The organism is Mycolicibacterium boenickei (assembly GCF_010731295.1).
Classification (GTDB): domain Bacteria; phylum Actinomycetota; class Actinomycetes; order Mycobacteriales; family Mycobacteriaceae; genus Mycobacterium; species Mycobacterium boenickei.
This window is the reverse complement of sequence record NZ_AP022579.1, coordinates 5,002,527-5,057,858: the sequence shown is the minus strand read 5'-3', so window position 1 is coordinate 5,057,858 and position 55,332 is coordinate 5,002,527. Positions and strand designations below refer to the sequence as shown.

The following is a 55,332-nucleotide window of genomic DNA, read 5'->3' as shown; positions in this document are numbered from 1 at the left end:
GTCGATGACGACGCCCTCAACGTTCTGGCGCAGAAGGTCGAGGACGCGGTCCGCGGGCTCGGCACGCCCGAGATCCCCAGCCACGAGGTCGGGTTGGCGATTCTGGGACCGCTGCGCGAACTGGACGAGGTGGCCTATCTGAGGTTCGCCTCGGTGTACCGGTCATTTTCATCAGCCGAAGACTTCGAACGCGAGATCGAGGCGCTGCGGGCCCACCGCGCCGAGGCGTAGTCCAGGTTCAGTCCAGCCGTGTGGTGCCGTCGGCGACGACGCGGCCGGCCAGGCGAACCCAACCTTCCGGACTCCAACGGGTCTCGATCACCGAGCCCTTGCCCTGGACGATCGTCAGATCGCGGCTGAGATAGTCGGTCATCCGCACTGCCGCCGCCCCCGTGGCCTCGTCTTCGGGAATCCCCAGGTGCGAGGCGAAGGACCGGGATCGCAGCGTGCCGTTCGGCTCATCGATCCAGGCCCATAGGTAGGCATCGTCGAAATCGTCGGGATCGGCGGCGAGTACCTCGTCGACCGAGGCCAGGTCGTAGATGGCGAACTCCGGTGCCCATTCCGAACGGGCGTTGACCACGGCGCGATCTTCGTCGTACTCGACCTGGAGAATCCCCGCGGGCACCCGCAGGGTGTGGACCGGCAGTCCGAGTTCGCGCAGCCACCACGACGCACCGACCGTCGGGTGTCCGGCAAAAGGTAGCTCGGCGACCGGGGTGAAGATGTGCGCGCCGGCCGAATTGCCGCCGGGCTGCGGTAGATCGATGAATACGGTTTCGCTGTAACCCAATTCGGTGGCGATCCGCTGTCGGTCGCCCGGGGCGACGGTGCTGTTGTCGACCACTCCCAGCGGATTGCCGTGCTTGCCCTCGGAGTCGGTGAACACCCGCAACACAGTGACGTCGATGGCCATAGACCGATGCTACGTCGCGGCCCACGCCGTCCGGGCGGTCCGCTCGGGAACCCCGTGGGGGATCGGTCAGGTGGCGCTGCGCTCGTCGGCGTCCATCGCGTCGAGCACCGCGATCTGGGTATCGAACGGCCCGGTGATCGTCGCTTCGGTTCGCCCGCTGCGCAGCAGGCTCCGGAGCCGATCCTGGTCGTAGACCGACGGTTCGGTCGTGTCGATGAAGCGTTCGACCACCTCGACGAAGCGGTCGGGATCGTCGTGGAACGGGAAATGCCCGGATCCCTTGAAGATCTCCAACTGGGAACCGGGCATCGCGGCGTGGGCCATCCGGGCGTGGCTGACGGGGATCACCGAGTCGGAGTCGCCCCAGATCAGTTGCACGGGAACGGATTCGGTCAAGTAACAGCGGTCCAGCATGGTGACGACCTGGCCACGCCAGTCCACCACGGCGCGCAGGGTCCGCGCGAAGGCCGACGATGCCGTCGGCTCCGGCAGGTCGGCCAGGATGCGCAACATATCCGGGATGTCATGCCCGAGACCGGTTGAGCCCAACACCGTGCCCGCGGCGCGGCCGGCGAGTTGCAGTGCCGGCAGCACCAGGGGTAGGCGCAGCAGTGCCAGTGCTTCGCTGCCCAGCGGCAGGGAGGCGACCCGCAACGCCATGTTGACGTCCTTGGTGACGCCACCGGCACCGACGAGGATCAGACGGTCCACCAACTGCGGGAACTGGTAGGCGAACTGCATCGCCACACCGCCGCCCAGCGAATGCCCGACCACGGTGACCCGGTCGATGTCGAGCACGCTGAGCAGGTCGCGCATGCCGTTGGCGTAGGCGGCCACCGAATAGTCCGCCCGCGGCTTGTCGGAGCTGCCGTGGCCGAGCAGGTCCGGGGCGATCACCGTGAACCGCTGCGCCAGTGCCGACTGCACGGTGTGCCAGGTGGTGGAGTTGTCACCGATGCCGTGGATCAGGAGGACCGCAGGCCCGGATCCGGCCACCCGGAAGGCCCGTCGGTATCCGTGGATCGTGCGGTATTCGAGTGTCGGGGTGAGCTCGCGGACGGTCCGCAGATGGGGTTTGCGCTCGGTCATGCTGGTCAACCTCGCTCTCGGCCCGTCATCGGGCTGCTAGGAGTCGGTGTCGCCGTTCGGGAATCCGTCGCCGAAGCCATCCCGTCCGTCCCGGTACCTGTCGTCCTTGTTCTTGTCACCGGTCTGCTGCGCGAGGAACCGTTCGAACTCGGCGCCCAACTCGTCACCGCTGGGCAGTTCCTCGTCGTTCGCCAGCAGGGACCGATTCTCCTGTGCGGCAACGAACGCATCGTACTGGCGCTCCAACCCGGTCACCACTTGGGCGACCTCGGCACTAGCCTCTACCTGCTCGTTGATCTTGCTGTACACCTCGGCGCCGGCCTCGGACAGTTTCTCCAACGGCAGTTGTAGCGAACCGGTCCGGGCCACCTCGGCCAGCAATGCCTCGGCGGCGGGCGGATACGCGGTCTGGGCCAGGTAGTGCGGGACGTGCACGGTGTAGCCCACCACCTCGTGGCCGTGCTGAGCCATGCGGAACTCGAGCAGATTGGAGACGCTCGCCGGGACCTGAACCTCACCGACCCAGGGCGTGTGGTCGGCGATCAGTTCCTTGTCGTTGGCGTGCGCGGTCAGCATCACCGGCCGGGTGTGCGGCACCGCCATGGGGATGGTGCCCAGCCCGATCACCCGGCGCACCCCGAGCTGCTCGGAGAGCAGCCGCACCGCGGTGATGAAGCGCTCCCACCGCAGGTCCGGCTCCAGCCCGGCCAGCAGCAGGAAGGGGGTGCCCACCCCGTCGTGCAGCGCGTACAGGTTCAGCTCGGGTTCTTCGTAGCTGGTGAAATGGTCGGTCTTGAACGTCATCAGAGGCCGGCGGGACCGGTAGTCGAGCAGCTCATCGATGGCGAAGGAGGCCACCAGCTCGGTGTCGAGGGTGTCCTTGAGGTGCTCGGCGGCGAGCCTGATCGCGTGACCGGCGTCGGAGAAACCCTCCAAGGCGTGGATCAGCACCGGACCGCGGCCATCCGAGGACGACAGCTGCGGAGCCGGGAACTCAAGCTCGTACATGCCGCTCTGATCGGGCTGGTAGTGCTGGTCGGGGGTGTCGCTGCTGTCGGTCATCTCGCTTCGTCTCCTCGCTGCGGTAGGACGCGGTGACGGCCTACCACCGTGCCATCTAGTGTCCCGCATACCCGGGCCAGGGGTTCGTTCCGCCCCGCTTCTGCGTGCGAACGCACCGGGGTGGGGTCGGCATTCCGGCGGTAGTCCCTGCGATCAGGCAAAATCGTGATGATGCAGGTGACCCGGATGGTGAAGCTCACAGGAGCGGCGGCGACGATGACCGCCTTGGCTGCGGCATGCACCGGGCCGGTCACGCGGACCGCCGGCGCCGGGTCTGCCGGCCCCATGACGGCCCCGGCGACCAGCCCACCGGTCGTGGTCAGCCCGTTGTCGCAGGCCGGGGCCGAGACCGTGATGCCGGACCGGCGAGTGGGCGCGTTGTTCCTCGGCGACACCACGACACACACCTGTAGTGGATCGGTCCTGGCCAGCACATCCGGCGATCTGATCCTGACGGCTGCGCACTGCCTCCTCGACGGTGTCGACACCAGCTTCGTTCCCGGCTTCGGCGAGGGCGGCGGTGATACCTGGCACGTCGATGCGGCGTACCTGGACCCGCGCTGGATCGCCGAACAGGATCCGCAGGCCGACTACGCGATCGTGCGGGTCACCGGCGGGTCCGGGGCGAGCCTGCTGGCAACCGCAGGCGGCGGGTTGACCTTGGGGTCGGCGCCCCCGCAGGGAAGCCCGGTGACGGTGACCGGCTACCCCATGGGTGAGGGCGGCAGCCCGCTGGCCTGCCGGGGCGCGACGACCTGGTCGTCCCAGGGGTTCCCGTCGCTGGCCTGCGGGGGCCTGACCGACGGCTTCAGCGGCGCCCCGTGGGTCTCGGGATCGACGGTGACCGGTTTGGTCGGTGGGCTCGATGGCGGCGGGTGCGACGACGACCTGTCCTACTCGCCGCGGTTCGACGACCGCATCGGCCGGTTGCTGGCCCGAGCCGAGGCAGGCGGCCCCGGCGACGCGGCCCCCGCGGCCCTCGAATCCGACTGCTAGTAGCGGAACTGGTTGAGCGCGCGCAGCTTGTTCATCACGTCCAACGCCGCGACCTTGTAGGCCTCGGAGAACGTCGGATAGTTGAACACCGCGTCGACGAGGTATTCGACGGTGCCGCCACACCCCATCACGGCCTGCCCGATGTGGACCATCTCGGTCGCGTTCGTGCCGAAGATGTGCACCCCCAGCACCCGTAGGTCCTCGGTCGACACCAGCAGTTTGAGCATCCCGTAGGAGTCCCCGGCGATCTGGCCGCGGGCCAGTTCGCGGTACCGGGACACGCCGACCTCATAGGGAATCGAGTCCTTGGTCAGTTCGACCTCGGTGGCGCCGACGAAGGACACCTCGGGGATCGAGTAGATGCCGATGGGTTGCAGGCTCATCATGGCCTTGGTGGGTTCGCCGAAGGCGTGGTAGGCGGCCAGCCGGCCCTGCTCCATGGATGTGGCCGCCAGCGCCGGGAATCCGATGACGTCGCCCACCGCGTAGATGTGGTCCACCTTGGTGGTGAAGTTGTCGTCGACGTAGATGCGGCCGCGGGCGTCGGCTTCCAGGCCGGCGTTGGCCAGGTCGAGGTGATCGGTCTGGCCTTGGCGCCCAGCCGAATACATCACGGTCTCGGCCGGGATCTGCTTGCCGCTGGCCAGCGTGGTCACGGTGCCCGAGGTGCCGATGTCCACCGCGGTCACCTCTTCGCCGAACCGGAACGTCACCGCGAGGTCCCGTAGGTGGAAGCGCAGGGACTCGATGATCTCGGGATCGCAGAACTCCAGCATGTCGTCGCGTTTCTCGACGACGGTGACCTTGGTGCCCAGCGCCGCGAACATCGAGGCGTATTCGATGCCGATGACGCCGGCGCCGACCACGACCATCGAGGTGGGCAGGGTCGCGAGGTTGAGGATGCCGTCGGAATCGAGCACGCGCGCCTCGTCGAACGTCACGCCCGCTGGCCGGGCAGGTTTGGTCCCGGTGGCGATGACGATGAAACGGCCACGGACGGTGACCAATTCGGCACGGCTGGGGTCCTCGACGACGATCGTGTGGTCGTCCGCGAACCGGCCGTGCCCGGTGTAGAGCTCGATGCGGTTGCGCATCAGCTGCGACCGCACCACGTCGATCTCCTTGCCGATGACGTGTTGGGTCCGCGCCAGCAGGTCGGCGGGCGTGATCTTGTCCTTGACGCGGTAGCTCGCGCCGTAGAGTTCGCGCTGGCTCATGCCGGTCAGGTAGACCACCGCCTCGCGCAGCGTCTTGGACGGGATGGTGCCGGTGTTGACGCACACGCCGCCGAGCATCATGCCCCGCTCGATCACCGCGACGGACTTGCCGAGCTTCGCCGCGGCGATCGCGGCGCGTTGACCGCCGGGGCCGGAACCGATGACGACGAGGTCGTACTCCTGCATCGAACCCATGGGAAAACTGTTTACGCCGGTTGCCGGCGTCTCGCATGTCGGCGAGGCCGAATACCGGATGAACATATGCCTCGGGTTATCCCCAGCGCAGAATCCATCCCCAGCCGGCGGCAACCGGCGGGTTCGGCGCCGGTTCGTGACGGCGCGGGTTGGCACGGTCGGGCCATGACAACACCATCGCCGTCCCCGTCAGAGTTCGACTTCCACCTCAACCGTCCCGGTGCGCTGATCGCCGCGCTGCCCGCGGTGCTCGGGTTCGTCCCGCACCGCAGCCTCGTGCTGGTCACCGTGGACCGGGGCGCGCTGGGTTGCGTCATGCGCGCCGATCTGGCCGAGGACATGACCGAGCGCGTCGAGCACCTGGCCGGACTGGCGGCCACAGCAGGCGCGGAGGCGGTGATCGCCGTCGTCGTGGACGACCACAGTAGGGACTGCCGGGTGTGCGACGACCGCTACCGCGAGTTGGCGGAGGTGCTGGACCAGACGCTGGCTGCCGACGGCATCGAGCTCTACGCCGCGCACGTGGTGGACAAGGTGGCCGCGGGCGGGTTCTGGCATTGCGCGGACGGCTGTGGCGAACAGGGCTGGGTGGACGATCCGGGTGCGTCGCCGCTGGCGGCCGCTGCGGTGCTAGACGGGCGGCGGCTCTATTCCAGCCGTGACGAACTACTGCGGGTGATCCGGCCCGATCCGGTAGCCGCCGACGCGATGAAGCGTCGGTTGGCGCTCGAAGCGCAGCGGCCCGGGCGCCCGGATACCCGGGCCGATGCCGAGGTGCGCGGTGACGTGGAGGCCGCGATGACGACGGCCCTGCGGCTGGCCGAGGGCACTGCGCCCGGCCCTGCCGAGTTGGCCCGGCTGGCCGTGGCATTGTCCGATCCCCGGGTCCGCGACACCCTCTACGCGCTGGCGGTGGGGGAGTGCTCCGAACAGGCCGAAGCCTTGTGGGCGCTGTCCGCCCGCAACCTACCGGACCCGTGGCGTGTGGAAGCTCTTGTCCTGCTGGCCTTTTCGGCGTACACGCGCGGTGATGGCCCGCTGGCCGGGGTCTCGCTGGATGCCGCGCTGCAGGCGAGGCCGACCCACCGGATGGCCGGCATGCTCGACACCGCACTGCAATCCGGCATGCACCCTGAGCGGATCCGGGAGCTGGCGGTCACCGGTTATCGGTTGGCTGAACAGCTGGGTGTGCAGCTGCCCCGGCGCAGGGCGTGGGGGCGTAGGGCCGGTTGAGGTGGCTAGACCTTCTCGACGCGGACCGCGTGCGCCATGTGATGGGGCAACTCAACCTGCTCGTGCCCGGGGATCACGATCATCACGCCGCCGTGGTCGTTGGCCTCGACGGTGACCCGCGCGTTCGGCACCACACCGGCGTCCTTGAGCCGGCCGATGAGTTCGGTGTCGCCCTGAACGTGCTCGGTGAGCTGACGCACCACCACGGCGACCGGCAACCCGACCGGGAGCTCGGTGAGCCGGACCAGGCTGACATCGTCGAAGCCCGCCGCACCGACGCCGAGGTCGGACAGCCCCGGGATGGGGTTGCCGAACGGCGAGGTGGTGGGGTTGTCGAGCACCTGCACCAGGCGCCGCTCCACGTCTTCGCTCATCACGTGTTCCCAGCGGCATGCCTCGGCGTGGACGTCCTCCCACGGCAACCCGATCACATCGACGAGCAGCCGTTCGGCCAACCGGTGCTTGCGCATCACGGCGACCGCGAGAGCGCGTCCCTTGTCGGTCAGCTCCAGGTGGCGGTCACCGGCGACGTGCAACAGACCGTCGCGTTCCATGCGCGACACCGTCTGGCTGACCGTCGGACCGCTCTGGTCGAGCCGTTCGGCAATACGGGCACGCAGCGGCACCACGCCCTCTTCCTCGAGGTCGTAGATCGTCCGCAGGTACATCTCGGTGGTGTCGACCAGATCGTTCATGCGCGCCTTCCCAGCCCCAACGTCACCGGACAGTCTACCGTTTCCCGCGTTTGAACTGCGGCGCAACGTCGGGGCGTCGGGCAGGTCACATCCATGCCGAAAACCCCAGGCCATGAGCCCGGAACCGGCCGGATATGCGAGTGCCCCGCCGGAAACCGGCGGGGCACATCGGCAGGAGGGCTAGCTGGCGTACGAGCGGAGCCGATCGGCACGCTCGCCGTTGCGAAGCTTGGCCATCACCTCGCGCTCGATCTGGCGGACCCGCTCGCGGGACAGACCGAACAACTTGCCGATCTGGTCCAGGGTGCGGGGCTGGCCGTCGTCGAGGCCGAACCGCAACCGGATCACCTGCTGCTCGCGCTCATCGAGCGTGGCCAGCACGTGGCGGATGTCGGTGTGCAGCAGCTCGGAGATGACGGCGTTCTCGGCCGACATCGCCTCGGAATCCTCGATGAAGTCGCCGAGGGGAGCTTCCTCGTCGGTGCCGACCGGCATGTCCAGGCTCACCGGATCGCGGCTGTGCTCCAGCAGGTCGTTGATCTTCTCGACCGGGATGCCGGACTCCTCGGCCAGTTCCTCGTCGGTGGCCTCGCGGCCCAGGTTCTGGTGCATCTCGCGCTTGATCCGTGCCAGCTTGTTGACCTGCTCGACCAGGTGGACGGGGAGGCGGATGGTGCGGCTCTGGTCGGCCATCCCGCGGGTGATGGCCTGACGGATCCACCACGTGGCGTACGTGGAGAACTTGAAGCCCTTGGTGTAGTCGAACTTCTCCATCGCGCGGATCAGACCCAGGTTGCCTTCCTGGATCAGGTCCAGCAGCGGCATGCCGCGGCCGGTGTAGCGCTTGGCCAGCGACACCACCAGACGCAGGTTGGCTTCCAGCAGATGCCGGCGGGCTGCTTCACCATCGCGGACGACGGTAGCCAGGTCGCGTTTGCGGTTCTCGCCCAGGCGCTTCTTGGTGTCCAGCACGTGCTGGGCGTACAAGCCTGCCTCGATGCGCTTTGCGAGCTCTACTTCATCGGCGGCGTTGAGCAACGCCGTTTTGCCGATGCCGTTCAGATACACGCGCACGAGGTCGGCGGCAGGGCTCTGGGCGTCCAGATCACTGTCGACGCGGCTTGTGGTGGCATTTGCCATGACGGCCTCCTGATCGGCTCGAACTGTCATGATCTACAACGTCGTAGGCGTCATGAGAGTTCCCGCGGATCTCCGGATTCATGCCCGTTGAGCTGCAGTTTTTCCGAACCGACCTGAGAATGTCCTAAGAATAGCTAAAGAAGCCGCTCAGCTGGGAGCATCGCCGTCGGGCGGCGCGGTGTCCCGTTGCGGTGCCACGTACGGTTCCTTCTGTAACGCAGGCCGCTCCGCGGTGGGGAACAGTGGAATCCGCTCGCCGCGGCCGGCGTAACGCCGTGGCTCCTCGGCGCTGCGCGGGGGACGATCGTTGGCGATCAGTACCGCCATCCAGGGCAGCGGGATCGACGCCACGATGATCGCGAGCGAGATGAGCCCGTTCTGCCAGATGTTGTAGGCGACCGCCGCGAGGATGAGCGCCGGTATGCGGAAGGCCATCAACGTCAGGTACTTCCGTACGCGCTGGCGATGCTGCACTTCGTAGGAGGGTGCGGCTTTGGTGATGAGAACCGGGCGGGCTTCCTTGCCGAAATCGTCGCCGAAATCGTCGTCGAAACTCAGCTCGTGGCTTTGTTTCATGCCTCTACTGTTCCACACCCGGCGCGCGCGGTGGCAGGTGGATTTCCCTACGGCCCACACCCAGGCACAATGAAGCCCGCGGACGTGAGGAGCACAATAAGACCATGCAGACCCAGACCATCGAGCGCCCGGACACCGACGAACGCGTCGACGACGGGACCGACGACGACAGCCCCAAGTTCTTCCATTACGTCAAGAAGGACAAGATCGCCGAAAGTGCCGTCATGGGCACGCATGTGGTCGCGCTGTGCGGCGAGGTGTTCCCCGTGACGAAGTCGCCCAAGCCGGGCTCTCCGGTGTGCCCGGATTGCAAGAAGATCTACGAGCAGCTCAAGAAGTAGGCGGCACTACCGGCGGTTCGGCGGGCTCGGGCACACGGGTTTCGGCCGGTGCCTGGGCGCTGCCGTTGAGGCCGCCGTTGAGGGCTTTGTCCTCCAGCCATTCCCGCAGTCTCCTGGCGTGGGTGTCCGCCGCGGGCCACTCCTCTTGGATGGCCGCGTTGAGTTCGGCGCCCAGCATGATGGCGAAACCCAGGAAGAACGCGAACAACAAGAACGCGATCGGTGTGGCCAGCGCGCCGTAGGTGTAGCCGGTGCTGGTGATCCAGGTCAGGTAGATCCGCAGCCCGAACGTGGCGACCAGGAACACCACGGTGGCCAGTACCGCGCCCAGCATGAGGCGGTGCGTCGGGATCGGTGCCGGCAACGACACCCGGTACAGGATGGTCACGCCGACGAACACCGCCAGGAAGAGCGCCGGGTAATAGCCGTAGCGCAGCACGTTGTCCCAGCTGTCCGGGATGTGTTCGGAGACGGCCCGCGGCCCGAGGGCCAGCAGCGGCGCCATGCCGATCGCGGAGATCAGCATGATCACGTACAGGCCCAGCGCGTAGAAGCGCTGCCGCACCGGATGCCGAAGCGGCGTCTGATCGTGGGCCTCGACGATGGAGTCCACGAAGGCCGACACCGCGGAGGACCCGGCCCACAGCGAGATCACGAAACCCACCGACACCACCTCGCCCCGGGCGCCCCTGACGATGTCGCGGATCGTCGGTTCGATGATCTCGTTGACGACGTTGGGGGAGAAGAAGCTGTTCGCCGCGTTGATCAGCTGATCCTGGATCGTCGGCAGGGTGTCCGGCCCGAACAACGGTGCGATGTAGGCCAGGCTGCCGAGCATCCCCAGAAGCAGGGGAGGCAATGACAACGCGCACCAGAACGCCGCCTGTGCCGACTCCGAGAAGATGGAGTCGTCCCAGCTCTTCGACAATGTACGTCGAGTGATGTGCCAGATGTGGTGGCGTGATGGTGGTACTGGAAGCGGCTGGCCAGTCATGACCAGTCAAGCATTACTGACGAAACGTGCTCCTGCCCAGGCGGGTGGTGTCGGAGGTTGGCGATCAGGCGTCTGCCGTGCTGGTCTCCAGCACAGCGGCCAGCTCGACCAACTTGGCTTCGTGCTCATTGGCGTGGTGCTGGCAGAAGAGCAACTCGGCTCCTGAAGGCAGCTTCGCGCGTACGCGCGCGGCCGCACCGCAACGATCGCAGCGATCGGCTCTGGTTAGCTCCGGGCTTGTCAGAGTTGCGTTCATGGCTCCTCCGTCTTCTGCTCTGCGCATCTCGGCAAAGGCGCCTCGATTGCGTATGTCTACTCTGTCAGACGTTTTGGATTCCGGCCTTGTTCCCCAAGGGTTCACCGGTGTGTCGTGTCTCACTTGGCCGCCGTGTTGCTGGCCCGGCAAGCTGACGGTATGCATCCATCGCCGCGTGTCCTGGTTCACCTGTGCAGCGTCGAGGAGTGGCAGCTGGCCCAGCGCAGCGGTGAACATCGTCCCGACTCGCTGGGTGCGCAGGGCTTCGTCCATCTCTCGGCTCCCGAGCAGGTGCACCTGCCGGCCAACCGGCTCTACGCCGGGCGCGGCGACCTGGTGCTGCTGCACATCGATCCGGACAAGCTGACCGATCCGGTGCGCTGGGAGCCCGGGGTTCCAACGGACCCCGAGGCGATGCTGTTCCCGCATCTGTACGGTCCGCTGCCGGTCGGCGCTGTGACGACCACCACGGCGTACCCGCCCGATGATCAGGGCCGGTTCGCGCCGCTGGTCGGCGACACGCCGTCGGGGTAGAGCGCAGCTCAGCAGCCGGCGCGGCGCGTGCCATGCTCGTCAGGTGTCCGGCGCAGCCCAGAATCGGCAGGGCGCGGCCACCCGGCTGCGCCTGGTGAAGGCTGCCGAACGATTGTTCGCCGCCCAAGGGGTGGACGCGGTGTCGGTGCGGGCGGTCAATGCGGCCGCGGGGCTCGGCGCGGCCTCGGTGCACTACCACTTCGGTTCCAAAGATGAGCTGCTGCGCGCGGTGCTCACCGACGTCGGTGCGCCGGTGCGCGACGAGATCGCGGCCAACGTGGCGGTGCTCGCGGCCGATCCGGCGGCGCCGAGCCCCGACGCCCTCGTCCGCGCCGTCACCGAGCCGTATCTGAAACTGCTACTGCGCCACCGGGTCCGGGGCATGCGCTGGATCAAGATCATCGCGCAGATCTCGCAGGAGAACAATCCGGTGCTGCTGGACACCGAGCAGCATCTGCCAGACGAACTGTTCACCCAGGTGCAGCGGGCCTTCCCCGATTCCGACCCCGCGCGCCTGGAATTGCGCTGGGCCATCTCGATCATGAACTTCATCCAGGCGCTGAGCCGGGCCGACGAATGGCGCCGCAACGGCAGCCGGCTCGACGAGACCGAGCTGCACGACTTCTACGACGACCTGGTGTGTTTCGTCGTCGGTGGGGTCGAGCGCCTGCTCGGTTCCTGACCCATCCGTCCTTTTCAGCGGGAGCTTTCACGGCGAAAATTATTGGATCACTTGATCCAATCATGCGATCCAGATAACGTCCCGGGCATGTGGAATTCGAGTTCGATCAAGTTCGGGGCGTTCCTGGCGCCCTACCACCCCCTCAACGCCGACCCGGCACTGCAGCTGCGGCGTGACATCGACCTGATGGAGCATCTCGACCACCTCGGATTCGACGAGGCGTGGATGGGTGAGCATCACTCGACCGGGTCCGAGATCGTCCCTGCGCCGGACATGTTCATCGCGGCAGCGGCCGAGCGCACCGAGCGCATCAGGTTCGGCACCGGTGTGATGTCCTTGCCCTACCACCACCCGCTGGTCACCGCGGACCGCATCACCCAACTCGATCTGCAGACGCGCGGCCGGTTGATCGTGGGCACCGGGCCGGGCAAGATCCCGCTGGACGCGCACATGATGGGGATCAACCCCGTCGACCAGCGCCGCATGCAGGGCGAGGCGCTGGAGGCGGTACTTCGCCTGCTGCGTGGCGAGGTCGTCGACATGGAGACCGACTGGTTCACCCTTCGCGACGCCCGGGCCCAGCTGCCGACCTACGATCCGGCGGGCATCGAGGTGGCGACCGCGTCGACCATCTCGCCGAACGGGTCGGTGCTCGCCGGCACGCATGGGCTGTCGCTGCTGTCGCTGGCGGCCAGCTCGCCGACCGGATTCGACGTGCTCGACCGCAACTGGGGTGTCTACGAGAAGGTTTCGGCCGAACACGGGCACCTGGCCGACCGCTCCACCTGGCGCCTGGTCAATCCGATGTTCATCGCCGAGACCCGGGCCGAGGCCGAGCGCGCCGTCAGCCGCCGGATCCATGCCATCGCCGAGTACGTCAACCGGCAGCAGGGCATCAACCCCGACTGGGCGCAGACCCCCGCGGGCATCATCAACCAGTGGCGCACCGAAAACCTGGGCGAGTTCGGCCAGGTCATCATCGGCACCCCCGAGGATGCGATCGCTCAGATCGAGCGGCTCATCGAGAAGACCGGAGGATTCGGCACGCTGCTGATCATGCATGTGGACATGGCCAGCTGGGAGGACACGAAGCGCAGCTATGAGCTGTTCGCCTCGGAGGTCGTCCCGCACTTCAAGAAACGCAACGTGGGCCGGCAGGCCAGCCTGCAGTTCGCCGAGGACAACAGCCAGTACCTGCTCGGCGGCCTGATCGGCGCAATCACCAAGGCGCACACCGACTACTACGGCCAGCCTGCCGAGCAGCTCGCCGGACAGGGGGCGTGATGCGCGCCGCCGAGTACTTCGACGGTCAGTTCACCGTCGCCGATGTCACCGAACCGCCCGCCACCGGGCCCGGGCAGCTGCGCATCAAGGTCGCGGCCTGCGGCATCTGCGGCAGCGATCTGAGCATGTCGAAGGATCCGTGCCGGTTCGTCGAGGTGGCCGCCGGGGCGGGCTACCCGTTCGCGGTGTTCGATGCCACCCGGCCGGTGGTGCTGGGCCACGAGTGGGCCGGCACCGTCGTCGAAACCGGGCCGGGCGTCGAGGATTTCGCTGATGGTGACCGCGTCACCGGGCTCGGCATCACCACCGAGCAGGGCACCGGGCTGCCGACGATCATCGGCTACTCCAACCAGTACCACGGGGCCTTCGGCGAATTCATCGTCGTCGACGCCTTCTGGGTCCGGCACGTGCCCGACGGCCTGTCGCTGGAGCACGCCGCCCTGGCCGAACCGCTCCACGTCGGCGAGATGCACATGCAGCAGTCGGGCCTGACGCCCGCGGACACGGCATTGGTGATCGGGTGTGGATCGATCGGCCTCGGCACGATCCTGGCGGCGAAGGCGGCCGGCGCGCACACCGTGATCGCCTCGGAGCCGTCACCGAAACGGCGTGAGCTCGCCGCCAAGATGGGCGCCGACATCGTCGTCGACCCCAATGAGCAGGATCCGATCGCCCTCTACAACGAGCTGCTGGGCAGCGGCAGGACGGGTGGCGGCCTCCTGATCGCCTACGAGTGCAGCGGGCGCGTCGGCACACTGAACACGCTGACCCACACCCTGCCGTGGGGTTCGCGCATCCAGGTGGTGGCTTCGCCGTTCGCCGAGGAGACCATCATCCCGGTGGTCGCGCAGATGCGGCAGATCGCGATCAACTTCGGGCATGGGCCGTACGAGCAGGCCTACGAGAAGGTGCTGGCGCGGCTGGCGGCCGGCGAGATCGATGCCGAGGCGATCATCACGGGCCGGGTCGGCCTGGACGGCTTGGGCGACGCGTTCGAGTCGCTCCGTGACCCCGAGGCGCACGTCAAGATCCTGGTGTTGCCGGGACAGTGAGTGGGGTGGGCCGGTGTCAGAGCTCCGCGACCAATGCGGTGTGCAACCGCCGGCCCACCAGCCCCCGCGCCTGTCTGGACCACGTGAACCCCACGTGGCCGCTGTTGGTCCACTGAACTTCGCCGTCCTGCCAGGCCCGGTGCAGAGCGCGGGATTGGTCGACGGGGATGAGCCGGTCTCCGCGGGCGGCGAACAACGCCAGGCGATCGGCAGGCACCACCGCAGGCACCGACAGCGGGGATGCCACCCGGAATGTGTTGCGGGCGTCCGCCGAACGCAACAGCGAGTGGTACTCGGCGGGCGGCCCGTGGTGTTCCATCAACCCGAGCACATCGACGAACGGCAGCGCCGCGACGACCGCGTCCAGCGGTTCAAGGCCGGCCAGCATGGTGGCCAGGAAGCCGCCGAGCGACAACCCGTACACCCCGACCGGGGCGTCAGTGGTGGACCGGATCCAACTGACGAGACGCCGGACGTCCCAGAGCGCCTGGGTGATTCCGTGCAGCATCGACGTCAGGTCCAGGGACAGCAGCTGGTCGTCGTCCTCGGTGCGCCGCGGGCCGTGCAGCGGTGCCACCGGTACTGCGACGTTGAATCCCAACGTGGAATGCAGGTACGTCGCCCACAGCACGGCGAGGTCGAACCGGGATGAACCCATGCCGAACCCGTGCAGGCACACCACCCATGGAGCCTGGGGATCGCGGTGACGTAAGAGCCGGACGAACACCGTGTCGTTGCAGTCGTTCAGAGGCCATCGGTCCGCCCCGGGCTCACCCGCCCGGGGCGTGAATTCCGATGGGAACGTCATGGTTTCATGACGCAGCGGCCCGGTACGGGTGTGCAACTCGAGGAGATCAGAATCGCGCAGCGGCGGCGGGGTGCGATGGTAGCTCAGCGGTGCCGCCACCCAGCCGCGCTCCTCGAAAAGTGCAGCGGTGGCCGCCATCTCGGCGGCGGTCCGGTGCACTCCGGCCTCGGGGGATGCGTTCGGCTGCCGACTGCGCATGACAGCCAGCACCGCTTCGTCGATCGCGATGTGGGGGGCCAGGGCCAACCGCCGGCCGAGAGTCACACAGTCAGAACGCCGATTGTCGGACAACGGAATTCACGCTCGGGATCAGCCGGTGTGGACCGGCGTCACCGGAATCCGGCCGGCACTGGCGCCGCCGTCGACGGTCAGATCCGCGCCGGTGATGTAGGACGACGCGTCCGAGGCGAGGAATGCGACAACCTCGGCGACCTCTTCGGGGGTGCCGACCCGGGTGAGCGGGGCACCGGGATGACCGCCGAGTCCGCGTTCCACCTCGAGGTGGGCGATCATCGGCGTGTCGATCATGCCGGGATAGACGGTGTTGACGCGAATACCCAACGGGCCCAGCTCGATTGCCGCCACCTTCGACATACCACGCAGGCCCCACTTGGAGGCGCCGTACGCGGTGTAGCCCGCCAGTCCCTGCACGCCGGCCTGCGACGAGATGTTCACGATCGATCCGCCACCGGCGGCCCGCATGGGTTCCGTGACGGCCTGCATGCCGAGGAAGGCGCCGATCAGATTGACCCGCAGCATCTGCTCGAATCCCACGGTGTCCTGCTCGGCGAGCGGCACGACCTTGCAGATGGCCGCGTTGTTCACCAGCACGTCGACGCGGCCGAACTCGGCGACCGCGGTATCGACGGTGGTGCGCCAATCGGTTTCGCTGCCGACGTCGAGGCGGACGAAGCGAGCCGCCGGGCCGATGGACGCGGCGACCCGCTCACCGTCCTCGACGAGCACATCGGTCAGTACCACCTTGGCGCCGAGTGCGGCGAACAAGCGTGCTTCGGCTTCACCCTGCCCGCGGGCGGCGCCGGTGAGGATCGCGACCTTGCCGGACAGGTCGACGCCCGCCATCAGTCGTTGTCCTGGTCGATGCCGGTCAGCATGAGTTCGGAGATGCGGCGCGGGAACTCGGTGAACTTGGCCATCGGAACGATGTTGCGCGGCAGGATGACGTGGCGGCGGTTGTGCTCGATGGCCTCGGCGATGGCCACCGAAACGTCCACCGGCTCCAGCGATTCGCGCGGAATCATCCGCCACCGGATGGACCGCTCGATGGTGCGCCGCGCCGGGCCGAACGCGCGGATGTGGTCGATCATGTCGGTCTTGACCTCGCCGATCTGCACCAGCGTGGTGCCGACGGGCTTGCCCCGCAACTCACCGCGGATGCCCGCGGTGAAGTGGCTCAGCCCCGCCTTCGACGTGCCGTACAGGGTCAGTCCGGGGCCTTGCGAGATGGCGCCCATCGACGACACGTTGACGATGTGGCCGCGCCCGCGCTGCACCATCCGCGGGATCACCTGGCGACAGATCTCCATCGGGGCCGCCAGGTTGACCTGAAGCAGATTGCGAATCTGCTCGGGATCGACCTGATGGAACCGGCCGACGTGGTCGATGCCGGCGTTGTTGATCACGATGTCGATGGGACCGTCGGCCTCGACGCGATCGATGAGGCCCTCCACCGCGTCCGGGTCACCCAGGTCGGTCGGGTAGGCCTTGCCTTTCAGTTGCTTGGCGAGCAGGTTGAGCGACTCGGCGTCGCGCGCCACCACGGCGACCTCGACGCCGCGTGCGGCCAGCACCTCGGCGATGCTCTTGCCCAGGCCGCGGCTCGCGCCGGTGACCAGAGCGCGGGAGTTCCTCAGCTTCATGGGTTGCCTTTCAGTGGGTAACAGGTGTGGTCGTGCAATTGAGCGCGTCGCGGACGACGGCGCAGACGTCCTCGGTGGCCTCGGCGGCGGCGGGCAGATGATCGGCGAGGTTGAAGAAGCCGTGGAATCCGCGCTCGTAGCGCCGGACGCTGACGTTCGCGCCGCCGGCGGCGAGCATGCGGGCGTATTCCTCGCCCTCCTCGCACAACGGATCCAGGGCCCCGGTCAGCACGTGCCCATCCGGAAGCCCGGTCATGTCACCGAGAATCGGCGACGCCGACACCTCGGCCTGGGCGCCGCTGTCGCCGAGATACTGCGCGGTGAACCACTGCATGTGCTCGGCGGTCAGCACCCCACTCTTGGTGTGCGGGCTGGACAGCGACGATTTGCGGCGCTGGTCGACCACCGGGTAGATCAGCACCTGGAACGCGATCGGCGGGCCGCTGCGGTCCCGGGCCGTCATCGCGACCACGGCCGCCAGGTTGCCGCCCGCGCTGTCGCCCGCGACCACGAGCCGCGCCGGGTCGCCGCCGAGCTCGCCGGCGTGGGCGGCCACCCATTCGGTTGCCGCCCAGGCGTCCTCTACCGCGGCCGGGTACGGATGTTCGGGCGCCAGCCGATAGTCGACCGAAACCACAATGGCACCAATGCCGTTGGCGAGCCGGCGACAGCAGGAATCGTGCGAGTCGAGGTCGCACAGCACGAACCCGCCGCCGTGGAAGTAGACGAGTACGGGCAGGCCGGTGTCGGCCGTCGCGGGGTCGAGCGGGTGGTAGATCCGCACCGGAATCTCACCTGCGGGACCGGCAATGGTGCGGTCCTCGACGTTGCCCACCGGTACGGGCTTGGCGGGCCGGCGGCTGGCCTTGAGCCGGGCCCGGACCTCGGCCGCGGCGGCGATCGGCTCGAGGACGCCGTCGACGATCGGGGCGAACGCGTCGCCCATCCGGCCGGCGACCTCACGCTTCATGGTGTCGGAATCGCTCACTTGGCACCGCCGGTCAGCTCGCCGCGCAGCACCTTGCCGGTGGCGTTGCGGGGCAGCTTGGTCAAGAACTCGACGTCGCGGGGGATCTTGTACCGGGCCAGGTTCGCTCGCACGTAGTCCTTGATGTCGTCGGGGGCCAGGGTGGCACCGTCGACCAGGACCACGTAGGCATTGAGCCGTTGACCGAAATCCTCGTCGCTGACGCCGATCACGGCGACCTCGTCGACCTCTGGATGGCTGGTGATCAGGTTCTCGACCTCCAGCGGGTAGACGTTCTCGCCGCCGCAGATCACCATGTCGTCGTCGCGGCCGTCGATGTAGAGCCTGCCGGTGTCGTCGAAGTGACCGACGTCGCCGCTGCTCTGCAATCCGTCGATCGACTCCTTGGTGCGGCCGTCGGTGTAACCGGCGAAGCTCACGTCGCTGCCGGCGAAAACCCGTCCGATCACGCCCGGTTCGGTGATCTCCCTGCCGGCATCGTCGTACAGGCGCACGGCGCATCCGACCGGGGCACGGCCCGCGGTGCGCGGATCGTGCTGCAGGTCCTCGGGCATGGCGACCGTCATGACCGCGAGTTCGGTTGAGCCGTAGAGGTTGTAGAGCACCGGTCCGAACTCGGCGAGGGTGCGCTTGACCAGGTCGGGTGGCATGGCCGAACCGGAGACGAAGATGATCTTGAGCGACGAGGTGTCGTAGTTGTCGCGAATGTCCTTGGGCAGGGCCAGGATTCGCTGCAGCATCGTGGGTACGACGACCAGCACGTCGCAGGCGTGGTTCTGGACCGCGCGCAGGGTTTCCTCGGGGTAGAACTTGCGGCGCAGCACGAGGCGGTTGCCGAGGGCCAGCGACAGCACCGCCTGGCCGAGGCCGGTGCCGTGGAACATCGGCGCGGCCAGCATGCAGGTCTGCCCGCGGCGGCGCGGAACCCGGTCCAGCAGCTGCGCGGAGAACAGGGGAGAGGTCTTGCCGCGCGGGGCGCCCTTGGGTGTGCCGGTGGTGCCACTGGTCAGCAGGGTCATGCCGCCGGGCTTGGCCGGCGCGGCCACCGGGGCAGGCGAGGTGGCGGCGATCAGACCCTCCAGCGAGCCCTCGACGTCGGTGCTCGAGCGCTCGTCGGTCCACGCCAGGAAGCGCCGCACGCCCGGATCGATGGCGCTGACCAGGTCGGTGAACTCCTCGTCGTGGATCAGCACGTTCACCTTTTCGCGGGCCGCGACATCGGCCAGCTGCGGCTTGGCGAAGCCGGTGTTCATCAGCAGCAGCTGCGCTCCGACCTTGCCTGCCGCGGCCAGGATGGTGACCAGTCCGCGGTGATCCCGGCACAGCGCCGCGATCACCGAGCCCGCTCCGATTCCCCGGGAGTTCCAGGCCCGGGCGAGGGCATTGACCCGGTCGTTGAGCTGGGCGTACGTCACGTCGCCCCATTCGTCGGTGATGGCGATGGCGTTGGGGTCGCGGGTGGCGGCGCTCTCGATGACGGCGGCGAACCCGCCGAACTGGCGGACCAGCTTGGCCTGGCGGATGCCGTCGGCAGCTCCACCGGACAGCCCCGACTCGCGCAGCACGGCGATGCTGCGGGCGATCACCCGGAACCGATTGGCCCTGGCGACGAGGCTGGCAGGGCGCGGAATGGCTCGCTTCATGGCGCAAACCGTAGGTGCCGCCGAGCAGGCTACGGGGCCTGGAGTCTCGCTGTGCGGGACAGCTTGTCTACTGGGACACACGTTTGGATAAGAGTGATGGCAGCCACAGACAGTGCCGTACCGGCGGTGAGGACAAGCGAGGGTGAAAATGCGGCGTTTGAAGGGTGAGGACAACAGCTTCCTGGCGTGGGAAAGCTCGGTCCAACCGCAGCACACGATGAAGGCTGTCGTGCTCGACCCGACCCAGATGACCGAGCCGCTCACGTTCGACCGGCTCAAGTCCGCGGTGCAGGGCTGGGTCGACAACGTCGAGCCCCTGCAGTGGCAGTTGCTGACCCCGCGGGTGGGTTTCGGCCGGCCGTGGTGGGTGTCGCGGCCGCAGATCGACCTCCGGTATCACTTGCAGCGGACCACCGCTCCCGCACCCGGCGGCGACGAGCAGCTGGCCGCGACGATCGGCGAAATCTTCGAAACCGGGCTGGACCGCGACCGGCCGGCCTGGCAACTGTGGTTCGTCGAGGGGCTGGCCGACGGCCGCGTCGCCCTGGTGCTCAAGATTCACCACGCCGTCGCCGACGGAACCGCATCGCTGCGACTACTGGAAACCCTCTACAGCTCTGACCCGCAGACCCCGCTGCCGCAGCCGCGATCGACGCCGTTGCCGAACGAGCGGCGCCCGGCGCCGTGGATCTGGTGGCCACTGGTGTTGCGCCACCAGATCGCGGCGCTGGCCCGGTTCCCGAGCATCATCGCCCGCACTGTCGCGGTCACCGGGGTGATCCGGCGCCGGCAGAAAGCGGGAAAGCCAGGCTATGCGGAAGCTTTCGCCGCACCGGCCATGCCGTTCAACGAGCCGTTCTCGGCGAGCCGCAGATTCGCCTACCGGCGCTGCGATGTGACCGAGATCAAGCGGGTGTCAAAGGCTTTCGGCGTCACGATCAACGACGTCTTCCTCACCATCTGCGGCGGGGCGCTGCGCGACTACCTGGCCGAGAACGGGAAACTCAGCGACGAGAGCATGACCGCGGTGGTGCCCGTCTCGATGCGCCCGGAGGAAACCGAGGCCGAGTGGGGCAACAAGGTGGCTCGCTGGAACGTCGACCTCGCAACGCACATCGCCGATCCGGTGGAGCGGCTGGCGGCGATCGCCTCGGCCACCCGCACCGCGCGTGAGGTGCAGGCCGAGCGTGACGCTTGGCTGCAGCACGACTGGATGGAGTACTGGCCGCTGTTCTGGCTGTACTCACGGGTGCTGCCGATCCTCGGCGCCAAGATGAAGCGCCGTCCGATGTTCAGCCTGATCGCCTCCAACATGCGCGGCCCGCAGAACACGCTCTACTGGGGCGGCGCGCCGATCGAACAGCTGATCTCGTCGGGGCCGATCGTGTTCCCGATGGGATTGAACTTCACCGGGTGGAGCTACCGCGACGAGATGGCGATCTGCGTCCTCACGTGTGGTGATCAGGTGTCTGACCCGTACGGCATCGCCGACCGGGTGCCGGGCGCGCTGGCGGAGCTGGCGGCGCGGGCAGGTTCAGCCGGCGGCGGGCTGCTCGACGCGCCGGATCGTCAGGCGGTATCCGGCTAGGACGTCGAACCACAGGCGCGCCACCGGATCTGTCGCATCGAGCGCGTGGCGGTTGCCGCTGCCGAGGAGTTGGTCGGCGGCGTTGCGGGCGCGGGTGACGGCCTGGCACAGCGCTGCCGCGGCGGTGGGGACATCGGAGCCCAGCGCCGTGGTCAGCTGCAGCCGTGCGGCGTCGATGTCCGATTCCGCCTTGGCCACCAGCACCGCCGACGATGTCAGTTCGGTGGTGTCTTCACTGCCGTACGAGGTGGCCAGTCGCCTGCGGACCTGGCCGACGTGCGCCCGCCACACGCCGGCCGCGGCGCCGATGACGGCAGCGGCCTGCCCGGCGCCCGCGAGCACCAGGTAGGGAGGCCGGGAATCGTCGAAATCGTCTGTATCACAAGAGCTGTCGTCCGGAACGGGGAACACGGCCTGCGGGTCGACGACCACATCGGAGGCCGTGACGTCACCGATCCCGGCCGAGTCCAGACCGCGCAGGCCGGCCCGTCGGTCGACCTGCACCGCACCGCGGCGGAGAAGGACGTACCGGACCGCGTCGCCTTCCAGTGCGCTCAGCAGCAGCCAGTCCGCGAACAGGGCACCGGTCACCGATTCCCAGTGGCCGGTCAGCCGAAAGTGCCCGCGGTCGGCAGTCAACGAGCCCGCCGGCTCTCCACCCGTGGTGACCAGCGCACCGGCGTCGGCCCCCCACACCTGTTCGGCGGCGCCGTCGCCCAGGCTCGCCACCAGGTATGCCGCGGTGTTGACCGCTGCGACCAACCACCCGCCCGATCCGTCGCGCTCGGCGAGGTCGGCGACCGCGGCGACGAAATCGATTGCCTCCGAGGACGATCGCGACACGGCGCGGCCGCCGTGAAGGACGGGCTGCAACAGCCGGCACGACGGCTCGCGCAGGACGGCAATCGAGGCAGTGGCCGAGGCGGCGGGATCGACGCCGGATGCACCGGGCGGCTCGGCCATATGACCTCCTGGGAGGGGTGACGAATGGTATCCACGATGGTGACATACCCGACGGGCAGGATAGGGCGACACTGATGACGCAGAATGTGCGCGCCGCGGTGCGCCAGGCGCTGCCGGCGATCGCCGCGGCCGCTGCCGATGTCGATCACACCGGAGCCGTCGACCCCTCGGTGATCAGCGACCTACACGACGCGGGTTTCTTTGCGATGCTGCAACCCAAGGCGTTCGGCGGGATCGAGGCCGACCCGGCTGAGTACCTGGCCGTCACCCGCGATCTGTCCGCGGCATGTACCTCCACCGGCTGGCTGGCCGGGTGGCTGGGGGTCAACACGTGGCACCTGTCGCTGTTCGACGAACGGGCCCAGCGCGATGTGTGGGGGCGGGATCCACGGACCCTGCTCTGTGAGTCGTATGCACCGACAGGCCGTCTCGAACGGGTCGGGGACGACTTCCGGTTGTCCGGCCGGTGGAGCCGGTGCACGGGAATTCTGCACTCGTCGTGGCTCATGGCCGCCGCGGTGCTCGTCGGCGAGGACGGCGCCGCTCAGGACTTCCTGGTGGCGCTGGTGCCCCGAGCCGACTATGTCGTGGAATCGAGTTGGAACAGCGTGGGATTACGCGGAATCGGCGCTCACGATGTCGTCGTCTCGGGTGCCGTGGTGCCGCGGTACCGCACGTTCGGCTGGGTCAGCGGTGAGCAGCTCGGCAGGCTCGCGCCGCTGTACCGATTGCCGCAGCCGACGATGTACACCCACACCGGTACCGCGCCTCTGCTCGGAGCTGCCGAGAACATCCTTTCGGCATTGCGGCCCCACGCCACGTCGCCGGTCCATCCGGTGGCCATGGCGCGCAGCGATCTTGAGCTGTCGGTCGCCCAGATCGAACGCAACCTCGGCGATCTCATGGACTGCGTACGGGCCGACCTGGCCCCGGACAGCGATCTGGTGCTGCGGTCGCGCCGGGACCAGGTGCTGGCCTCCGAACGCGCTGTCGCCGCGATCCGGACGTTCATCGCACACTCGGACGGCCGCGGCGCCGAGGATCTCCTGGTGGAACGGGTCTGGCGCGACGTGCAGACCGCTCAGACCCACGTCGCCAGCAATGTCGAGCAGGTGCTGGCGCTCGTGGGCCGCCACTCGTTCGGCATGGAGGTCGACGAGATCCTCTGGTAGCCGGTCAGACCCACGCGTCTGAGGTCAGGGTCCGCAACACCCGGGACAACAGGTTGTCGGTGGCCTGCGCGTGCGAAGGGGCCGCCGCCGCGGTATCCCGACCGGCCCCCAGTTGCTGCGAGATGTGCCGGGCCGCCCGGATCACGAACGGGGCGGTGCGTTGCAGGCGGTGCAACGGCACCGCACCCGTGAGCGACAAGCCCGCCACCTCACCGTCGGCCGACCGCAGCGGGGCCGCCACACTGGTCAGCCCGATCGCGAGTTCCTCGTTGTCGTAGGCGAGCCCGTGCCGGGACCGGATCCGGGCCAGCTCCCGGTGCAGGGTTTCCAGATCGCTGATGGTGGACCGGGTGGACCGGGTCAGCCGCGGCCCCAGCACGGCGTCCACCTCTTCGGCGGGAAGCTGGGCCAGCATGGTCTTTCCCAGGGCGCTGGCGTGCGCGGGCGAATGCCCGGCGACGCGGGTGGGCACCACGGCGCTGTTGCGGCCGGCCACCTTGTCGAGGTAGACCACGTCACCGCCGAAGAGCACTCCGAGGTGCACCACGAGCCCGGTATCGGCATGCAGGCGGGACAGGGTCGGCGACGCCACGCTGCGCAACTGCGAATGGTCGACCATCCTGGTCACCGGCAGCGGGGAAGCGGCCAGCGCGTAGCCGTCGGGACGGTGCTGCAAGAGCCCGGCACTGTGCAGTTGTTTGAGGATCCGGTGTACCGAGGACCGGGGCAGGCCGGTGCGGCCCGCTATCTGGTCCAGCCGCAGGTGCTTGCCGGGTTCGTCGAAGACATTGAGGATCAAGGCGACGCGATCCACCATCGACACGGCCGTGTCACGTGGTTCGGCGCGCGGCCGTGATGTTGCGTTGCTGGTGGAAGCCGGCACCTGCGCCCCCTAGGACGTCGAACAGTGGGTCACCCACGATCTCACTCAGCGGGATGGTGCCGCAAGCACTTGAGTGACGTACCTGACCATGGTGGTCAGCACGCGATACGCGCGACAAGGGAGTTTCGGATGCGTGGTGTGGAAATGACCAGGGACGTTCTGGACGGCATCTATGAGAATGCCGATCGGATCAGGGCACTCGGGCCCGTCAACGAGACGCTGGGCCGGCTCGACGGCCGGACGGTCGACGCGCTGCGTGAGTCCGGGGTGATGCACATGCTGCAGCCCGCGGAGTTCGGCGGCATCGAGACCCATCCCGGCGATTTCGCCGAGGCTGTTCTGGAGATCGCCCGGTTGGACGGGTCAGCGGGGTGGGTCGCCGGTTCGGTCGGTGTGCCGCCGTGGGCGTTGGCCTCGGCCGACCGGCGGCTGCGCGACGAGGTCTGGGAGGCCGACTCCGACGTCTGGATCGCCTCGGCGCACACGCCGGCCGGGGTGCTCCTGCCCGTCGACGGCGGTTACCGGCTCTCCGGCGAGTGGCGGTCGGTCGCGGCGATCGACCACTGCGAGTGGGTGGTCGTCGGTGCCCGCGTGGTCGGCACGGGCGACACCGACGGACTCGGCTATTCGCTTGTGCCGCGGTCGGATTTGAGCATCGTCGAGGATTCCTGGGATGCGATCGGGTTGATCGGCACCGGAAGCAAGAGCATCACGATCGATGACGTGTTCATCCCCGGGCATCGACTGCTGAACCACAACAGCATCGTCGACGGCACCGCGGCCGGGCACGCCGGTCTGCGCAATCCGATCTACCACATCCCGCTCAGCACCATTGCGCCGCTGGGCATCACCGCGGCGGTGATCGGCATGGCCGAAGGCGCCCTGGCTCACCATGTCGGGTCAGCAGACGCCGAGGATCCGCTCTCCGAACACGCGGCCGCCGAGATCCGGGCTTCGCGGCTGGCGATGCTCGACACGCTCACGGCGTCCTTCAACCGGGTCCTGGACGGACCGATCGACCCGGGTATGCGGGCACGTGCGCGCCGCGATCAGATCGCCGCGGCCCGCCGGGCGGTACGGGCGATCGATGAGATCGTCTGTCACTCAAGCGTTGACGCGCTGCGCCGGACCAGCCCGGTGCAGCGATGGTGGCGGGACGCCCACGTCGGGCTGGCGACCGTGGTCGGCGAGTCGAGGGCCGTCGCCCCGTAGCCGACGGAAAACGGTGGGCGGCGCTGATTGTCAGCGCCGCCCACCGTTTCCGATATCGGTGATCAGGCGTGGGTTCCGCCGTCGATCCTGATCTCGGTGCCGCTGATGAAGGCACCGTCGTCGGATACCAGCATCGCGATCACGCCCGCGACCGCGGATGGCGCGCCCATTCCCGCCCCGCCGGAGTCCAGGTTGGTCGGCATGATGGGCGACAGCTTGGCGAACAACGACCAGTCGGCGTCGGCGGGAACGAGTCCCGGTGTGGCGTCGGTGATTCCGGACTTGATGCTGCCCGGCGCGACGCTGACGGCCCGCAGGCCCTGCTTGCCGTACTCGAGGGCGAGCGCATGCGTCATCGCCTGGATGCCGCCCTTGCTGGCCGCGTACGCCGCCATGTACGGATGGGCGAACGCCGCCGACGTCGAACTGAAGTTCACGATCGCGCTCTGCGGATTCTCCAGTAGTGCCGGCAGGGTCTCGCGGATCACCAGGAACGTCCCGGTGAGGTTCACCGTGATGATCTGGTTCCACTCCTGCAGACACATCTCGTGCGTGTGCACTGCGCGCAGCATGCCCGCCGCGTTCACCACCGAGTCGAGACCGCCCAGCGTCTCGACCGCGCTGCGCACACCGGCCACCACCGATGCCTCGTCGCCGATGTTCATCGTCAGTGCGGTGAACCGGTCCGCGCTGCCTGCCCCCTGCGCGCTCTGACCGGTGGATTCCAGGCCCTCGGCCGAGATGTCGGCCCCCACCACCGCGGCGCCCTCCGCGAGCAGTCGCAGTGCGGTGGCCTGTCCGATCCCGGATCCCGCGCCGGTCACCAGAATCCGGCGTCCCTCAAGTCGTTTCATGGCAATCACTGTCCCATCACGTATTTCACGGTCGGACCGGTGGTCCAGCCGCCGTCGACGGCGATCTCCGCGCCGGTGACGTAGGTGGAGTCACCGGAGAGCAGGTAACACACCGCGCCGGCGATCTCGTCGGCCTCGCCGACGCGCCCCATCGGGGTGTTGGGGTACTTGCCCTCACCTCGTTCGATGCCGATCTGAGCGGTCATCGGCGTGTAGGTCATGCCGGGATGCACCGAGTTCACCCGGATGCGATCGGTTCCCAGCTCCACCGCGGCGATCTTGCTCAGGCCGCGCACGCCCCACTTGGACGCGCCGTACCCGGCGGTCAGCGCCAGGCCCATCAGACCGGCGGCCGACGAGATGTTGACGATCGAGCCGCCGCCCGCGGCGCGCATCGGGGCGATGGCCGCCTGAAGGCCGTTGAAGACGCCGACCAGGTTGATCTCGAGCACGGTGCGGAAGTGGTCCAGCGGCTCGTGCTCGATGAACTGCCCGGTCGAGATGCCTGCGTTGTTCACCAGGCCGTTCAGCTTGCCGAACTCCGCCAGGGTCAGCTCCACCGCGGATTTCCACTGCGCCGCGTCGGTCACGTCGAGGTGGACGTAGCGGGCGTTGTCACCCAGCTCGGCAGCCAGCGCGGCGCCGTCGTCGTCGAGTACGTCGGAGATCACCACCTTGCCGCCACGCGCGACGATGTGCCGCGCGAACGAGGCGCCGAGGCCGCGGGCACCGCCGGTGACGATCGCTACGACGTCGGACAAGCTATCCGAAACTGCTTGCATCCCAACAACTTCCTTTCACCGTGAGTCGCCGGCGGGGTCAAGTGGCGATCTTGGCCGCAACCGCGCCGGATATGAACACAACGATATTCGCCGCCGTCGCGGGGGCGTGGCGGAAAGTCTCATTCAGCGGGAACGGGGTGGGCGCTCGGTCAGCGGGCGGCGGACATCAGCCGCTCGAGTTCGGCCGTGGCACCCTCGAGCAGCTCCCAGGGGTCCTCGACCAGGTCCGGATCGGTCTGGACGCCGACGTCGACGAAATCGCCGTAGCTGAACACCGTGACGTTGATGCCCATCCCGACGGTCAGCGGGCCGACCGGGACCATATGTTCGATGCGGGCACCGGCCATGTAGAGCTGAACGGGTGGTCCGGGCACGTTGGAGACGATGAGGTTGCTGGCCAGTGGGAGCTTGTCCTCCAGCTTGGCCGCCCGGAATCCCTTGAACAGCAGGTTCAGCAGCAGCGGCGGCGTGAAGTCGGTCAGACCGACACCCTGCTGCGCCTGCAGGTCCTCGGCCAGCGCCTTGGCGCTGTTCATTCCGTTGTGGATCGCCGACAGCCGCTCGACCGGATCCTCCACGTCGGTACACAGGGTCGCGACCATCGCGTGCACGAAATTGCCGGGTTCGTCGTCGCCGGCGTCGCGCGTCGACATCGGCACCGTGGCCAGGATCGAGCTATCCGGCAGCGCATCGCGTTTCGCGAGATAAGTGCGCAGCGCTCCCGAAACGACGCACAGGATCACGTCGTTGACCTTGACGCCGAAGCTGTTCTTGGCGTGCTTGACATCGGACAGCGGCAGCGAGGTGTAGGCGAAGCTGCGGTGCGAACTCAGCGCGCCGTTGAAGCTCGTCTTCGGTGCGCTCATCGGCCGCGGTGGGGGATTGTCACGCCGGAGGTGACCGATCGTGGTCACCGCGGTCCGGACGGTCTGACCGAGATACCGGGCGATCTGCGGCGGGGAGGTGGCGGCCGCGAACGTGCCCTTCGCGAACAGCTCGACAGCGGAATGCCGGGGTTGTTCGCCCTCCTGGGGCAGGTCCACCACGGGCCTGTCGGCGTTCGGGGTGACGTCGCACAGCACCGAGGACAGGCCGGCGCCCGAGACTCCGTCGACCATCGAGTGGTGGGTCTTGGCGATGTAGGCCACGCGCCCGCCTTCCAGGCCTTCGACGAACCAGCTCTCCCAGAGCGGCTGGTTGCGGTCGAGCTGGCGGGCCAGGATCTCCCCGACGAGTTCGGCCAGCTCGCGGGTGCCGCCCGGAGCCGGCAGCGCGGCGCGGTGGACGTGGTAGTCCAGCTTGAACGCCGGGTCGTCGACCCAGACCGGCCGGTCGAGTTGCAGCGGAACCTGTTGGATCCGGCGCCGGAACTGCGGCAGGTACGGCAGCCGCTGGTCCAGGTGATCGCGCAGGTGTTCGTAGTCGAACCCTGGTGCCCCGGAAGGGTCGAGGATCATCAACCCCAACGTGTGTTGGGGCCACTCGGTGCCTTCCATCGACAGGAACATGGCATCCATGCCCGACAACCGCTTCACTGCTGACCCCCCGTTCGCTGACCACCCGGATGTGGATGGCTGAAATATGGAGGTTCAGGGGCTGAATCGGTGCAAAATTCCCGGTCAGCGAGACTTGGATAGTTGCGGAAGGCAATGCGCCGCGCCGGATTGCTATTTTGCTGCCGCCGGATCGGGTCTCGGTACCGGTGAGTGAGACAAGTGCTGTCCGCCTCACACTCCGGTTCGTAACGTGACAAGCCGAATCTCGAAGCGAAAGGCAACACAGTGACAGCCCAGCCAGCTCCGTCAGGTACCGCCGAAAAAACCACCGCCGAGGTGGACGTCGTTGTGGTGGGAGCCGGTTTCGCCGGACTGTACGCATTGCATCGCCTTCGCGGGCAAGGCCTTTCGGTGCGGGTGTTCGAGGCCGCGGCCGGTGTGGGTGGTGTCTGGTACTGGAACCGTTACCCAGGTGCCCGGTGCGACGTCGAAAGTGTCGACTACTCCTACTCGTTCGACCCCGAGCTCGAGCAGGAGTGGAACTGGACCGAGAAGTACGCCACCCAGCCGGAGATCCTGGCCTATCTCAACCACGTGGCCGACCGGTTCGACCTGCGCCGCGACATCTCTTTCGAGACCCGCGTGACCGACATGGTGCTGGACGAGAAAACGCTGCGCTGGGAGGTCCGTACCGATCGCGGCGACGCGGTGTCCGCGCGCTTCTGCATCCTGGCGGTCGGGCCGCTGTCGAACGCCAACATCCCGGCCATCGAAGGCCTCGATTCGTTCGCGGGGGAGATCTACCACACCGCGCACTGGCCGCACGAAGGCGTCGATTTCACCGGCAAGCGGGTCGGCGTGATCGGCACCGGATCCTCTGGCATCCAGGCGATTCCGTGCATCGCCAAAGAGGCCACGCAGCTCTACGTCTTCCAGCGCACCCCCAACTACAGCGTGCCGGCCGGCAACATCCCGCTCGACGACGAGACGCGCGCGGCACAGAAGGCCGGCTATGCCGAGCGGCGCAGGCTCTCGATGCTCAGCGGCGGCGGCTCGCCGCATCAGCCTCACCCCAAGTCCGCCCTCGAGGTCTCCGCCGAGGAGTTGCAGGAGACCTACGAGCGGCGCTGGGAGCTCGGCGGCGTGTTGTTCTCCAAGGCCTTCCCGGACCAGTTGCTCACCATCGAGGCCAACGACACCGCGCGGCTGTTCTGGGAGCAGAAGGTGCGGGCCGTGATCGACGACCCCGCTGTGGCCGACGTGCTGATCCCGAAGGATCATCCGATCGGTGCCAAACGAATCTGCACTGACGACAACTACTTCCAGACCTTCAACCGGGACAACGTCGAGCTGGTGAACCTGCGGGCCACACCGATCGAGCGGATCGACGCCTCGGGTCTGGACACCACCGAGGCGCACTACGATCTCGATGCACTGGTGCTGGCAACCGGATTCGACGCGATGACCGGTTCGGTCCAGAAGCTCAATGTGGTGGGCCGTGACGGCCGGACCCTCAACGAGGCCTGGGCCGAAGGGCCGATCACCTACCTCGGCCTCGGTGTTCCTGGTTTCCCCAACCTGTTCAACATCGCGGGCCCCGGCGCCCCGTCTGTGTTGGCCAACATGGTGCTGCACTCGGAATTGCACCTGAACTGGGTGGCCGACGCGATCGCCCATCTCGACGCCCAGGGCGCTCCGGCGATCGAGGCCCGCGCGGACGCCGCAGCCGAATGGGTGGACGAATGCACCCGACGTGCCGCTGAAACGCTGATGCCACAGGCGAATTCGTGGTATCTCGGCGCGAACATCCCGGGCAAGCCGCGGGTGTTCATGCCGTTCGTCGGCGGGTTCGGGGTGTATGGCGAGATCATCGCCGACGTGGCCGCGGCCGGCTACAAGGGCTTCGACATCCACCAGGACCTGACCGCCTAGCGGTCCCAGCAGGGCCGGCGGCTTTTCGCCGCCGGCCTGGGGGGGATCAGCCGTCGCGGTCCAGTATCGCGCGGATATCGGCGCACACCTGACGCCTGGCGGCGTCGGCCAGGGTCAGCCCCGGCATGGTCATGAACCCGTGGATGGCGCCGGGGTAACACCGGTGCACCACCGGAACACCCTGGGCGGCAAGTGTTTCGGCATAGACCTCGCCTTCGGATTGCAGCGGGTCGAAACCCGCCGTGACGACCACTGCCGGTGGCAGTCCGGACACCTCCGCGTGCAGTGGTGATGCGTGGGGATGGCTGCGGTCGCCGGTGTCCGGGAGGTATTGCTCCCAGTACCAGACCATGGCGGCGCGGGTGTTGTAGAACCCCGTTTCGAAACGGCGGTAGGACTCGGTGTCGAAATCCGCGGCGATGACCGGATACAGCAGTGCCTGACCCGCGATCTCCGGACCACCCCGATCGCGGGCGAGGATCGCGGTGACGGCGGCGAGGTTGCCGCCGGCGCTGTCGCCGGCGACGACGATCTTCGACACGTCACCGCCGAGTTCGTCGGCCCGGCGGGCCACCCAGCACAAGGCGGCATAGACATCGTCGGCGGCTGCCGGCCAGCGTGACTCGGGCGCCAGACGGTAGTCGACGGACACCACCATCGCCCCGACGCCGTTGGACAGCGACCGGCACAGGTCGTCGTGGGTGTCGAGGTCGCAGAACACGAACCCGCCGCCGTGCGCGTACACGACGATCGGCAACGGTCCGGTCAGATCCGTTGCCGGACGGTAGATCCGTACCGGGATGTCGCCGGGAATGACGAGGTCCTCGACCGACCCGATCGGCTGTGGCTGTTGCGGCGGCCGATACCTGGACCGCACGGCAGCCCTGGCCTCGGCTCCGCTCATCGTCTCGACCGCGGGGAAACCGGTGTTCAGTACCGGCAGTAGTGCCGCGATCTCCGGATCGACTTTCATTTCCGCCTCCTGTGCCTCACCACACCACATCGGCGCCACGCCCGGTGCGCATGTTCCGCGCAGCGGGATTCGCGGAATCCGCAGCTATACCACACCACCCAAAATCTTGTACCGCTGAGCGAGACTGCCGCTCCCGGAAGTTCGGTGAGTGCGCACGATCACACGGCCCGGCGCAGTGAGGCGGGCGACACACCGGTCAAATCCGCAGTCGCGCAGTCGCATTCGATCGGGAAAATCCGGGCCGTGGCCACCGCGGGCTCGACAACCTAATAGAGGGAGAGGAAATGGACCGACAGAGCAAGTTCGACAACGGTGCCGTACCCGCTGTGCGTCGCCGTTCGAGAACGACATGGAGAGGTCTCGGCATCGTGCTGACCGCCTTCGGCTTCTTCGTGATGTCCGTGCTGCCCGCGTGGGCCGCAGAGAACATGCGGGTCACTTTCGTGCGGCACGGCCAGTCCGCGGGCAACACGTCGGGGAACATCGACACCTCGACACCCGGTCCGTCGCTCACCCCGCTGGGCCGGGAGCAGGCCCAGGCGGTGGTCGACAAGCTGGGCGACAACAACTACGACGCCATCTACGCATCGCAGATGATCCGTACCCAGCAGACCGCAGAACCGATGTCGGCCTATCTCGGCCTGCCGATCCAGGTGTTGCCCGGCCTGCAGGAGATCGAGGCCGGCGACTACGAGGGCACGCCCGAGAGCGGTGCGTTGGGCGGCTATCTCAAGGCGCCGATCGCGTGGGCGTTCGCCGGTCAGCTCGGGGAGCGCATCCCGGGTTCGATCGACGGCAACGAGTTCGACGCGCGTGTCGAGGGTGCGTTGAAGACCATGTACGACAAGGGCGATCGCAACGTCATCGTGTTCTCCCACGGCGGCACCATCATGTTCTGGACCATGATGAACGCCAAGAACCTCACACTGGCGGAGAAGGGCATGCTGCTGAGCCAGCACGCGCTCGGCAACACCGACTATGTCGTCATCGAGGGCAACCCCGAAGACGGCTGGACGCTGGTGGACTGGAACGGCCAGCGGTTCAGCCCCGAGCCGACCTTCGGGCACGAGGTCGGATTGCAGGTGCGGACACTGACCCGCCAGCTGGAAGCCGCCATGAAGCAGGCCACGGACTCGTTCGCCACGGGTGACCTGATCAAGGTCGCCACCGCGATCAATCGCAGTGTGGCCGATGCGTCCTTGTCGATGGCCAAGTTCAACCGGGCCATCAACGCCGAGGTCATCAAGCGGGTCGGCAAGGTCTTCGACAAGGTGACCAACCCCGAAACCGATCCGGTCTCGGAGCTCACCGACAAGGTGTCCGACACGGTCAAGAGCGTTGCCCCGGACACGACTTCGGCCACGAGCATGCTGAAGCCGTTGAACGCTGTGGTGGCAGACCCGAAGGAAGCGCAGGCAGCAGCCGGGGCCGATCGCGACAGCGCGACCCGGAAGGTGACCTCAGCGGTTCGGGGCGCCGGTGCCACCGACCTGAGGGCCGGCAACATGGTCAAGCCCGGAAAGGCCTTCGCCGACGCCAAGCGCACCGGCGACCAGGTCCGGTCAGCGGTGTCGGATGCCGCCGATCAGCTCAGGTCGACGGTGAAGTCTTCGGTCGGCAGCCTCACCGGTGCCGCCAAGAAGGTGTCCGAGAGTGTCGGCGCGCCAAGCGCTTCGCGTGACACCACCGGGTCCGAGAAGGCATCCGCTGATTCGGACAGCTGAGTAATGCAATGAGAATTGGCCCCCTCCGTCAGGCGGAGGGGGCCAATCTCGTTACAAGCGGTTGTGCGGGACTAGTCCAGGTAGTCGCGCAGCACCTGTGAGCGGCTGGGGTGCCGCAGCTTGCTCATGGTCTTGGACTCGATCTGGCGGATGCGCTCACGGGTCACGCCGTAGACCTGGCCGATCTCGTCCAGTGTGCGCGGCTGGCCGTCGGTCAGGCCGAACCGCAGCCGGACCACGCCGGCCTCACGCTCGGACAGCGTCTCCAGCACCGACTGCAGCTGATCCTGCAGCAGGGTGAAGGACACGGCGTCGACGGCCACGACGGCCTCGGAGTCCTCGATGAAGTCACCGAGCTGGCTGTCACCCTCGTCACCGATGGTCTGGTCCAGCGAGATGGGTTCACGCGCGTACTGCTGGATCTCCAGCACCTTCTCCGGCGTGATGTCCATTTCCTTGGCCAGCTCTTCGGGCGTGGGCTCGCGGCCCAGGTCCTGCAGCAGCTCACGCTGGATGCGGCCGAGCTTGTTGATCACCTCGACCATGTGCACCGGGATACGGATGGTGCGGGCCTGGTCGGCCATGGCACGGGTGATGGCCTGGCGGATCCACCAGGTGGCGTACGTGGAGAACTTGTAGCCCTTGGTGTAGTCGAACTTCTCGACCGCGCGGATCAGGCCGAGGTTGCCTTCCTGGATGAGGTCCAGGAACGCCATGCCGCGGCCGGTGTAGCGCTTGGCCAGCGACACCACCAGACGCAGGTTGGCTTCCAGCAGATGGTTTTTCGCACGATCGCCGTCGCGGCAGATCCACTGGTAGTCGCGTCGCACCTGAGTGGTGAGCTTCTCGCCCTTCTCGGCGAACTCGGCCATCTTCTGGGTGGCGAACAAACCGGCCTCGATGCGCTTGGCGAGCTCGACCTCTTCCTCGGCGTTCAGCAGGGCGACCTTGCCGATCTGCTTCAGGTAGGCGCGCACCGAGTCGGCCGAAGCCGTCAGCTCGGCGTCCTTGCGGGCCTGCCGCAGTGCCTCGGACTCCTCCTCGTCCCACACGAAGTCGCCGGAGGCCTTGTCCTTCTCGGACGGCTCGGGATGCTCCTCGTCGGCCTTGGCCGCCTTGCCCGCAGCAGGCGTGGCCGCCTTGGCGTCCTTGCCTTCCTCGGCCTCGTCCTCGTCCTCGTCGTCGCCGGACTCCTCGACCTCGTCGTCCGTGTCGAGGTCGTCGTCGAGCTCGAGGTCGGTGTCCTCGACGTCGAGCTCGTCGCCGGGACCGGCTTCCAGGTCGTCGGTGGTCTCGAGATCGTCGTTGACGTCTTCGGGCTTGCTCGCCGCGGCCTTGGTGGCCTTCTTGGCGGGCGCCTTCTTGGCGGGAGCGCGCTTGGTGGCGGTGCCGCCCTCAGCCTTGGCCGCGGTGCTCTTGGCTGCCCGCTTGGCCGGGGCCTTCTTGGCGGGAGTCTTGGTAGCGGTGCGCTTCACCGGCTCGTCGGTCGCCGGGCTTGCCTTTGTCGCTGCCACGTACACCCTTTCGGTCTCACGAAATTTCTCGGCGGGCATGGGCATACTCCACCGAAAGCGTCTGCTATCGAATGTTGGCGTTCTTATCGGCTGGGATATTCACCGCTATTCGGTAGGCGGCCGCCGAGGACCATTGTAACGACAGTGTGGGTGTTCACCGTGCCGAGCGGCAAATTTCGGCACGTGAGGTGGCCGAAGCGGCAAAGTTACCCGGCGGTAGCCTGCGTGCCGGCGGGGCCCGGGCCCTGACTGGCCATGGCTGCGCCCACGATGCCCGCGGTGTTGAGCAAAGCCGCCGGGACGATCGGGGTGCGGATCTCCAGCAGTGGCAGCCACTTGTCGGACTTGCGGCTGATGCCGCCGCCGGCGATGAACAGGTCGGGCCAGATCGCGTTCTCGATCGTCACCAGAACCTTGTTCACCTCCTCGCTCCACCGGGCGTAGCTCCAGTCCTTGCGTTCTTTCACCGAGGAGGCGGCGCGGTGTTCGGCCTCCTTGCCGTCCACTTCGAGGTGGCCAAATTCGGTGTTGGGCAACAAGACACCGTTGTGGATCACTGCGGAGCCGATACCGGTGCCGAAGGTCAGCAGCACCACCACGCCGGAGTTGTCCTTGCCCGCCCCGTAGCGTTCCTCGGCCAGGCCTGCCGCGTCGGCGTCGTTGAGCACCCGCACCGGCTGTCCGCCGAGCGCGGCGCTGATCACCTCCGAGGCGTTCACGCCGATCCAGCCCTTGTCGACGTTGGCCGCGGTGCGCACGATGCCGTCGGTGACGACGCCCGGGTAGGTGACGCCCACGTTGCCCGTCCAGCCGAACTCGGCCACCACCGCAGCCACCGTTTTCGCCACCGATTCCGGAGTTGACGGCTGCGGCGTGTCGAGCTTGAACCGCTCGCCGATGAGCTGCCCGGTGTCGAGGTCGACGATGCCGCCCTTGATCCCGCTGCCGCCGACGTCGACGCCGAATCCGCGGCGTTGGGCTTCGACGGCGGGAACCGGATCTGCCGCGGGCGCATCGGGTGCGGTCATGGGTGCTCCTTTGTGGGACAGGCCGTGAGCAGGCTGTCGGACAGGGTGAGGGACAAACCAAGGCGCGTCCCCACCCTAGTCGTTGAACATCGCACCCGCCGGTGGTCCGCGATCCACCGCGCAGCGACTTTTCGGGCCGAAGATGTTGCGATAGGGCGGTGACCGACAACAGTTTCGATGCTCCCGCCCTACGGATCGTGGCCGAGCAGCTGGCCACCGAAGCCGCCGAGTTCGTCATGCGCCGGCGCGCCGAGGTGTTCAGCTCCGACGGCGCGGCGGTGCGTGACGACGGGCGGACTGTCAGAGCCAAGAGCACCCCGACCGACCCCGTCACGATCGTCGACACCGAGACCGAGCGATGGTTGCGGGAGCGGCTGGCGGTATTGCGGCCGGGTGAGGCGATCCTGGGGGAGGAGGAGGGCGGCCGGCGGGACGGCCGACGGGGACTGAGTTGGGTGCTCGACCCGATCGACGGCACGGTCAACTTCGTCTACGGGATCCCGGCCTACGCCGTGTCGGTGGCCGCGCAGTACGACGGGCGATCGGTGGCAGGCGCCGTGGCGAATGTGCCTGCCGGTGAGGTGTACTCGGCGGCCCTGGGTCATGGTGCCGAGGTGGTGCGGGACGGGGTCCGCAGCGCGCTGCGCTGCAGCGGTGTCGACGATCTGTCGATGGCACTGCTGGGTACCGGCTTCGCCTACGACCCCGGCCGGCGGGTGCGACAGGCCGCAGTGCTGGCCCAGGTGCTGCCCGCGGTGCGCGACATTCGTCGCATCGGCTCGTGTGCGCTGGATTTGTGCATGGTCGCCGCGGGCCGGTTGGACGCCTACTACGAAGAGGGCGTCCAGGTCTGGGACTGGGCCGCCGCGGCGCTGATCGCCGCCGAGGCCGGAGCGACGGTGTGGTTGCCCACCGCCGCCGATGCCGAGTACGTGGCCGCGTCGGCGCCGGGCGTGGCCGATGCCCTACACGCGGCGCTAGCAGGTGCCGGTATGGATCTTTGACAGCAGCGCGGAATCGGACGGGGCGGTGGCGTCGGGCCGCAGGCTCGCGAGTACGGCCTTGATGTCATCGTTGCTGGCGAGCTCGTTGAACTCGGTGCCCAGCGCCAGATCGACTGTGGCGTCCGGCCTTTCGTCCTGGAACAGCTCCGTGCACGGGGCCACCAGCCACACGGCCGCGGCGGCGGTGCGGCCGGACGGGCCGAACCGGATCTGGCCCTGGCACTCCAGTCGGGTGGTGGAGTAGATCGGGTCGTTCGCCGCCTCGGGCTGGGCAAAGCCCAGATCGCGCAGCGCGCCTGCCACCTCGCCGGCCTGGCCGCCCTGTCCGCTGGCGTTGAGTACCCGGATCCTGGTCTCGGCCAGCGGTGCCGGTGTGACTTCGGTCATGGCCGAGTTGGCCACCTGTTCGCCGAGCTTGGGGGCTGCCGGATCGGTGGCGGGCGGCGGGTTGTTGCACACCGTGGCCTCGTGCACATCGCTGGGCTGATTGAGCGCGATGATCCAGACGATCATCGTCACCACGGCGAGTGCGACGAAGAGGACTATGCCCGGAACGAAACTGCGCCGACGGAACGGTCGACCGTGTCGGTCGAAGGCGGTGCCATCGGTGATTTGCGCGACCACATGTGCACTCTAAGGGCAAACGTGTTCGCTGACGCACCAGTGCTCAGACGGTAGTGTGATGTAAATCACACTGAAACGTGTGGCAATACGGGCACGAATCATTTGGGGAATGCGTTCGACGCTGGTACAAAGCTCTGCTGCAAGGTAAGGGAGGGGACACAGACGATGGCAACCGACTACGACGCTCCACGACGTTCCGAGGCAGACGAGGTTTCTGAGGATTCGCTCGAGGAGCTCAAGGCGCGACGCAACGAGGCGCAGTCCGCCGTGGTGGATGTCGATGAATCAGAATCGGCCGAGTCGTTCGAGCTGCCGGGCGCAGACCTGTCCGGCGAGGAACTGTCGGTGCGGGTGGTCCCGAAGCAGGCCGACGAGTTCACCTGCTCCAGCTGCTTCCTGGTGCATCACCGGAGCCGGCTGGCAAGCGAGAAGAACGGCGTGATGATCTGCACGGACTGCGCCGCCTGACGGCGGCTCGGTCACAGGAGCTGTATTCGCGGCTCAGCCGCGGATCGCAGCAAGGACGCGATCCGGATGACGCGAACTGATGAGCCAGTACGGGGTGGGGTCATCCGGATCGTCGAGCACTACCAGGACCATCGGGCCTACCCAGGCCCGATGGACGACGAAGGCGGCGGGATCGAGCTGACGGCCCAGCGCGGCCGACTTGGCTGACCGCGGCACCTCTGCGGTCCGGGAGATGACGCTCGTCGGCAGGTGTGCGTCGCCGACCCACAGCTCGGTGTCGCCGGCGCTGTCGCGCACCACTTTCAATTCCGTCTTGCTGAACCACATCAGCACGGCCCCCGCCACGCCGAAGAGCAGCACGTACGGCAACCACACCGGAATGGCCGGAGCGGCCAGGCCGATCTCGAACGCGATCACTCCTGCCAGCACCGCAGCCGGCAGTGACCACCACCAAGGCACCCACAAACGTTCGCGGTACTGAACGCTTTGGGTGGTTGCGCGCGTGTCTGACACGCGGCTCAGAGTAATCTGTGACGTCGTGTCCACCTCTCTGGCGGTCGTCCGATTGGACCGCGAACTACCGATGCCCAGCCGGGCGCACGATGGGGACGCGGGCGTAGACCTCTACAGCGCGCGCGATGTCGAACTGGCCCCCGGGCAACGCGAGCTCGTGCCGACCGGCGTCGCTGTCGCCATTCCGCACGGAATGGTGGGGCTGATCCACCCGCGCTCGGGTCTGGCTGCCCGCGTGGGACTTTCGATCGTCAACAGCCCGGGCACGGTAGACGCCGGTTATCGCGGCGAGATCAAGGTTTCGCTGATCAACCTCGATCCCGACACGCCGATCGTGATCAATCGCGGTGACCGGATTGCCCAGCTGTTGGTACAGCGGGTAGAACTGCCCGAGTTGGTCGAGGTGACCTCGTTCGACGAGGCGGGCCTGGCTGACACCTCCCGTGGCGACGGCGGCCACGGTTCCTCCGGCGGACATGCGAGTTTGTGATGGCATTCGGAAAGCGCAAGAGCAACGATTCGGCTGACGACTCGGCTCGTCAGAACGATGACGAGCAGGTTGTCGACCAACCGGTCCCGGCTGACGAGGCCGACGACTTCGACGAGGGTTCCGACGACGGGCCGTTCGACATCGAGGACTTCGACGATCCCGAGGTGGCCGCGCAGGGCAGGCTCGACCTCGGCTCGGTACTGATCCCGATGCCCGACGGCGGGCAGGTCCAGGTCGAGCTCAACGAGGCAGGCGCGCCCAGCGCGGTGTGGGTGGTGACCCCGAACGGGCGGTTCACCATCGCCGCCTACGCCGCACCCAAGAGCGCAGGCCTGTGGCGCGAGGTGGCCGGCGAACTCGCCGAATCATTGCGCAAGGACGCCAGCTCGGTGAACATCCAGGACGGCCCGTGGGGCCGCGAGGTGGTCGGCGCGGGCAACGGCGGCGTGGTCCGCTTCATCGGTGTCGACGGCTACCGCTGGATGGTGCGCTGCGTGGTCAACGGTGCTCCCGAGACCATCGATGCGCTGGCCGACGAGGCGCGGGCATCATTGGCTGACAGCGTGATTCGTCGCGGTGACACGCCGATGCCGGTGCGCACGCCACTGCAGGTGCAGCTGCCCGAACCGATGGCCGCCCAACTGCGCGCCGCGGCGCAGCAGGCCGCGATGCAGCAGGCCGCCCAGCAGATCGCCGCCGCGGCGCAGACGCCGCCGCAGGATCAGCCGCCGGCCGAGCCGGTGGCGCGCCGCAGCGTGCAGGGCTCGGCGATGCAGCAGCTGCGCACCATCACCGGCGGGTAGTACCCCTCAACCCGCCACCGTGTCGCTGGCAGCCTCCTGCAGCGCCGCCAGACACGCCGCGCCCAGCACGCCGGTGTCGACACCCATCTGTTCCAGCGTCACCGACCGCAATGCCGCCTGCGGGGCCGCGGCCACCCACTCGTACCCGACTTCGGCCGGGTGCACGGGGTCGTCGGTGGCCACCGCGACACCCATGGGCACCGCGAGCCGTTCGAGTTCGGCGCTGCCGGGCGCGCGGTAACCCGCGGCTTCCTCCATGGCATCGGGCAGGGTCGGCCACTGGCCCACCCAGGAGCGGGCCAGTTCGTCGGCCAGCCACGGCGGGCTGGAGGCGCGCATCTGCGCGACCGTGGCCGCCAGTCCGTCCCGGCGCAACAGCTCCGCGGACTGCCGTGCCAACAGTGCGGCGGGGGCGTGCTGGGAGGAACCCGTCCAGGGCGGCAGAGCGGCCAGTACGGCAACGGTCCGGCCGGGGTGGTCCAGCGCCCACTGCACCGCCACGACGGCGCCGATCGACACCCCACCGACCGCGATCGGTCCCGACCTGGCCGCGTCGTCGAGCGCATGCAGGTAGCCCTCGACGAGCCGGTCCGGAGTCGGCGGCGGGGTCACCACCAGCGCGTCGGCGGCGTGCAGCGCACCCGAAAACGCCCGGTAGACGTAGTTGTCGTCGGACCCGGTACCGGGCAGCAAAACGGTTGGGACACCGCGCAGGATGACGCTCATCACATGATCGTGCCTGCCCCGTCAAATCGTCGGCGTGCCGACCCGCACCCCACGTGGCATTCCCCGTGCAAGAGGTCTACCGTGGCCTTGGTTGGGCGGATTCACAGTGGATCCGCAGAAGGTCAGGAGAGGCCATGGCTACGGCCGAAGGGTATCTGCGCCGGCTTACGCGACGCCTGACGGAAGACCCCGAACAGCTTGATGTCGAAGAGCTCAGCGACGAGGCCGTCAATACCGGCGCGCTCAAGGCGATCGACGCCCAGCGCGGCCAGGAAGTGACGATGGTCGGCACTCTGCGCAGCGTCGAATGTAACGGCAAGGGGTGTTCCGGCGGCATCAAAGCCGAGCTGTTCGACGGCACCGACACCGTCTTGTTGGTGTGGCTCGGGCAGCGCCGCATTCCCGGTATCGAGTCGGGCTGCACCCTGCGGGTGCACGGCCGGGTCGGCAAGCTGGAGAACGGCGCCAAGGCGATTTACAACCCCCGCTACGAAATCCAGAAGTGAGCCAGGCCGAACAGAACGCAGGCGACACACCTCACCCCACTGAGAGTGATCCGGCGCCGCCCCCTGCCCATGGCGGTGGCCGTGCCGTGCTCGAGCAGATGGGCGGCATCAGCGGGCTGATCTATTCGTCGCTGCCAGTGGTGGTGTTCGTCCCGGTTTCCACCGCGTTCGGGCTGATGCCCGCGATCGCCGCCGCACTCGGTGTGGCGACACTCATCTTGATCTGGCGGTTGATCCGCCGCGAATCCGTTCAGCCCGCGGTGTCGGGATTCTTCGCCGTCGGTGTCAGCGCCTTGATCGCATACCTGGTGGGGGAGTCGAAAGGCTATTTCCTGCTTGGCATCTGGAGCTCGCTGGTGTACGCCGTCCTGTTCGGGGTCTCGGTCGTGATCCGTCGCCCGGTCGTCGGTTACATCTGGGGCTGGGTGAACACGCACGATCGCGCCTGGCGCGACGTCCGTAAGGCGGTGCTGGCGTTCGACGTCGCCACGCTCACCTGGGTGGCGGTTTTCGCGTCGCGGTTCCTGGTGCAGCAGTACCTGTACGACTCCGACGAGACAGGCTGGCTGGGCTTCGCGCGGATCGCGATGGGCTGGCCGCTGACCGCGGTCGCGGCGTTGGTGACCTATCTGGCCATCCGGGCCGCACAGCGTGCCGTACACGCCGAGGACGGCGCACACAGCGCCGACTGAGCGCGATACGCCCGGCTAGCGCGGGGCCGGGTGCAGCAGCAGCTCCCGCAGTTCGTCCTCGGACTCGGTGACGGCCACGAACAACAGCTCGTCGCCACCCTCGAGCGGCTCATCGGATTCGGGCACGATCACCCTGGACCCGCGCAGGATCGTCACCAGCGCGGTGTCCCGGGGCAGCTCGAGACGCTTGACGGGACGCCCGCCCCACGGGGTGTCGTCGGGCAGCGTGATCTCGACCAGGTTGGCCTGTCCCTTGCGGAACTCCATCAAGCGCACCAGGTCGCCGACGGCCACCGCCTCTTCGACCAGTGAGGCGAGCATGCGCGGTGTCGACACCGCCACGTCCACACCCCAGTTCTCGTCGAACAGCCACTCGTTGCGGGGGTCGTTGACGCGGGCCACCACCCTGGGCACCGCGAACTCTGTCTTGGCCAGCAGGCTGACCACGACATTGACCTTGTCGTCACCGGTCGCCGCGATCACCACGTCGAATTCTTCGAGCTTGACCGACTCCAGCATGGTGATCTCACAGGCGTCACCCAGCCGCCAGTGCGCGGCCGGGATGGCGTCGACGTCAATATGGTCGGGATTGCGCTCCAGCAGGGTCACGTCGTGATTGCTGTCGAGCAACTCGCGGGCGATGGAGCGGCCGACGGCGCCGGCCCCGGCGATGGCAACCTTCATCAGTGCGACTCCAAGTCCTCGCTCGGCGGCAGCGCCGCGATGGCCAGCGCCTCGGCGATGTGCCCGGACACCGCGGCCACGTACACCTGATCGCCGGCCTGGATCACGGTCTTCGGTTCGGGCAGGTAACCGTTGCCGAACCGGATCATGAAGGCCACCCGGCCGCCGGTTGCCGCTTCCAGGTCGGTGACCAGGTGCCCGGCCCAATCCTGGTGCAGCGGAAGTTCGGCCACGCCCACATTTCCCGACGGGTCCCGCCACTTGGTGGTCTCGGTCTCCCGGGTCAGCACGTTGAGCAGGCGGTCGGTGGTCCACGGCACCGTGGCCACGGTGGGGATACCGAGGCGCTCGTAGACCGCGGCGCGCTTGGCGTCGTAGATGCGTGCCACCACGCGTTCGACACCGAACGTTTCACGGGCCACCCGTGCCGAGATGATGTTGGAGTTGTCGCCCGAGGACACCGCGGCGAATGCGCCGGCCTCCTCGATTCCGGCGCGCAGCAGCACGTCGCGGTCGAAGCCCATCCCGAGGACGCGTTCGCCGGCGAATTCCGGCGACAGCCGGTGGAACGCGGTGCTGTCGCGGTCGATGACCGCCACTTCGTGGCCGATCCGGGCCAGGCTGTCTGCGAGGGAGGCGCCCACTCGGCCGCACCCCATGACGACTACACGCACCCGACGGTCCTTTCCGGTGGCAGAAACGCGCTGTTGCGCTGTCCGTGCCATCGAACGCTACAGCTTTGTGACGACTTTTCGTGTTCGGGCTTAGTCTTGGCACTCGTGTCCAAGCTTTCGACGGCGACGCGCCGGTTGGTACTGGGGCGGCCGTTCCGCAGCGACAAGCTCTCTCACACCCTGCTGCCCAAACGGATAGCCCTGCCGGTGTTCGCCTCCGACGCCTTGTCGTCGGTGGCCTACGCACCGGAGGAAATCTTTCTGGTGCTATCGGTAGCCGGGCTGACTGCCTACTCGCTGACGCCGTGGATCGGCCTGGCAGTGGCCGGCGTGATGCTCATCGTGATCGCGAGCTACCGGCAGAATGTGCATGCCTATCCGTCCGGCGGCGGCGATTACGAGGTCGTCACCACGAACCTCGGGCCCACCGCGGGGCTCACGGTCGCCAGCGCGCTGATGGTGGATTATGTGCTGACAGTTGCGGTGTCGATGTCGTCTGCCATGTCGAACATCGGCTCGGCGGTGCCGTTCGTCGCACAGCACAAGGTGCTTTTCGCGGTGGTGGCGATCCTGCTGCTGGCTTCGATGAACCTGCGCGGGTTGCGGGAATCGGGCACCGCATTCGCGATTCCCACCTACGCCTTCATGGTCGGCATGTACGTCATGCTGGGCTGGGGTCTGTTCCAGATCTACGTTCTGGGTCACCCGCTGCGCGCCGAATCCGCCGGTTTCGAGATGCACCCCGAACACGGCGAGGTGCTCGGCTTCGCTCTGGTGTTCCTGGTGGCGCGGGCGTTCTCCTCGGGTTCGGCAGCGCTGACCGGTGTCGAGGCGATCAGCAACGGCGTACCGGCGTTCCGGAAACCAAAGTCGCGCAACGCGGCGACCACCTTGCTGCTGCTCGGGGTGATCTCGGTCACGCTGTTCATGGGGATCATCCTGCTGTCCAAGGCGACGGGGGTGCAGATCGCCGAACGGCCGCAGGAGCAGTTGATCGGTGCGCCGCCCGACTACCACCAGAAGACATTGATCGCGCAGCTCGCCGACGCGGTGTTCCACAACTTCCCGGTCGGTCTGTATCTGATCGCCGGCGTGACCGCGCTGATCCTGGTGCTGGCGGCCAACACCGCCTTCAACGGATTTCCGGTGCTCGGGTCGATCCTGGCCCAGGACCGGTTCCTGCCGCGGCAGCTGCACACCCGCGGGGACCGGTTGGCGTTCTCCAACGGCATCCTGTTTCTCGCGTTCGCCGCGATCGCCTTCGTGGTGGCGTTCCGCGCCGAGGTGACGGCGCTGATCCAGCTTTACATCGTGGGCGTGTTCGTGTCGTTCACGCTGAGTCAGATCGGCATGGTCCGGCACTGGACGCGGTTGTTGCGCACCGAAACCGACCCGGCGGTGCGGCGGCACATGATGCGGTCACGGATCATCAACGCGGTCGGTCTGACCGCCACCGGCACGGTCCTGGTGGTCGTGGTGGTGACCAAGTTCGTGGCCGGCGCCTGGATCGCCATCCTGGCGATGGGTGCGCTGTTCGTGATCATGAAGCTCATCCACAAGCACTACGACACCGTGGCCCGCGAACTCGAGAAGGAGGACGAGGACGCGGGCGACCTGGTGTTGCCGAGCCGCAACCACGCTGTGGTCCTGGTGTCCAAGCTGCACCTGCCGACCAAACGGGCGCTGGCTTATGCCCGGGCCACCCGGCCGGACGTGCTGGAGGCGATCACGGTCAGCGTCGACGACGCCGAGACCCGTGCGCTGGTACATCAGTGGGAGGACAGCGACATCAGCGTGCCACTGAAGGTGATCGCCTCGCCGTACCGCGAAATCACGCGCCCGGTACTGGATTACGTCAAACGTGTGACCAAGGAATCGCCGCGGACGGTGGTGACGGTGTTCATCCCGGAGTACGTGGTGGGCCATTGGTGGGAACAGGTCCTGCACAACCAGAGTGCGCTGCGGCTCAAGGGCCGGTTGCTGTTCATGCCCAATGTGATGGTGACATCAGTTCCGTGGCAATTGAATTCGTCGGAGCGGTTGAAGGCGCTGCAGCCGCGGGCCACCCCGGGTGACGCGCGCAGGGGATTCCTGGAATGACGGAACTGACGCTGACCACCGGGCCGGCCGCCAACGGTGGCAGTTGCGTGGCCCGTCATGACGGGCGCGTGGTGTTCGTCCGGTATGCCCTGCCCGGCGAGACCGTGCGGGTCAACGTGTTCGACGAACGCGGATCGTATTGGCACGCCGAGGTTGTCGAGGTGATCGAGGCTTCGCCGGACCGGGTGGCCTCGCTGTGCTCGATCGCCGGCGTGGACGGTGCCGGATGCTGCGATCTGGCGTTCGCCGAGCCGGCCGCGGCGCGGCGGCTCAAGGGTTCGGTGGTGGCCAACCAGCTGTCCCGGCTGGGCGGATTCACCTGGCGTGACGAGGAGACCGCGGTCGCCGAACCGGTCGGTTCCGGCGACGTCCTCGGCTGGCGGACCCGCGTGCGGCTCGACACCACTGCCGAGGGCCGGGCCGGACTGCACCGCTACCACAGCGCCGAGCTGGTCACCGACCTCGGTTGCGGACAGCTGCCCGCCGAGCTGACCGACGGGCTGGCCGAGATGCGTTGGACACCGGGCGCGCACGTGCATGCGGTGCTGGATTCCGACGGTCGCAGGCACGTCGTGCAATCGGGTCCGAAGGCGCCCGCCCGCAAGGGTGGCCGGGCATCCGGCCCGAAGAACACCACACGCGTCATCGAGGGTGATTACGAGGCGGTGCAGCGCGTCGGGGGACGGCAGTGGATGCTGCCGGTGACCGCGTTCTGGCAGGCCCACCGTGACGCTGCCGCCCTCTACAGCGGGCTGGTGGCCGACTGGTCCGGGCTGCGGCCGGGCATGACGGCGTGGGACCTGTACGGCGGTGCCGGGGTGTTCGCCGCGGCGCTGGCCGAGCAGGTCGGCCCCGACGGCCGCGTGCTGACCGTCGACACCTCGCGCGGGGCGTCCCGCGCGGCGCGGAGCGCGCTGGCCGACCTGCCCTGGGTCTCGGTGGTCACCGACTCGGTGCGACGTGCCCTGTCCGCCGAATCGGGGCGCCCAGATGTCGCGGTTCTCGACCCGCCGCGCACCGGTGCCGGTCGCGAGGTGATCGACGCGCTGGCCGCCACCGAGGTGCCGCGGATCATCCATATCGGTTGTGAGGCAGCGTCGTTCGCCCGTGACATCGGGCTGTATCTGCGGCACGGCTATGCCGTGGAGGATCTGCGGGTGTTCGATTCCTTCCCGCTCACCCACCATGTGGAGTGCGTGGCGGTGCTGACCCGCTGACCCTGCTCACTCCTGAGCGTCGGGGCCGATCGTCGGGGTGGGGAAGTGGGCGTAGGTGGCCCGGTTGCCGCCCTGGGCCCGCGACTGGTTCATCGCGGTGTCGGCCAGTGCCACGAGCGCGTCGACGATCTGCTGGGTGGGCAGTTCGGTGAGCGGGCGCAACTGGCTGCAGGCCGTGCCGATGCTGGCCGTCAGGCGCATGGGCGTGGTGGTCAGTGCCATACGGATCCGGTTGACCAGCGGCGAGGGATCGTTGGTCTTGAACACGTCGGCGATCAGGAACTCGCTGTCGGACACGTGGGCCAGGGGCACCTTGTGGCGCACCGTCTCGCGGATCGCCTGGGCCACGGCCACGCGGGCGTGCAGGGTGCTGTGGCTGCCGTCCATGTCGCTGAGCAGCGCCATGTCGTCGATGCCGACGGCCACGACCACCAGGTACTGATCGTCGTGGCGGCTGTGGGACCCGAGCATCGTGGCGGTGTGCATGTCGAACGCCTCGCGGTTGAGCAGGCCGGTCAGCGGGTCGATCTCGCCCGGGTGCTGGACGCGGTCGGGTTCGATCAACTCGACGGCCATCCGGCACAGCGCCGAGGTGCTCAGGATGATCAGGACCGCCACCAGCGTGCCGACCACACCGAGCCAGACGTCGGTGACGGCCACCCGCACCCCGAGGAAGGCCACCACGGCACCCGAGGCCAACCAGGTGAGGTGCAGAACCCGGCGGCTGTGCAGGAACGCCGTGTAGGCGGTGATCAGGCTCAGCGAACTGGACCCCATGAGGCCGACGACCGGGTCCACCAGCAGGATGCAGGTGGCCGCGATGCAGGCCGTCCCGATGGCCACCACCGTCCACGACTGGGTGCGGCTGGGCCACTGTCGCCGCCACCACCATTGCGCCAGCGTCAGGCCGCCGACGCTGACCGCCACGGCCACGTATTGGAGGGCGCCGTGCGGACCCTTCGGGCTGACCAGCAACAGCAGCGGGATCAGGCTCAGCCCGACGATGGTCACGCCGACGAGGCGCTGCATCCGGTGGCGCTTGCCCTGCGCAGCGAGCAGGGCGGTACGCGCGTAGTAGTGATCGAATGGACTCAACCCGCACCCCGGACTAATCGACTTCGCCTACACCTTACGTAATCATGAGCACCGGAGTTTTGTCGCCGGTTTGAGGCGCTGCCACGGACTTCGTCGGTATTTGCTCGGACACCTCACCTGTTAGCGTTATCCGCAGGTGTGCCGGGAAGTCTGGTCGGCGTTCGATGCATGCTGACCTCAGGAGCCTGATGAGCGATCGCCGTCAACCCACCAGCCGACGCCTGCTCGCGCGCGGGTCGTGGCCGGAGTGGCAGCGGGTGTCCGAGCTGCTGCGCACCGAGACGGTCGGCGGGGCATTGCTGTTGGCCGCCGCGGGTGCGGCGCTGGTCTGGGCCAATTCGCCGTGGTCCGGTGGCTATCACCGGCTCTCGGAGTTCGTCGTCGGCCCCGAGTCCCTGCATCTGAACCTCAGCCTGTCGGCCTGGGCGGCCGACGGACTGCTGGCGATCTTCTTCTTCGTCGTGGGCGTCGAGCTCAAGCGGGAATTCGTCGCGGGGGACCTGCGTGATCCGGCCCGTGCCGCGCTGCCCATCGCGGCGGCCGTGGGCGGCATGGTGGTGCCCGCGGCCATCTTCGTCGGCATCAACCTGTTCTCCGGCCATCCGGAGAACATCGACGGGTGGGCGGTGCCCATCGCCACGGACATCGCTTTCGCCCTGGCGGTACTGGCCGTGGTGTCCACCCATCTGCCCGCGGCGCTGCGGATTTTCCTGCTGACCCTGGCGGTGGTCGACGATCTGCTGGCGATCACGGTGATCGCCGTGTTCTTCACCGATCACGTGGCGCTCGGGCCGCTGGCGGCCGCCCTGATCCCGATCGGACTGTATGCGGTCGCGGTGCAGCGGGGGGCGCGTCAGTGGTGGATTCTGCTGCCACCGGCCGTGCTGGCCTGGGCGCTCGTGCACGCCAGTGGTGTGCACGCCACCGTGGCCGGCGTGGTGCTCGGATTCACCGTCCCGGTGTTGGGCCGCCACGCTTCGGCCGAGCACTTCGAACACCTGGTCCGGCCGCTTTCGGCGGGGTTCGCCGTGCCGGTGTTCGCGTTCTTCGCCGCCGGTGTGACGGTCGGCGGCTGGTCGGGCTTCGCCAACGCGTTGTCGCATCCGGTGACCATCGGGGTGATCGCCGGCCTGGTGCTCGGCAAACCCATCGGCGTGCTGGGCACCACGTATTTGCTGGCCCGCTTCACCCACGCCAGCCTGGACGAGGATCTCGCCTGGCGGGATGTGCTCGGTGTCGCGATGCTGGCCGGGATCGGGTTCACGGTGTCGCTGCTCATCGGTGAACTGGCCTTCGGACACGCCAGCGTGGCCGACGACGACGTGAAGATCGCGGTGGTCACCGGATCGGTGGTGGCGGGCCTGCTGGCGTCGGTGGTCCTGGTGTCGCGCAACGCCGCATATCGCCGGATCCACCAGCTCGAGACCGTCGATGCGGACCACGACGGTGTGCCCGATGTCTATCAGCCTCGGCAGGACTGACCCCGGGGTGCGTGCGTACACTGGCGGAATGCTTGAACAGGTCCGCGGTCCCGCTGATCTGCAGCACCTGTCACAGTCCCAGTTGACTGATTTGGCACAGGAAATCCGTCAGTTCCTGATCCACAAGGTCGCTGCAACCGGTGGACATCTTGGCCCCAATCTGGGTGTCGTCGAACTCACCCTGGCCCTTCATCGTGTGTTCGATTCGCCGCACGATCCGATCATCTTCGACACCGGCCATCAGGCCTATGTGCACAAGATGCTGACCGGTCGCGCACAGGATTTCGACACCCTGCGGATGAAAGACGGCCTGTCGGGCTACCCGTCGCGCAGCGAGAGCGAGCACGACTGGGTGGAGTCCAGCCACGCGAGCACGGCGCTGTCCTATGCCGATGGTCTGGCGAAGGCCTTCGAGCTGACGGGTCACCGCAATCGCCATGTGGTGGCGGTCGTCGGCGACGGCGCGCTGACCGGCGGCATGTGCTGGGAGGCGCTCAACAACATCGCCACGGGTGGTCGCCCGGTGGTCATCGTCGTCAACGACAACGGCCGCAGCTACGCGCCCACCATCGGCGGGTTCGCCGACCACCTCGCCGGCCTGCGGCTGCAGCCGGCCTACGAGCGCATCCTGGAAGAGGGCCGCAAGGCCGTGCGCGGGCTGCCCGTCGTGGGCGAGTTCTGCTATCAGTGCATGCACAGCATCAAGGCGGGCATCAAGGATGCGGTCGCCCCGCAGGTGATGTTCACCGATCTCGGGATCAAGTACGTCGGTCCGATCGACGGCCACGACGAGCATGCGGTGGAGAATGCGCTGCGCCACGCCCGCGGCTTCAAGGCCCCGGTGATCGTGCACGTGGTGACCCGTAAGGGCATGGGCTACGCGCATGCCGAGAACGACGAAGCGGACCAGATGCACGCGTGCGGCGTCATCGACCCGGAGACGGGGCTGCCGACGAAGGAGTCGGCGCCCGGTTGGACGTCGGTGTTCTCCGACGAACTGGTCAAGATCGGCGCCAAACGGCGCGATGTCGTGGCGATCACCGCGGCCATGCCCGGGCCGACGGGGCTGAGTGTATTCCGGGATCGGTTCCCCGACAGGTTCTTTGACGTCGGCATCGCCGAGCAGCACGCCATGACCTCGGCGGCCGGGCTCGCCATGGGTGGCCTGCATCCGGTGGTGGCGATCTACTCCACCTTCCTCAACCGCGCCTTCGACCAGCTGATGATGGACGTCGCGCTGCACAAGCTGCCCGTCACCATGGTGCTGGACCGGGCCGGTGTCACGGGGCCGGACGGGGCCAGTCACAACGGGGTCTGGGACCTTTCGATCCTCGGCATCATCCCCGGCATCCGGGTCGCCGCCCCGCGCGACGGCGCGCGACTGCGGGAGGAACTGGGCGAGGCGTTGGCTGTCAACGACGGACCGACCGCCCTCCGATTCCCCAAAGGCGATGTGGGCGCAGATATTCCGGCCGTCGAGCGACGCGGTGGGGTCGATGTGCTCGCCGTCCCGGCCGCCGGTCTGACCGACGACGTGCTGCTTGTCGCGGTGGGCTCGTTCGCCACCATGGCCCTCGCTGTCGCCGAGCGGCTGCGCGATCAGGGCATCGGCGTGACGGTGGTGGACCCGCGCTGGGTGCTGCCGGTCCCTGAGGCCATCGGCGAGCTGGCCCGTGCTCACAAGCTGGTGGTCACCGTCGAGGACAACGGTGTGCACGGCGGCATCGGCTCGTCGGTGTCCGCGGCGTTGCGCCACGCAGAGATCGACGTCCCGTGCCGGGATCTCGGTGTCCCGCAGGTCTTCCAGGAACACGCGTCACGTGGCGAGGTACTTGCCGAGGTCGGCCTGACCGATCAGCACATCGCCCGTCAGATCACCGGCTGGATCGCCGCGATCGGTGCGCCGGTGGGCGAGCAGGAAGTCACCCACCGGGTCGACTGACGCCTAGGCTGCGGACATGGACGCCGAACTGCAGAACTGGAAGGACGCCGGGCAGTTCTTCGACTACCTCGGCTTCGACATCTTCTACCGGGTCGAGGGCAGCGGGCCGAATCTCCTTCTCATCCACGGCTATCCGTTCAGCTCATGGGACTGGTCGCTGATCTGGCCCACGCTGACCGAGCGCTTCACCGTCATCGCGCCGGACATGATCGGGATGGGTTTCTCCGACAAGCCCGTCGCCTACGGATACTCGGTACCCGACCACGCCGACATGCACGAGGCGCTGCTGGCTCATCTCGGGGTCGGTAGCGCCCACGTGCTGGCCCATGATCTGGGCGACTCGGTGGGTCAGGAACTGCTGGCCCGCCACGAATTCGGCGGCCGGGCCTACGGCGCGCTGAACATCGAGTCGATCACCTGGCTCAACGGCGGCCTGTTCAACGAGGCCTACACGCCACGGCTGCTGCAGAAGGCGATGTCACGAACGCCTTTGGGCGACATCATGAGTCCGTTGCAGGGCAGCCGGTTGTCGCGCCGCCTCGTGGAGCCGACCATCAACGAGATGTTCGGGGTGAACACCAAGCCGTCGCCGGCGCTCATGGAGAAGTTCCACCAGATCCTGGAGTACAACGACGGTAAGCGGGTCATCCACAAGGTCGGCCGGTTCGTCAATGACCGCTACACGCACCGGAATCGGTGGGTTCGGGCGATGCGGGAGACCGCGGTGTCGATGCGGCTGATCGACGGGCCGTCCGACCCGAACTCGGGGCGGCACATGGCGAAGCGCTATCTCGAGGTGATTCCCGATCCCGACGTGGTGATGCTCGCCGACGACATCGCACACTGGCCGCAGATCGAGGATCCGCAGGCGGTGCTGACCCATTTCCTGGCCCACATCGACCGGGTGAGCGGGTGAGCGTCACTCAGCGGAGCTGAGCGCCTTGGTCAGCACCGGCACCGTCAGCTCCCGCTGCCAGGGCCGGACGTTGGCCTCGACGAGGAACTCCGATACCGCGGTGGCCACATCGCCGACGGGGCGCCAGTCCCAGCACAGCCGGCGCACCACCTCAGGGGTGATCAGGTTCTCGGCAGGTACGGACACCCGCTCTGACAGTTCGGCCAGCCCGGCGCGCGCGGCTTCGAGGCGCGCGGCGGCTTCCGGCTTGCGCCTGGCCCAACGGGCCGCCGGGGGCGGGCCGCTCTGGCTCTCATTGGCCTCGGGAGGATCGGTGTTCTCCCTGGCCCGGTTCAGTGCGTCCAGCCACACCTTCGCGCTCTTGCGCTGTTTCGAACCTCCGAAGACCGGCAGCGCGATGAGCTCGTCGACCGTCTTGGGATTGGCCGTTGCCGCGTTGATGATCGCCGAGTCGGGCAGGATGCGCCCGGGCGCGATGTCGCGGCCGCGGGCGATGGTGTCACGCGTGGTCCACAGCTCGCGCACGGCGGACAGTGCCTGCGGGTTGCGCACCTTGTGAATGCCGGAGGTGCGCCGCCAGCGGTCACGCCGGGTGGGCTGTGCCACGTAGGTGCGCAGATACTCGAATTCCTGTGCAGCCCAGTCGGTTTTACCCTGTTCTTCGAGGACGGCGGCGATTGCGTTGCGCAATTCCAGCAGCACCTCGACGTCCAGGGCGGCGTAGTTGAGCCATTCCGGCGGCAGTGGTCGCTTGGACCAGTCGGCCGCACCGTGCCCCTTCATCAACTGCAGGCCGAGCAACCGTTGCACCATCGCGGCCAGGTTGACCCGCTCGAAGCCGGCCAGGCGGCCCGCCAGCTCGGTGTCGTAGAGTTTGCCCGGGCGCAGGCCGATCTCGGACAGGCACGGCAGGTCCTGGTCTGCGGCGTGCAGCACCCATTCGTCGGCGGCCAGGGCTTCGGCCACCGGCGCCATCGCGTCGATGGGGGAGCCGCCGTGGTTGACCGGGTCGATGAGTGCGGTTCCCGAGCCGGCGCGGCGGATCTGCACCAGGTACGCGCGGTTGGAGTAGCGGAAGCCGGACGCACGTTCGGCGTCGATCGCGAAGGGTCCGCTGCCTTTGGCGAGAGATGTTGCTGCGGAAGATATTTCACCGGAGGTGACGCAGACTTCTGGCACCCCTTCGGCGGGGGAGAGCAGTGGGGTTGCTTCGGCCTCGTCGGGCTCGGCAGAGTCTGGGTCTTGGTCGGTCATCTCAAGCGCGGGTACGGGAACTCAGGTCGGTGACACCTGCCGGGGGCAGCCCTGCGGCGTGCTCAAGCACTTCACAGAATGCCTCCACATGCGGTCCCAACTCCAGATCGGTCGCGGTCCAGGAGGCACGCAGCTCGAGCTGGTGTGCCCGCGGTGGGCCGGATATGTCACCGTAGCGCACCGAGGTGGTGGCGGTGACGGTGCCGCCGAGTGCGGTGACGTGCTCGGCACGCGACTCCAGGGCGTCCACGAGCCAGCTCCAGGCCACCTCGGGCAGCAGCGGGTCGACGGCCTCGCTGGAGTCGAGGTCGGCCTGGATGTAGGCGACCAGTCGCATGGTGCCGTCCCAGGCCTCGGCTCCGTCGGGGTCGTGCAGCAAGATCAGCCGGCCGAACGCGTCGCCCTCGGAGCGCTCCGGGACGACTGCCATATCGGGATGTCGGACCTCGGCGCCCAGCGCGTAGCTGTAAGGCGCCAACCGCTGTGGCGGGCGTATCGGACCCAGTTCGATTTCTGGCCGCACGGTGGTGGCATTCATCGCCGCCACCGCCGTCCGGAACTGGGCCGGTTCGGCAGAGGTCACGGCGTTTGACGCTAGCGGATACTGTCAGGACAGGACGCAGGCGCGCCGTAGTGGGGGCGTCACGAACCGGCAACGGTCTGCGCCCGCGGGCACGTGGCACCATAGGAGCCGATGAATACCCGCCGGGAGCTGCCCGATTCCCCGTATCTTGCCGCCGCGAGCGGCCGCGCCCCGCACCGTGTACCGGTGTGGTTCATGCGGCAGGCCGGCCGCTCGTTGCCGGAGTACCGCGCGCTGCGCGCCCAGCATCGGATGCTGGAGGCCTGCTTCGACCCCGAACTGGTCTGCGAGATCACGCTGCAGCCGGTGCGCAGGCACGGCGTGGACGCGGCGATCCTGTTCTCCGACATCGTGGTGCCGCTGAAGGCGGCCGGGATCGGTCTGGACATCGTCCCCGACGTCGGACCGGTCATCGAACACCCGATCCGGTCGGTCGCCGACGTCGAGGACATGAAACCGCTTGAACCGGGGCAGGTTTCACCGGTCACCGAGGCGGTCTCGATGTTGGTGCGCGAGTTGGGCGACGTGCCGCTGATCGGCTTCGCGGGCGCGCCGTTCACGCTGGCCTCCTACCTGGTGGAGGGCGGCCCCAGCCGGCACCATGAGCGCACCAAGGCGATGATGCTGGGGGAGTCGGCTACCTGGCATGCGCTGATGAGCGCGCTGACCGATCTGACCATCGAGTTCCTGCAGGCCCAGGTCGACGCGGGGGTGGACGCGCTGCAGGTGTTCGATTCGTGGGCCGGGACGCTGTCGTTGGCCGACTACCGCGCCTACGTGCTTCCCCACACCACCCGGGTGTTCGCCACCATGGCCGCGGCCGGCGTGCCGATGACGCATTTCGGCGTCGGCACGGCCGAACTGCTGGGGGCGATGTCCGAGGCCCTGGGCCCGGCACCGGCCACCATGGTCGGGGTGGACTGGCGCACCTCGCTGGTCGACGCCGCGGCCCGGGTCAAACCGGGCAGCGCGCTGCAGGGCAACCTCGATCCGGTGGTGCTGCTGGCGGGTTGGCCGGTGGCCGAGGCGGCGGTGCGGCGGGTCGTCGAGGACGGGCGCGCGGCGGTGGCGGCCGGGGCGGCCGGTCACGTCTTCAACTTGGGCCACGGTGTGCTGCCGGCGACCGATCCCGGCATCATCACCGAGGCGGTGACGCTGGTGCACTCGCTGTGAGTGCCACCTATTGCGTTGTCGGCGGCGGCATTTCAGGCCTCGTCGCGGCGTACCGGTTGAGGCTCGCGGCCGGACCGCGGGCTCAGATCACGCTGCTCGACCCGGCTGACCGGCTGGGCGGGGTGCTGCGCACCGAGCGGGTCGGCGGGCAACCGTTCGATGTCGGGGCCGAGGCATTCATCGTCCGCCGGCCGGAGATGCCGGATCTGCTCGCCGAGCTGGGCCTGGCCGGTCGTCAGATCAGTCCCACGGGCACCCGCCCCCTGATCTACAGCGGTGCCCGGCTGCATCAGCTGCCGCAGGGCACCTTGCAGGGCATTCCCGCCCAGGCGTCCTCGCTGCTCGGTCTGGTCGACGACGAGACGGTCGCCCGCATCCTCGACGAGCGCAACCGGCCGCTGCGATGGAACCGCGGTGCCGATCCGGCGGTCGCCGACCTGGTCGGTGACCGGTTCGGGACACAGGTGGTGACCCGGTCGGTGGACCCGCTGCTCACCGGTGTGTACGCAGGGTCCTCGGCGACGATCGGGTTGCGCTCGGCGGTGCCGTCGCTGGCGGCCGCTCTGGATCGCGGGGCGCGAAGCCTCACCGATGCGGTGCGTGAGGCGCTGCCGCCACCGTCGGATGCGCCCGTGTTCGGGGCCGTCGACGGTGGTTACACGGTGCTGCTGGAGGAACTGCGGCG

The 55,332-nt window shown here is 67.9% G+C and carries 56 protein-coding genes (2 of these 56 running past the window's edge); 26 read left to right on the top strand and 30 right to left on the bottom strand.

Annotated features, from left to right (window positions below; genetic code table 11):
- Nucleotides 1-231: the 3' portion of a transcriptional regulator NrdR gene (gene nrdR, locus G6N57_RS24130; protein ID WP_019348288.1), read on the top strand. The gene continues 225 nt to the left of window position 1, outside the view; the window shows 231 of its 456 coding nt (coding positions 226-456); the start codon falls outside the window, past its left edge; it ends in the stop codon at nt 229-231.
- 7 nt (nt 232-238) lie between these two features.
- Here the strand turns inward: nrdR and G6N57_RS24125 are convergent, their stop codons facing one another.
- The 3 genes from G6N57_RS24125 to G6N57_RS24115 all read right to left on the bottom strand — a co-directional run bounded on the left by G6N57_RS24125 (nt 239) and on the right by G6N57_RS24115 (nt 3,067).
- Entirely contained in the window at nt 239-916 is a 678-nt protein-coding gene (locus tag G6N57_RS24125; RefSeq protein ID WP_077739084.1) for a PhzF family protein, read from the bottom strand.
- 66 nt (nt 917-982) lie between these two features.
- Nucleotides 983-2,005 (bottom strand): alpha/beta fold hydrolase, encoded by a 1,023-nt coding sequence (locus tag G6N57_RS24120; protein ID WP_077739085.1) that lies wholly within the window; start codon nt 2,003-2,005, stop codon nt 983-985.
- A gap of 36 nt (nt 2,006-2,041) precedes the next feature.
- Complete coding sequence (locus G6N57_RS24115; RefSeq protein WP_077739086.1) at nt 2,042-3,067, bottom strand: proteasome assembly chaperone family protein; 1,026 nt, start codon at nt 3,065-3,067, stop codon at nt 2,042-2,044.
- 186 nt (nt 3,068-3,253) lie between these two features.
- Between G6N57_RS24115 and G6N57_RS24110 the strand changes: the two genes are divergently transcribed.
- Complete coding sequence (locus G6N57_RS24110) at nt 3,254-4,063, top strand: trypsin-like serine peptidase (RefSeq protein ID WP_165777792.1); 810 nt, start codon at nt 3,254-3,256, stop codon at nt 4,061-4,063.
- On the opposite strand, the gene sthA is transcribed toward G6N57_RS24110, so the two are convergent.
- Entirely contained in the window at nt 4,060-5,475 is a 1,416-nt protein-coding gene (gene sthA / locus G6N57_RS24105; protein ID WP_077739088.1) for a Si-specific NAD(P)(+) transhydrogenase, read from the bottom strand. The two genes, G6N57_RS24110 and sthA, sit on opposite strands and share 4 nt — an antisense overlap.
- Before the next feature lie 165 nt (nt 5,476-5,640).
- On the opposite strand from sthA, the gene G6N57_RS24100 reads away from it, so the two are divergent.
- Nucleotides 5,641-6,708 carry a DUF4192 domain-containing protein gene (locus G6N57_RS24100; protein ID WP_077739089.1) on the top strand — a complete coding sequence of 356 codons (1,068 nt, stop codon included), beginning with the start codon at nt 5,641-5,643 and terminating at the stop codon, nt 6,706-6,708.
- Nucleotides 6,709-6,713: 5 nt separating this feature from the next.
- On the opposite strand, the gene G6N57_RS24095 is transcribed toward G6N57_RS24100, so the two are convergent.
- From G6N57_RS24095 to G6N57_RS24085, 3 genes are all read right to left on the bottom strand, one after another.
- On the bottom strand, nt 6,714-7,403 hold the full coding sequence (locus G6N57_RS24095) for an iron-dependent transcriptional repressor DtxR (RefSeq protein WP_036444961.1): 690 nt from the start codon (nt 7,401-7,403) through the stop codon (nt 6,714-6,716).
- Between the two features lie 180 nt (nt 7,404-7,583).
- Nucleotides 7,584-8,573: a sigma-70 family RNA polymerase sigma factor gene (locus G6N57_RS24090; protein WP_255376491.1), complete on the bottom strand. Its 990-nt coding sequence runs from the start codon at nt 8,571-8,573 to the stop codon at nt 7,584-7,586.
- Nucleotides 8,574-8,690: 117 nt separating this feature from the next.
- Nucleotides 8,691-9,119, bottom strand: coding sequence for a DUF3099 domain-containing protein (locus G6N57_RS24085; RefSeq protein WP_077739090.1), 429 nt, complete (start codon nt 9,117-9,119; stop codon nt 8,691-8,693).
- Between the two features lie 104 nt (nt 9,120-9,223).
- Between G6N57_RS24085 and G6N57_RS24080 the strand changes: the two genes are divergently transcribed.
- On the top strand, nt 9,224-9,460 hold the full coding sequence (locus tag G6N57_RS24080; RefSeq protein WP_003880577.1) for a DUF3039 domain-containing protein: 237 nt from the start codon (nt 9,224-9,226) through the stop codon (nt 9,458-9,460).
- On the opposite strand, the gene G6N57_RS24075 is transcribed toward G6N57_RS24080, so the two are convergent.
- On the bottom strand, nt 9,450-10,454 hold the full coding sequence (locus tag G6N57_RS24075; RefSeq protein WP_077739091.1) for a YihY/virulence factor BrkB family protein: 1,005 nt from the start codon (nt 10,452-10,454) through the stop codon (nt 9,450-9,452). The two genes, G6N57_RS24080 and G6N57_RS24075, sit on opposite strands and share 11 nt — an antisense overlap.
- Before the next feature lie 64 nt (nt 10,455-10,518).
- Nucleotides 10,519-10,710 (bottom strand): DUF7455 domain-containing protein, encoded by a 192-nt coding sequence (locus G6N57_RS24070; RefSeq protein WP_036444951.1) that lies wholly within the window; start codon nt 10,708-10,710, stop codon nt 10,519-10,521.
- Nucleotides 10,711-10,869: 159 nt separating this feature from the next.
- Here G6N57_RS24070 and G6N57_RS24065 point away from each other — a divergent pair, with 159 nt between their 5' ends.
- The 4 genes from G6N57_RS24065 (at nt 10,870) to G6N57_RS24050 (ending at nt 14,262) form a co-directional block, all read left to right on the top strand.
- Nucleotides 10,870-11,244: a DUF952 domain-containing protein gene (locus G6N57_RS24065; RefSeq protein WP_077741689.1), complete on the top strand. Its 375-nt coding sequence runs from the start codon at nt 10,870-10,872 to the stop codon at nt 11,242-11,244.
- 43 nt (nt 11,245-11,287) lie between these two features.
- The gene (locus tag G6N57_RS24060) at nt 11,288-11,926 is read left to right on the top strand and encodes a TetR/AcrR family transcriptional regulator (RefSeq protein WP_077739092.1); all 639 of its coding nucleotides are present in this window, start codon (nt 11,288-11,290) and stop codon (nt 11,924-11,926) included.
- A gap of 87 nt (nt 11,927-12,013) precedes the next feature.
- A complete protein-coding gene (locus G6N57_RS24055) occupies nt 12,014-13,210 on the top strand; it encodes an LLM class flavin-dependent oxidoreductase (RefSeq protein WP_077739093.1) in 1,197 nt (398 codons plus the stop codon).
- On the top strand, nt 13,210-14,262 hold the full coding sequence (locus G6N57_RS24050; RefSeq protein WP_077739094.1) for an alcohol dehydrogenase catalytic domain-containing protein: 1,053 nt from the start codon (nt 13,210-13,212) through the stop codon (nt 14,260-14,262). The genes G6N57_RS24055 and G6N57_RS24050 overlap by 1 nt, the downstream gene beginning before the upstream one ends.
- Nucleotides 14,263-14,278: 16 nt before the next feature.
- Here G6N57_RS24050 and G6N57_RS24045 read toward each other — a convergent pair whose 3' ends face one another.
- Genes G6N57_RS24045 through G6N57_RS24025 form a run of 5 tightly spaced genes read right to left on the bottom strand, consistent with a single transcriptional unit; the run spans nt 14,279 to nt 19,581 of the window.
- Nucleotides 14,279-15,334: an alpha/beta hydrolase family protein gene (locus G6N57_RS24045; protein ID WP_077739095.1), complete on the bottom strand. Its 1,056-nt coding sequence runs from the start codon at nt 15,332-15,334 to the stop codon at nt 14,279-14,281.
- 45 nt (nt 15,335-15,379) lie between these two features.
- Complete coding sequence (locus tag G6N57_RS24040) at nt 15,380-16,153, bottom strand: glucose 1-dehydrogenase (protein WP_077739096.1); 774 nt, start codon at nt 16,151-16,153, stop codon at nt 15,380-15,382.
- The gene (locus tag G6N57_RS24035; RefSeq protein WP_077739097.1) at nt 16,153-16,950 is read right to left on the bottom strand and encodes an SDR family NAD(P)-dependent oxidoreductase; all 798 of its coding nucleotides are present in this window, start codon (nt 16,948-16,950) and stop codon (nt 16,153-16,155) included. Before G6N57_RS24035 ends, G6N57_RS24040 begins: the two co-directional genes overlap by 1 nt.
- Before the next feature lie 10 nt (nt 16,951-16,960).
- Nucleotides 16,961-17,938: an alpha/beta hydrolase gene (locus G6N57_RS24030; RefSeq protein ID WP_234815790.1), complete on the bottom strand. Its 978-nt coding sequence runs from the start codon at nt 17,936-17,938 to the stop codon at nt 16,961-16,963.
- A complete protein-coding gene (locus tag G6N57_RS24025) occupies nt 17,935-19,581 on the bottom strand; it encodes an AMP-binding protein (protein ID WP_077739098.1) in 1,647 nt (548 codons plus the stop codon). The genes G6N57_RS24030 and G6N57_RS24025 overlap by 4 nt, the downstream gene beginning before the upstream one ends.
- A 148-nt stretch (nt 19,582-19,729) precedes the next feature.
- On the opposite strand from G6N57_RS24025, the gene G6N57_RS24020 reads away from it, so the two are divergent.
- A complete protein-coding gene (locus tag G6N57_RS24020) occupies nt 19,730-21,169 on the top strand; it encodes a wax ester/triacylglycerol synthase family O-acyltransferase (protein WP_097926284.1) in 1,440 nt (479 codons plus the stop codon).
- Here G6N57_RS24020 and G6N57_RS24015 read toward each other — a convergent pair.
- Nucleotides 21,116-22,132, bottom strand: coding sequence for an acyl-CoA dehydrogenase family protein (locus tag G6N57_RS24015; RefSeq protein ID WP_097926283.1), 1,017 nt, complete (start codon nt 22,130-22,132; stop codon nt 21,116-21,118). The two genes, G6N57_RS24020 and G6N57_RS24015, sit on opposite strands and share 54 nt — an antisense overlap.
- Before the next feature lie 74 nt (nt 22,133-22,206).
- Here G6N57_RS24015 and G6N57_RS24010 point away from each other — a divergent pair, with 74 nt between their 5' ends.
- A complete protein-coding gene (locus G6N57_RS24010; protein ID WP_097926282.1) occupies nt 22,207-23,304 on the top strand; it encodes an acyl-CoA dehydrogenase family protein in 1,098 nt (365 codons plus the stop codon).
- Nucleotides 23,305-23,308: 4 nt separating this feature from the next.
- On the opposite strand, the gene G6N57_RS24005 is transcribed toward G6N57_RS24010, so the two are convergent.
- Nucleotides 23,309-24,121: an IclR family transcriptional regulator gene (locus tag G6N57_RS24005; protein ID WP_097926288.1), complete on the bottom strand. Its 813-nt coding sequence runs from the start codon at nt 24,119-24,121 to the stop codon at nt 23,309-23,311.
- Nucleotides 24,122-24,331: 210 nt separating this feature from the next.
- Between G6N57_RS24005 and G6N57_RS24000 the strand changes: the two genes are divergently transcribed.
- A complete protein-coding gene (locus G6N57_RS24000) occupies nt 24,332-25,399 on the top strand; it encodes an acyl-CoA dehydrogenase family protein (RefSeq protein WP_162563909.1) in 1,068 nt (355 codons plus the stop codon).
- Between the two features lie 62 nt (nt 25,400-25,461).
- Here the strand turns inward: G6N57_RS24000 and G6N57_RS23995 are convergent, their stop codons facing one another.
- The 3 genes from G6N57_RS23995 to G6N57_RS23985 form a co-directional block, all read right to left on the bottom strand.
- Nucleotides 25,462-26,253, bottom strand: a complete 792-nt coding sequence (locus G6N57_RS23995; protein ID WP_077739100.1) for an SDR family NAD(P)-dependent oxidoreductase — start codon at nt 26,251-26,253, stop codon at nt 25,462-25,464.
- A 5-nt stretch (nt 26,254-26,258) separates the two neighbouring features.
- A complete protein-coding gene (locus tag G6N57_RS23990) occupies nt 26,259-27,035 on the bottom strand; it encodes a glucose 1-dehydrogenase (protein WP_077739101.1) in 777 nt (258 codons plus the stop codon).
- Nucleotides 27,036-27,184: 149 nt separating this feature from the next.
- Nucleotides 27,185-28,570, bottom strand: coding sequence for a WS/DGAT/MGAT family O-acyltransferase (locus G6N57_RS23985; RefSeq protein ID WP_174814509.1), 1,386 nt, complete (start codon nt 28,568-28,570; stop codon nt 27,185-27,187).
- 246 nt (nt 28,571-28,816) lie between these two features.
- On the opposite strand from G6N57_RS23985, the gene G6N57_RS23980 reads away from it, so the two are divergent.
- A complete protein-coding gene (locus G6N57_RS23980) occupies nt 28,817-30,463 on the top strand; it encodes a flavin-containing monooxygenase (RefSeq protein ID WP_077739103.1) in 1,647 nt (548 codons plus the stop codon).
- Between the two features lie 46 nt (nt 30,464-30,509).
- Here G6N57_RS23980 and G6N57_RS23975 read toward each other — a convergent pair whose 3' ends face one another.
- Nucleotides 30,510-31,436, bottom strand: a complete 927-nt coding sequence (locus tag G6N57_RS23975; protein WP_077739104.1) for a LipP1 family hormone-sensitive lipase — start codon at nt 31,434-31,436, stop codon at nt 30,510-30,512.
- A 284-nt stretch (nt 31,437-31,720) separates the two neighbouring features.
- On the opposite strand from G6N57_RS23975, the gene G6N57_RS23970 reads away from it, so the two are divergent.
- A complete protein-coding gene (locus tag G6N57_RS23970) occupies nt 31,721-33,160 on the top strand; it encodes a histidine phosphatase family protein (RefSeq protein ID WP_234815789.1) in 1,440 nt (479 codons plus the stop codon).
- A gap of 71 nt (nt 33,161-33,231) precedes the next feature.
- Here G6N57_RS23970 and G6N57_RS23965 read toward each other — a convergent pair whose 3' ends face one another.
- Together G6N57_RS23965 and ppgK are read right to left on the bottom strand one after the other, a co-directional pair.
- The gene (locus G6N57_RS23965) at nt 33,232-34,674 is read right to left on the bottom strand and encodes an RNA polymerase sigma factor (protein WP_407665992.1); all 1,443 of its coding nucleotides are present in this window, start codon (nt 34,672-34,674) and stop codon (nt 33,232-33,234) included.
- Nucleotides 34,675-34,880: 206 nt separating this feature from the next.
- Complete coding sequence (gene ppgK, locus G6N57_RS23960) at nt 34,881-35,702, bottom strand: polyphosphate--glucose phosphotransferase (protein ID WP_077739105.1); 822 nt, start codon at nt 35,700-35,702, stop codon at nt 34,881-34,883.
- A 158-nt stretch (nt 35,703-35,860) separates the two neighbouring features.
- On the opposite strand from ppgK, the gene G6N57_RS23955 reads away from it, so the two are divergent.
- Nucleotides 35,861-36,706 (top strand): inositol monophosphatase family protein, encoded by an 846-nt coding sequence (locus G6N57_RS23955; protein WP_077739106.1) that lies wholly within the window; start codon nt 35,861-35,863, stop codon nt 36,704-36,706.
- Here the strand turns inward: G6N57_RS23955 and cei are convergent.
- Complete coding sequence (cei, locus tag G6N57_RS23950) at nt 36,680-37,330, bottom strand: envelope integrity protein Cei (RefSeq protein WP_036444914.1); 651 nt, start codon at nt 37,328-37,330, stop codon at nt 36,680-36,682. The two genes, G6N57_RS23955 and cei, sit on opposite strands and share 27 nt — an antisense overlap.
- Before the next feature lie 165 nt (nt 37,331-37,495).
- Here cei and G6N57_RS23945 point away from each other — a divergent pair, with 165 nt between their 5' ends.
- Nucleotides 37,496-37,798: a DUF4193 domain-containing protein gene (locus G6N57_RS23945; protein ID WP_019344626.1), complete on the top strand. Its 303-nt coding sequence runs from the start codon at nt 37,496-37,498 to the stop codon at nt 37,796-37,798.
- Between the two features lie 33 nt (nt 37,799-37,831).
- On the opposite strand, the gene G6N57_RS23940 is transcribed toward G6N57_RS23945, so the two are convergent.
- Entirely contained in the window at nt 37,832-38,311 is a 480-nt protein-coding gene (locus G6N57_RS23940; RefSeq protein WP_077739107.1) for a DUF3093 domain-containing protein, read from the bottom strand.
- Nucleotides 38,312-38,336: 25 nt separating this feature from the next.
- Here G6N57_RS23940 and dut point away from each other — a divergent pair, with 25 nt between their 5' ends.
- Together dut and G6N57_RS23930 are read left to right on the top strand one after the other, a co-directional pair.
- Nucleotides 38,337-38,801: a dUTP diphosphatase gene (gene dut, locus G6N57_RS23935; RefSeq protein ID WP_064884473.1), complete on the top strand. Its 465-nt coding sequence runs from the start codon at nt 38,337-38,339 to the stop codon at nt 38,799-38,801.
- The gene (locus tag G6N57_RS23930) at nt 38,801-39,604 is read left to right on the top strand and encodes a DUF3710 domain-containing protein (RefSeq protein ID WP_163646661.1); all 804 of its coding nucleotides are present in this window, start codon (nt 38,801-38,803) and stop codon (nt 39,602-39,604) included. The genes dut and G6N57_RS23930 overlap by 1 nt, the downstream gene beginning before the upstream one ends.
- 6 nt (nt 39,605-39,610) lie before the next feature.
- Here the strand turns inward: G6N57_RS23930 and G6N57_RS23925 are convergent, their stop codons facing one another.
- Nucleotides 39,611-40,330: an alpha/beta fold hydrolase gene (locus tag G6N57_RS23925; protein WP_077739108.1), complete on the bottom strand. Its 720-nt coding sequence runs from the start codon at nt 40,328-40,330 to the stop codon at nt 39,611-39,613.
- A 134-nt stretch (nt 40,331-40,464) separates the two neighbouring features.
- On the opposite strand from G6N57_RS23925, the gene G6N57_RS23920 reads away from it, so the two are divergent.
- Complete coding sequence (locus G6N57_RS23920; protein ID WP_077739109.1) at nt 40,465-40,836, top strand: OB-fold nucleic acid binding domain-containing protein; 372 nt, start codon at nt 40,465-40,467, stop codon at nt 40,834-40,836.
- Between the two features lie 98 nt (nt 40,837-40,934).
- Nucleotides 40,935-41,528 (top strand): DUF3159 domain-containing protein, encoded by a 594-nt coding sequence (locus G6N57_RS23915; RefSeq protein WP_097926287.1) that lies wholly within the window; start codon nt 40,935-40,937, stop codon nt 41,526-41,528.
- 15 nt (nt 41,529-41,543) lie between these two features.
- Here G6N57_RS23915 and G6N57_RS23910 read toward each other — a convergent pair whose 3' ends face one another.
- Together G6N57_RS23910 and G6N57_RS23905 are read right to left on the bottom strand one after the other, a co-directional pair.
- The gene (locus G6N57_RS23910; protein WP_036444899.1) at nt 41,544-42,212 is read right to left on the bottom strand and encodes a potassium channel family protein; all 669 of its coding nucleotides are present in this window, start codon (nt 42,210-42,212) and stop codon (nt 41,544-41,546) included.
- On the bottom strand, nt 42,212-42,886 hold the full coding sequence (locus tag G6N57_RS23905) for a potassium channel family protein (RefSeq protein ID WP_097926278.1): 675 nt from the start codon (nt 42,884-42,886) through the stop codon (nt 42,212-42,214). The genes G6N57_RS23910 and G6N57_RS23905 overlap by 1 nt, the downstream gene beginning before the upstream one ends.
- Nucleotides 42,887-42,982: 96 nt before the next feature.
- Here G6N57_RS23905 and G6N57_RS23900 point away from each other — a divergent pair, with 96 nt between their 5' ends.
- Together G6N57_RS23900 and G6N57_RS23895 are read left to right on the top strand one after the other, a co-directional pair.
- Nucleotides 42,983-44,986, top strand: coding sequence for an APC family permease (locus G6N57_RS23900; RefSeq protein WP_197908753.1), 2,004 nt, complete (start codon nt 42,983-42,985; stop codon nt 44,984-44,986).
- Nucleotides 44,983-46,203 (top strand): class I SAM-dependent RNA methyltransferase, encoded by a 1,221-nt coding sequence (locus G6N57_RS23895; protein WP_097926277.1) that lies wholly within the window; start codon nt 44,983-44,985, stop codon nt 46,201-46,203. Before G6N57_RS23900 ends, G6N57_RS23895 begins: the two co-directional genes overlap by 4 nt.
- Nucleotides 46,204-46,209: 6 nt before the next feature.
- Here G6N57_RS23895 and G6N57_RS23890 read toward each other — a convergent pair whose 3' ends face one another.
- Nucleotides 46,210-47,298, bottom strand: coding sequence for a GGDEF domain-containing protein (locus G6N57_RS23890; RefSeq protein WP_077739112.1), 1,089 nt, complete (start codon nt 47,296-47,298; stop codon nt 46,210-46,212).
- 188 nt (nt 47,299-47,486) lie between these two features.
- Between G6N57_RS23890 and nhaA the strand changes: the two genes are divergently transcribed.
- The 3 genes from nhaA to G6N57_RS23875 are packed head-to-tail and all read left to right on the top strand — an operon-like array spanning nt 47,487 to nt 51,637.
- Nucleotides 47,487-48,779 (top strand): Na+/H+ antiporter NhaA, encoded by a 1,293-nt coding sequence (gene nhaA, locus G6N57_RS23885; protein WP_077739113.1) that lies wholly within the window; start codon nt 47,487-47,489, stop codon nt 48,777-48,779.
- Nucleotides 48,780-48,807: 28 nt separating this feature from the next.
- A complete protein-coding gene (gene dxs / locus G6N57_RS23880; RefSeq protein ID WP_077739114.1) occupies nt 48,808-50,721 on the top strand; it encodes a 1-deoxy-D-xylulose-5-phosphate synthase in 1,914 nt (637 codons plus the stop codon).
- 16 nt (nt 50,722-50,737) lie between these two features.
- Nucleotides 50,738-51,637 carry an alpha/beta fold hydrolase gene (locus G6N57_RS23875; protein WP_077739115.1) on the top strand — a complete coding sequence of 300 codons (900 nt, stop codon included), beginning with the start codon at nt 50,738-50,740 and terminating at the stop codon, nt 51,635-51,637.
- Nucleotides 51,638-51,640: 3 nt separating this feature from the next.
- On the opposite strand, the gene G6N57_RS23870 is transcribed toward G6N57_RS23875, so the two are convergent.
- Both G6N57_RS23870 and G6N57_RS23865 read right to left on the bottom strand, forming a co-directional pair.
- A complete protein-coding gene (locus G6N57_RS23870; RefSeq protein ID WP_077739116.1) occupies nt 51,641-52,891 on the bottom strand; it encodes an HRDC domain-containing protein in 1,251 nt (416 codons plus the stop codon).
- Between the two features lies 1 nt (nt 52,892).
- Entirely contained in the window at nt 52,893-53,474 is a 582-nt protein-coding gene (locus G6N57_RS23865) for a DUF3000 domain-containing protein (RefSeq protein ID WP_077739117.1), read from the bottom strand.
- Nucleotides 53,475-53,585: 111 nt separating this feature from the next.
- Between G6N57_RS23865 and hemE the strand changes: the two genes are divergently transcribed.
- Both hemE and G6N57_RS23855 read left to right on the top strand, forming a co-directional pair.
- Entirely contained in the window at nt 53,586-54,647 is a 1,062-nt protein-coding gene (gene hemE / locus G6N57_RS23860) for a uroporphyrinogen decarboxylase (protein ID WP_077739118.1), read from the top strand.
- Nucleotides 54,644-55,332, top strand: the 5' portion of a protein-coding gene (locus G6N57_RS23855) for a protoporphyrinogen oxidase (protein WP_077739119.1). 667 nt of this gene lie beyond the right edge of the window; 689 of the gene's 1,356 nt are visible here — the first part of the coding sequence; it begins with the start codon at nt 54,644-54,646; the stop codon falls past the right edge of the window. Before hemE ends, G6N57_RS23855 begins: the two co-directional genes overlap by 4 nt.

What these genes read in the sequence shown, in the direction of transcription:
- G6N57_RS24125 (WP_077739084.1), bottom strand. Translation starts at nt 916, where the DNA reads ATGGCCATCGACGTCACTGTGTTGCGGGTGTTCACCGACTCCGAGGGC.
- G6N57_RS24120 (WP_077739085.1), bottom strand. Translation starts at nt 2,005, where the DNA reads ATGACCGAGCGCAAACCCCATCTGCGGACCGTCCGCGAGCTCACCCCG.
- G6N57_RS24115 (WP_077739086.1), bottom strand. Translation starts at nt 3,067, where the DNA reads ATGACCGACAGCAGCGACACCCCCGACCAGCACTACCAGCCCGATCAG.
- G6N57_RS24110 (WP_165777792.1), top strand. Translation starts at nt 3,254, where the DNA reads ATGGTGAAGCTCACAGGAGCGGCGGCGACGATGACCGCCTTGGCTGCG.
- sthA (WP_077739088.1), bottom strand. Translation starts at nt 5,475, where the DNA reads ATGGGTTCGATGCAGGAGTACGACCTCGTCGTCATCGGTTCCGGCCCC.
- G6N57_RS24100 (WP_077739089.1), top strand. Translation starts at nt 5,641, where the DNA reads ATGACAACACCATCGCCGTCCCCGTCAGAGTTCGACTTCCACCTCAAC.
- G6N57_RS24095 (WP_036444961.1), bottom strand. Translation starts at nt 7,403, where the DNA reads ATGAACGATCTGGTCGACACCACCGAGATGTACCTGCGGACGATCTAC.
- G6N57_RS24090 (WP_255376491.1), bottom strand. Translation starts at nt 8,573, where the DNA reads ATGACAGTTCGAGCCGATCAGGAGGCCGTCATGGCAAATGCCACCACA.
- G6N57_RS24085 (WP_077739090.1), bottom strand. Translation starts at nt 9,119, where the DNA reads ATGAAACAAAGCCACGAGCTGAGTTTCGACGACGATTTCGGCGACGAT.
- G6N57_RS24080 (WP_003880577.1), top strand. Translation starts at nt 9,224, where the DNA reads ATGCAGACCCAGACCATCGAGCGCCCGGACACCGACGAACGCGTCGAC.
- G6N57_RS24075 (WP_077739091.1), bottom strand. Translation starts at nt 10,454, where the DNA reads ATGACTGGCCAGCCGCTTCCAGTACCACCATCACGCCACCACATCTGG.
- G6N57_RS24070 (WP_036444951.1), bottom strand. Translation starts at nt 10,710, where the DNA reads ATGAACGCAACTCTGACAAGCCCGGAGCTAACCAGAGCCGATCGCTGC.
- G6N57_RS24065 (WP_077741689.1), top strand. Translation starts at nt 10,870, where the DNA reads ATGCATCCATCGCCGCGTGTCCTGGTTCACCTGTGCAGCGTCGAGGAG.
- G6N57_RS24055 (WP_077739093.1), top strand. Translation starts at nt 12,014, where the DNA reads ATGTGGAATTCGAGTTCGATCAAGTTCGGGGCGTTCCTGGCGCCCTAC.
- G6N57_RS24050 (WP_077739094.1), top strand. Translation starts at nt 13,210, where the DNA reads ATGCGCGCCGCCGAGTACTTCGACGGTCAGTTCACCGTCGCCGATGTC.
- G6N57_RS24040 (WP_077739096.1), bottom strand. Translation starts at nt 16,153, where the DNA reads ATGGCGGGCGTCGACCTGTCCGGCAAGGTCGCGATCCTCACCGGCGCC.
- G6N57_RS24035 (WP_077739097.1), bottom strand. Translation starts at nt 16,950, where the DNA reads ATGAAGCTGAGGAACTCCCGCGCTCTGGTCACCGGCGCGAGCCGCGGC.
- G6N57_RS24025 (WP_077739098.1), bottom strand. Translation starts at nt 19,581, where the DNA reads ATGAAGCGAGCCATTCCGCGCCCTGCCAGCCTCGTCGCCAGGGCCAAT.
- G6N57_RS24020 (WP_097926284.1), top strand. Translation starts at nt 19,730, where the DNA reads ATGCGGCGTTTGAAGGGTGAGGACAACAGCTTCCTGGCGTGGGAAAGC.
- G6N57_RS24015 (WP_097926283.1), bottom strand. Translation starts at nt 22,132, where the DNA reads ATGGCCGAGCCGCCCGGTGCATCCGGCGTCGATCCCGCCGCCTCGGCC.
- G6N57_RS24010 (WP_097926282.1), top strand. Translation starts at nt 22,207, where the DNA reads ATGACGCAGAATGTGCGCGCCGCGGTGCGCCAGGCGCTGCCGGCGATC.
- G6N57_RS24005 (WP_097926288.1), bottom strand. Translation starts at nt 24,121, where the DNA reads ATGGTGGATCGCGTCGCCTTGATCCTCAATGTCTTCGACGAACCCGGC.
- G6N57_RS24000 (WP_162563909.1), top strand. Translation starts at nt 24,332, where the DNA reads ATGACCAGGGACGTTCTGGACGGCATCTATGAGAATGCCGATCGGATC.
- G6N57_RS23995 (WP_077739100.1), bottom strand. Translation starts at nt 26,253, where the DNA reads ATGAAACGACTTGAGGGACGCCGGATTCTGGTGACCGGCGCGGGATCC.
- G6N57_RS23990 (WP_077739101.1), bottom strand. Translation starts at nt 27,035, where the DNA reads ATGCAAGCAGTTTCGGATAGCTTGTCCGACGTCGTAGCGATCGTCACC.
- G6N57_RS23975 (WP_077739104.1), bottom strand. Translation starts at nt 31,436, where the DNA reads ATGAAAGTCGATCCGGAGATCGCGGCACTACTGCCGGTACTGAACACC.
- G6N57_RS23970 (WP_234815789.1), top strand. Translation starts at nt 31,721, where the DNA reads ATGGACCGACAGAGCAAGTTCGACAACGGTGCCGTACCCGCTGTGCGT.
- ppgK (WP_077739105.1), bottom strand. Translation starts at nt 35,702, where the DNA reads ATGACCGCACCCGATGCGCCCGCGGCAGATCCGGTTCCCGCCGTCGAA.
- G6N57_RS23945 (WP_019344626.1), top strand. Translation starts at nt 37,496, where the DNA reads ATGGCAACCGACTACGACGCTCCACGACGTTCCGAGGCAGACGAGGTT.
- G6N57_RS23930 (WP_163646661.1), top strand. Translation starts at nt 38,801, where the DNA reads ATGGCATTCGGAAAGCGCAAGAGCAACGATTCGGCTGACGACTCGGCT.
- G6N57_RS23925 (WP_077739108.1), bottom strand. Translation starts at nt 40,330, where the DNA reads ATGAGCGTCATCCTGCGCGGTGTCCCAACCGTTTTGCTGCCCGGTACC.
- G6N57_RS23920 (WP_077739109.1), top strand. Translation starts at nt 40,465, where the DNA reads ATGGCTACGGCCGAAGGGTATCTGCGCCGGCTTACGCGACGCCTGACG.
- G6N57_RS23915 (WP_097926287.1), top strand. Translation starts at nt 40,935, where the DNA reads ATGGGCGGCATCAGCGGGCTGATCTATTCGTCGCTGCCAGTGGTGGTG.
- G6N57_RS23910 (WP_036444899.1), bottom strand. Translation starts at nt 42,212, where the DNA reads ATGAAGGTTGCCATCGCCGGGGCCGGCGCCGTCGGCCGCTCCATCGCC.
- G6N57_RS23895 (WP_097926277.1), top strand. Translation starts at nt 44,983, where the DNA reads ATGACGGAACTGACGCTGACCACCGGGCCGGCCGCCAACGGTGGCAGT.
- nhaA (WP_077739113.1), top strand. Translation starts at nt 47,487, where the DNA reads ATGAGCGATCGCCGTCAACCCACCAGCCGACGCCTGCTCGCGCGCGGG.
- dxs (WP_077739114.1), top strand. Translation starts at nt 48,808, where the DNA reads ATGCTTGAACAGGTCCGCGGTCCCGCTGATCTGCAGCACCTGTCACAG.
- G6N57_RS23875 (WP_077739115.1), top strand. Translation starts at nt 50,738, where the DNA reads ATGGACGCCGAACTGCAGAACTGGAAGGACGCCGGGCAGTTCTTCGAC.
- G6N57_RS23870 (WP_077739116.1), bottom strand. Translation starts at nt 52,891, where the DNA reads ATGACCGACCAAGACCCAGACTCTGCCGAGCCCGACGAGGCCGAAGCA.
- hemE (WP_077739118.1), top strand. Translation starts at nt 53,586, where the DNA reads ATGAATACCCGCCGGGAGCTGCCCGATTCCCCGTATCTTGCCGCCGCG.